General features: G+C 66.5%; 51 protein-coding genes and 2 pseudogenes (1 of these 53 running past the window's edge). 23 read left to right on the top strand and 30 right to left on the bottom strand.

Features of this window, described 5'->3' with window-relative positions; genetic code table 11:
• The 5 genes from AC3WK8_RS24320 to AC3WK8_RS24300 form a co-directional block, all read left to right on the top strand.
• A protein-coding gene (locus AC3WK8_RS24320) for a universal stress protein (protein ID WP_103326029.1) crosses the window boundary here: on the top strand, window positions 1-788 show its 3' portion. The gene continues 124 nt to the left of window position 1, outside the view; 788 of the gene's 912 nt are visible here — the last part of the coding sequence; the start codon falls outside the window, past its left edge; the stop codon is at window positions 786-788.
• A gap of 153 nt (window positions 789-941) precedes the next feature.
• Complete coding sequence (locus AC3WK8_RS24315; RefSeq protein WP_085600105.1) at window positions 942-1,325, top strand: DUF2946 domain-containing protein; 384 nt, start codon at window positions 942-944, stop codon at window positions 1,323-1,325.
• A gap of 118 nt (window positions 1,326-1,443) precedes the next feature.
• On the top strand, window positions 1,444-3,612 hold the full coding sequence (locus AC3WK8_RS24310; RefSeq protein WP_103326030.1) for a TonB-dependent receptor: 2,169 nt from the start codon (window positions 1,444-1,446) through the stop codon (window positions 3,610-3,612).
• Window positions 3,613-3,665: 53 nt separating this feature from the next.
• A complete protein-coding gene (locus AC3WK8_RS24305; RefSeq protein WP_103326031.1) occupies window positions 3,666-5,159 on the top strand; it encodes a PepSY-associated TM helix domain-containing protein in 1,494 nt (497 codons plus the stop codon).
• A gap of 126 nt (window positions 5,160-5,285) precedes the next feature.
• Complete coding sequence (locus AC3WK8_RS24300; protein WP_207245113.1) at window positions 5,286-5,816, top strand: DUF3087 family protein; 531 nt, start codon at window positions 5,286-5,288, stop codon at window positions 5,814-5,816.
• Window position 5,817: 1 nt separating this feature from the next.
• On the opposite strand, the gene AC3WK8_RS24295 is transcribed toward AC3WK8_RS24300, so the two are convergent.
• Window positions 5,818-8,448 (bottom strand): patatin-like phospholipase domain-containing protein, encoded by a 2,631-nt coding sequence (locus tag AC3WK8_RS24295; RefSeq protein ID WP_103326033.1) that lies wholly within the window; start codon window positions 8,446-8,448, stop codon window positions 5,818-5,820.
• Window positions 8,449-8,761: 313 nt separating this feature from the next.
• Here AC3WK8_RS24295 and AC3WK8_RS24290 point away from each other — a divergent pair, with 313 nt between their 5' ends.
• Window positions 8,762-9,544 carry a sulfite exporter TauE/SafE family protein gene (locus tag AC3WK8_RS24290; protein WP_085600095.1) on the top strand — a complete coding sequence of 261 codons (783 nt, stop codon included), beginning with the start codon at window positions 8,762-8,764 and terminating at the stop codon, window positions 9,542-9,544.
• 64 nt (window positions 9,545-9,608) lie between these two features.
• On the opposite strand, the gene pcsA is transcribed toward AC3WK8_RS24290, so the two are convergent.
• A complete protein-coding gene (gene pcsA, locus AC3WK8_RS24285) occupies window positions 9,609-10,325 on the bottom strand; it encodes a phosphatidylcholine synthase (RefSeq protein ID WP_085600145.1) in 717 nt (238 codons plus the stop codon).
• Between the two features lie 304 nt (window positions 10,326-10,629).
• Window positions 10,630-11,802 (bottom strand): class C beta-lactamase, encoded by a 1,173-nt coding sequence (ampC, locus tag AC3WK8_RS24280; RefSeq protein WP_103326034.1) that lies wholly within the window; start codon window positions 11,800-11,802, stop codon window positions 10,630-10,632.
• 227 nt (window positions 11,803-12,029) lie between these two features.
• Between ampC and AC3WK8_RS24275 the strand changes: the two genes are divergently transcribed.
• The 3 genes from AC3WK8_RS24275 to AC3WK8_RS24265 all read left to right on the top strand — a co-directional run bounded on the left by AC3WK8_RS24275 (window position 12,030) and on the right by AC3WK8_RS24265 (window position 14,544).
• Complete coding sequence (locus AC3WK8_RS24275) at window positions 12,030-12,914, top strand: LysR family transcriptional regulator (RefSeq protein ID WP_085600091.1); 885 nt, start codon at window positions 12,030-12,032, stop codon at window positions 12,912-12,914.
• 140 nt (window positions 12,915-13,054) lie between these two features.
• Entirely contained in the window at window positions 13,055-13,864 is an 810-nt protein-coding gene (locus AC3WK8_RS24270) for an AraC family transcriptional regulator (protein WP_085600089.1), read from the top strand.
• 263 nt (window positions 13,865-14,127) lie between these two features.
• On the top strand, window positions 14,128-14,544 hold the full coding sequence (locus AC3WK8_RS24265; protein WP_085600087.1) for a hypothetical protein: 417 nt from the start codon (window positions 14,128-14,130) through the stop codon (window positions 14,542-14,544).
• 9 nt (window positions 14,545-14,553) lie between these two features.
• On the opposite strand, the gene AC3WK8_RS24260 is transcribed toward AC3WK8_RS24265, so the two are convergent.
• Together AC3WK8_RS24260 and AC3WK8_RS24255 are read right to left on the bottom strand one after the other, a co-directional pair.
• Window positions 14,554-15,000: a hypothetical protein gene (locus AC3WK8_RS24260; RefSeq protein WP_085600085.1), complete on the bottom strand. Its 447-nt coding sequence runs from the start codon at window positions 14,998-15,000 to the stop codon at window positions 14,554-14,556.
• Between the two features lie 87 nt (window positions 15,001-15,087).
• On the bottom strand, window positions 15,088-15,663 hold the full coding sequence (locus AC3WK8_RS24255) for a helix-turn-helix domain-containing protein (protein ID WP_085600083.1): 576 nt from the start codon (window positions 15,661-15,663) through the stop codon (window positions 15,088-15,090).
• A gap of 154 nt (window positions 15,664-15,817) precedes the next feature.
• Here AC3WK8_RS24255 and AC3WK8_RS24250 point away from each other — a divergent pair, with 154 nt between their 5' ends.
• The 5 genes from AC3WK8_RS24250 (at window position 15,818) to AC3WK8_RS24230 (ending at window position 21,015) form a co-directional block, all read left to right on the top strand.
• On the top strand, window positions 15,818-16,723 hold the full coding sequence (locus AC3WK8_RS24250) for a DMT family transporter (RefSeq protein WP_085600081.1): 906 nt from the start codon (window positions 15,818-15,820) through the stop codon (window positions 16,721-16,723).
• Window positions 16,714-16,866 (top strand): hypothetical protein, encoded by a 153-nt coding sequence (locus AC3WK8_RS24245; protein WP_178088053.1) that lies wholly within the window; start codon window positions 16,714-16,716, stop codon window positions 16,864-16,866. Before AC3WK8_RS24250 ends, AC3WK8_RS24245 begins: the two co-directional genes overlap by 10 nt.
• Before the next feature lie 80 nt (window positions 16,867-16,946).
• Window positions 16,947-17,447 carry an RNA polymerase sigma factor gene (locus AC3WK8_RS24240; protein WP_053137336.1) on the top strand — a complete coding sequence of 167 codons (501 nt, stop codon included), beginning with the start codon at window positions 16,947-16,949 and terminating at the stop codon, window positions 17,445-17,447.
• Window positions 17,448-17,487: 40 nt separating this feature from the next.
• A complete protein-coding gene (locus tag AC3WK8_RS24235; RefSeq protein ID WP_103326035.1) occupies window positions 17,488-18,471 on the top strand; it encodes a FecR family protein in 984 nt (327 codons plus the stop codon).
• Window positions 18,472-18,567: 96 nt separating this feature from the next.
• A complete protein-coding gene (locus tag AC3WK8_RS24230) occupies window positions 18,568-21,015 on the top strand; it encodes a TonB-dependent siderophore receptor (protein WP_085600077.1) in 2,448 nt (815 codons plus the stop codon).
• A 173-nt stretch (window positions 21,016-21,188) separates the two neighbouring features.
• Here the strand turns inward: AC3WK8_RS24230 and AC3WK8_RS24225 are convergent, their stop codons facing one another.
• Window positions 21,189-22,340: an MFS transporter gene (locus AC3WK8_RS24225; RefSeq protein ID WP_022639783.1), complete on the bottom strand. Its 1,152-nt coding sequence runs from the start codon at window positions 22,338-22,340 to the stop codon at window positions 21,189-21,191.
• Between the two features lie 532 nt (window positions 22,341-22,872).
• Here AC3WK8_RS24225 and AC3WK8_RS24220 point away from each other — a divergent pair.
• Window positions 22,873-23,340: an Lrp/AsnC family transcriptional regulator gene (locus AC3WK8_RS24220; RefSeq protein ID WP_022639782.1), complete on the top strand. Its 468-nt coding sequence runs from the start codon at window positions 22,873-22,875 to the stop codon at window positions 23,338-23,340.
• Between the two features lie 3 nt (window positions 23,341-23,343).
• On the opposite strand, the gene AC3WK8_RS24215 is transcribed toward AC3WK8_RS24220, so the two are convergent.
• Window positions 23,344-24,234, bottom strand: a complete 891-nt coding sequence (locus tag AC3WK8_RS24215; RefSeq protein ID WP_053137346.1) for a LysR family transcriptional regulator — start codon at window positions 24,232-24,234, stop codon at window positions 23,344-23,346.
• 99 nt (window positions 24,235-24,333) lie between these two features.
• Here AC3WK8_RS24215 and AC3WK8_RS24210 point away from each other — a divergent pair, with 99 nt between their 5' ends.
• Both AC3WK8_RS24210 and AC3WK8_RS24205 read left to right on the top strand, forming a co-directional pair.
• A complete protein-coding gene (locus AC3WK8_RS24210) occupies window positions 24,334-25,332 on the top strand; it encodes a cyclase family protein (RefSeq protein ID WP_022639779.1) in 999 nt (332 codons plus the stop codon).
• Between the two features lie 67 nt (window positions 25,333-25,399).
• A complete protein-coding gene (locus tag AC3WK8_RS24205) occupies window positions 25,400-26,395 on the top strand; it encodes a diaminopimelate epimerase (protein ID WP_085600067.1) in 996 nt (331 codons plus the stop codon).
• 38 nt (window positions 26,396-26,433) lie between these two features.
• On the opposite strand, the gene codA is transcribed toward AC3WK8_RS24205, so the two are convergent.
• From codA to AC3WK8_RS24125, 16 genes are all read right to left on the bottom strand, one after another.
• Complete coding sequence (gene codA, locus AC3WK8_RS24200; RefSeq protein WP_103326036.1) at window positions 26,434-27,690, bottom strand: cytosine deaminase; 1,257 nt, start codon at window positions 27,688-27,690, stop codon at window positions 26,434-26,436.
• A gap of 138 nt (window positions 27,691-27,828) precedes the next feature.
• Window positions 27,829-29,097 carry a cytosine permease gene (gene codB, locus AC3WK8_RS24195; protein WP_103326037.1) on the bottom strand — a complete coding sequence of 423 codons (1,269 nt, stop codon included), beginning with the start codon at window positions 29,095-29,097 and terminating at the stop codon, window positions 27,829-27,831.
• A gap of 194 nt (window positions 29,098-29,291) precedes the next feature.
• Complete coding sequence (locus AC3WK8_RS24190; RefSeq protein ID WP_022639774.1) at window positions 29,292-29,489, bottom strand: helix-turn-helix transcriptional regulator; 198 nt, start codon at window positions 29,487-29,489, stop codon at window positions 29,292-29,294.
• Window positions 29,486-29,860 carry a hypothetical protein gene (locus tag AC3WK8_RS24185; protein ID WP_103326038.1) on the bottom strand — a complete coding sequence of 125 codons (375 nt, stop codon included), beginning with the start codon at window positions 29,858-29,860 and terminating at the stop codon, window positions 29,486-29,488. The genes AC3WK8_RS24190 and AC3WK8_RS24185 overlap by 4 nt, the downstream gene beginning before the upstream one ends.
• Window positions 29,861-29,942: 82 nt before the next feature.
• On the bottom strand, window positions 29,943-30,566 hold the full coding sequence (locus AC3WK8_RS24180) for an NUDIX hydrolase (RefSeq protein WP_085600063.1): 624 nt from the start codon (window positions 30,564-30,566) through the stop codon (window positions 29,943-29,945).
• 101 nt (window positions 30,567-30,667) lie between these two features.
• Complete coding sequence (locus AC3WK8_RS24175) at window positions 30,668-31,639, bottom strand: oligopeptide/dipeptide ABC transporter ATP-binding protein (RefSeq protein WP_103326039.1); 972 nt, start codon at window positions 31,637-31,639, stop codon at window positions 30,668-30,670.
• Window positions 31,636-32,631 carry an ABC transporter ATP-binding protein gene (locus AC3WK8_RS24170; protein WP_103326040.1) on the bottom strand — a complete coding sequence of 332 codons (996 nt, stop codon included), beginning with the start codon at window positions 32,629-32,631 and terminating at the stop codon, window positions 31,636-31,638. Before AC3WK8_RS24170 ends, AC3WK8_RS24175 begins: the two co-directional genes overlap by 4 nt.
• Window positions 32,628-33,527 carry a D,D-dipeptide ABC transporter permease gene (gene ddpC / locus AC3WK8_RS24165; RefSeq protein ID WP_103326041.1) on the bottom strand — a complete coding sequence of 300 codons (900 nt, stop codon included), beginning with the start codon at window positions 33,525-33,527 and terminating at the stop codon, window positions 32,628-32,630. The genes AC3WK8_RS24170 and ddpC overlap by 4 nt, the downstream gene beginning before the upstream one ends.
• Before the next feature lies 1 nt (window position 33,528).
• Entirely contained in the window at window positions 33,529-34,545 is a 1,017-nt protein-coding gene (locus AC3WK8_RS24160; RefSeq protein ID WP_103326042.1) for an ABC transporter permease, read from the bottom strand.
• 118 nt (window positions 34,546-34,663) lie between these two features.
• Window positions 34,664-36,238: an ABC transporter substrate-binding protein gene (locus AC3WK8_RS24155; protein ID WP_103326043.1), complete on the bottom strand. Its 1,575-nt coding sequence runs from the start codon at window positions 36,236-36,238 to the stop codon at window positions 34,664-34,666.
• Window positions 36,239-36,386: 148 nt separating this feature from the next.
• On the bottom strand, window positions 36,387-36,944 hold the full coding sequence (ddpX, locus tag AC3WK8_RS24150) for a D-alanyl-D-alanine dipeptidase (protein WP_103326044.1): 558 nt from the start codon (window positions 36,942-36,944) through the stop codon (window positions 36,387-36,389).
• A 32-nt stretch (window positions 36,945-36,976) separates the two neighbouring features.
• Window positions 36,977-37,837, bottom strand: a complete 861-nt coding sequence (locus AC3WK8_RS24145) for a MurR/RpiR family transcriptional regulator (protein WP_103326045.1) — start codon at window positions 37,835-37,837, stop codon at window positions 36,977-36,979.
• Window positions 37,838-37,977: 140 nt separating this feature from the next.
• A complete protein-coding gene (locus AC3WK8_RS24140; protein WP_103326046.1) occupies window positions 37,978-38,484 on the bottom strand; it encodes a nucleoside 2-deoxyribosyltransferase in 507 nt (168 codons plus the stop codon).
• 17 nt (window positions 38,485-38,501) lie between these two features.
• A complete protein-coding gene (locus AC3WK8_RS24135) occupies window positions 38,502-38,966 on the bottom strand; it encodes a GNAT family N-acetyltransferase (RefSeq protein WP_103326047.1) in 465 nt (154 codons plus the stop codon).
• Between the two features lie 78 nt (window positions 38,967-39,044).
• The gene (gene queD, locus AC3WK8_RS24130) at window positions 39,045-39,401 is read right to left on the bottom strand and encodes a 6-carboxytetrahydropterin synthase QueD (protein WP_022639769.1); all 357 of its coding nucleotides are present in this window, start codon (window positions 39,399-39,401) and stop codon (window positions 39,045-39,047) included.
• Window positions 39,402-39,527: 126 nt separating this feature from the next.
• On the bottom strand, window positions 39,528-40,607 hold the full coding sequence (locus AC3WK8_RS24125) for a patatin-like phospholipase domain-containing protein (RefSeq protein ID WP_022639768.1): 1,080 nt from the start codon (window positions 40,605-40,607) through the stop codon (window positions 39,528-39,530).
• A gap of 160 nt (window positions 40,608-40,767) precedes the next feature.
• Here AC3WK8_RS24125 and AC3WK8_RS24120 point away from each other — a divergent pair, with 160 nt between their 5' ends.
• From AC3WK8_RS24120 to AC3WK8_RS24105, 4 genes are read left to right on the top strand one after another with little or no spacing between them, the layout of a single operon-like run.
• Entirely contained in the window at window positions 40,768-41,076 is a 309-nt protein-coding gene (locus AC3WK8_RS24120) for a PepSY domain-containing protein (RefSeq protein WP_022639767.1), read from the top strand.
• On the top strand, window positions 41,076-41,390 hold the full coding sequence (locus tag AC3WK8_RS24115) for a PepSY domain-containing protein (protein ID WP_031320197.1): 315 nt from the start codon (window positions 41,076-41,078) through the stop codon (window positions 41,388-41,390). The genes AC3WK8_RS24120 and AC3WK8_RS24115 overlap by 1 nt, the downstream gene beginning before the upstream one ends.
• Window positions 41,390-42,058 (top strand): response regulator transcription factor, encoded by a 669-nt coding sequence (locus AC3WK8_RS24110; RefSeq protein WP_022639765.1) that lies wholly within the window; start codon window positions 41,390-41,392, stop codon window positions 42,056-42,058. Before AC3WK8_RS24115 ends, AC3WK8_RS24110 begins: the two co-directional genes overlap by 1 nt.
• Window positions 42,055-43,368 (top strand): sensor histidine kinase, encoded by a 1,314-nt coding sequence (locus AC3WK8_RS24105; protein ID WP_022639764.1) that lies wholly within the window; start codon window positions 42,055-42,057, stop codon window positions 43,366-43,368. Before AC3WK8_RS24110 ends, AC3WK8_RS24105 begins: the two co-directional genes overlap by 4 nt.
• A gap of 150 nt (window positions 43,369-43,518) precedes the next feature.
• On the opposite strand, the pseudogene AC3WK8_RS24100 reads toward AC3WK8_RS24105, so the two are convergent.
• Window positions 43,519-44,028 (bottom strand): annotated as a pseudogene (locus AC3WK8_RS24100) (methyl-accepting chemotaxis protein); the annotation flags it as partial.
• Between the two features lie 348 nt (window positions 44,029-44,376).
• Window positions 44,377-45,447 (bottom strand): annotated as a pseudogene (locus AC3WK8_RS24095) (cache domain-containing protein); the annotation flags it as partial.
• A gap of 683 nt (window positions 45,448-46,130) precedes the next feature.
• On the opposite strand from AC3WK8_RS24095, the gene AC3WK8_RS24090 reads away from it, so the two are divergent.
• Window positions 46,131-47,447 (top strand): Na+/H+ antiporter family protein, encoded by a 1,317-nt coding sequence (locus AC3WK8_RS24090; protein WP_164485057.1) that lies wholly within the window; start codon window positions 46,131-46,133, stop codon window positions 47,445-47,447.
• Between the two features lie 60 nt (window positions 47,448-47,507).
• Here AC3WK8_RS24090 and AC3WK8_RS24085 read toward each other — a convergent pair whose 3' ends face one another.
• From AC3WK8_RS24085 to AC3WK8_RS24065, 5 genes are read right to left on the bottom strand one after another with little or no spacing between them, the layout of a single operon-like run.
• Complete coding sequence (locus tag AC3WK8_RS24085; RefSeq protein WP_158091451.1) at window positions 47,508-48,410, bottom strand: DMT family transporter; 903 nt, start codon at window positions 48,408-48,410, stop codon at window positions 47,508-47,510.
• Window positions 48,407-49,300, bottom strand: coding sequence for a phosphoserine phosphatase SerB (gene serB / locus AC3WK8_RS24080; RefSeq protein ID WP_103326050.1), 894 nt, complete (start codon window positions 49,298-49,300; stop codon window positions 48,407-48,409). The genes AC3WK8_RS24085 and serB overlap by 4 nt, the downstream gene beginning before the upstream one ends.
• A gap of 53 nt (window positions 49,301-49,353) precedes the next feature.
• Complete coding sequence (locus AC3WK8_RS24075) at window positions 49,354-50,169, bottom strand: 2OG-Fe(II) oxygenase (protein WP_207245112.1); 816 nt, start codon at window positions 50,167-50,169, stop codon at window positions 49,354-49,356.
• A 32-nt stretch (window positions 50,170-50,201) separates the two neighbouring features.
• On the bottom strand, window positions 50,202-50,957 hold the full coding sequence (locus AC3WK8_RS24070) for an SDR family oxidoreductase (protein WP_022639757.1): 756 nt from the start codon (window positions 50,955-50,957) through the stop codon (window positions 50,202-50,204).
• Window positions 50,958-50,988: 31 nt separating this feature from the next.
• Window positions 50,989-55,188 carry a non-ribosomal peptide synthetase gene (locus AC3WK8_RS24065; RefSeq protein WP_256592366.1) on the bottom strand — a complete coding sequence of 1,400 codons (4,200 nt, stop codon included), beginning with the start codon at window positions 55,186-55,188 and terminating at the stop codon, window positions 50,989-50,991.
• A gap of 302 nt (window positions 55,189-55,490) precedes the next feature.
• Between AC3WK8_RS24065 and AC3WK8_RS24060 the strand changes: the two genes are divergently transcribed.
• Window positions 55,491-55,910: SDR family NAD(P)-dependent oxidoreductase (locus AC3WK8_RS24060; RefSeq protein WP_146043282.1), on the top strand; the 420-nt coding region annotated here is incomplete at its 3' end.

Below are 55,910 nucleotides of genomic sequence, written 5' to 3'. Positions count from 1 at the left end.
AACCGCCAGCGCGCACTTACCTGTGGGAAGAACACCTGGAGGACAGCGAGCGCCAGGCCTATCTGCAACGCCATGAGCGCTGGCTGCAAGTGGAGGCGCGATGGATGCGCGAGCAGGGGGTGGAAGTCAGCACCCAGGTGGTCTGGAGCACCCAGGTGCTCAAGGACATGCTGGACTACATCGCCGAGTTCCAGCCTGACCTGCTGATCAAGGACGTGACCCTGGAATCGGCGCTCAAGCGGGTCTTCGTCACGCCGCTGGACTGCCACCTGCTGCGTGACGCCCCGGTGCCGGTGCACCTGGTCAACGACGCACCGAACAACCTGCCACGGCGGATCGTCGCGGCGGTGGACCCGGCCCAGTCCGATACCCAGATCAGCGGCCTCAATGCCCAGATCATCCGCACCGCCAATGCCCTGGCCTTGCAGTGCGACGCGCAGTTGCACCTGCTATATGCCCATGACCTGATGCCGATGCTCGACGGCGTGGCGCCGGTGGCTTCCACGGCCTGGAGCGCCAGTTGCCTGGACGAGTTGCGCGATTCCCTGCACAAGGAGTTCGAGCGCCTGGGAGACGCGCACAACGTGCCCCAGGAGTTTCGCCACTTCATCATGGGGCCACCGGTCCCGGGCATCGCCCAGTTCGTCGACGAATACCTGGTGGACGCCGTGGTCATGGGCACCGTGCACCGCAGCGGTTTTGGCCGGCTGATCGGCAGCACCACCGAGCGAGCGCTGTACTCGATGCCGGGTAGCATCCTGGCGGTGAAGTCCCAGGACCGCGAATGACCGCCCGCCAGCGCGGTATCCCTGGCTGGGCGCACGATCCCCGGCGGCTCGTGCCGAGCCGTGCGCAGCCGCCACACGAAGCGCTGGGGGCGTGCTCAGGAAAAATGTAACGGTGATTTTCCACGGCGTTGCCGGCTGTTAACCTTGCGCCCCATGACTCGCACCTCACCCTATCGCCGCCACGTTGCCTGGACGCTGTATTTCTGCGTGCTGTTCAACGTGTTCGTCTGCGGCTTGGGCCATGGCCAGGTGGCCGGGTTGGAGCTCAATGGCGTAGGCGGGCAGTTCTGCTCTGCCCTGGGCAACCAGGGCCCGGCGGTGGACACCGACTTCAGCGACCAGGCAGGTGCCGGCTGGCTCAATACCCTGGTCTGCCCGTTGTGCTCGGCCGTCACCCTGGGCCTGGGGCTGCTGTTCTGCCTGGCCTGGCTGTTGCGTCGCCAGCGCCCGCAACGACCCAAGGTCGCGCAGCATGACAAGGCGCCGCCACGCTATGGCTGGCCGCCCCTCAACCCTCGGGCTCCCCCTCTGAGCTGACCTGGCTCCCCGGCGACCCATCGCGGTCGCCTCCTTGCCGTCCCTGGCCTGTTGCCGTGCGCGCGTTCGCGTGGCCACGGGCGGGCGGCATTCGATGGTTTTTTCCGAGTCCGAGACTATGAAGTACCTGTATCGCTCTCCAAGCTGCGCGGCGCTGTGCTGCGCCCTGTCTTTCAATGCCCTGGCCGAGGGCACGCTGGAACTGCCGCAGATGCGCATCAGCGCCGATGAACAGAAGAAGTTCGGCCTGCAACTCGATACCCAGGGCACCACCGGTTCGCGCCTGGGCCTGACCCCCAGGCAGACCCCGGCGTCGATCAGCGTGGTCGAGCGCCAGCAGATCGAGCAGCGCGGTGCTGCCACGACCCAGGATGTATTGCTGGGGATGCCGGGCATGAACGCCGCTTCGTCGCCGGGTATCCCGGGATTCGTGTCTTATCGTGGCTTCTCCGGGCCGCAGATCACCCAGTTGTTCAATGGCATCAGCGTGCAGTACGACTCCATCGCCGCGCGGCCGGTGGACAGCTGGATCTACGATCGGGTCGAGGCTGTGGGCGGGCCCTCGAGTTTTCTCCATGGCGCCGGGGCCGTGGGTGGTTCCATCAACTACATCACCAAGCTGGCCTCGCGCAGCGAGTCGTTCAACGAAGGGCGGATCAGCTACGGCTCCTACGACAGCCGCGCCCTGTCCCTGGGTTTCAACCACGCCCTCAACGCCGGACCGGGCCCCCGGCACTACGCGCGCCTGGACTTCAACCACAGCACCAGCAACGGCTACATCGACCGCGAGCAACGCGATGCCTGGACCCTGGCCTTTTCCCTGCTGACGGATATCAACGACCAGCTGTCCCACACCCTGGCCTTCGAATACCAGGACGAGCGCGTCGACAGTCCCTACTGGGGAACCCCGGCCCTGGCGCCGCTGGAGGGCAAGATGCAAGTGCAGCGCAGCCGCCGCTTCGAGAACTACAACGTCGACGACGGTCGCTACGAGCAGAGGGTGCGCTGGTTGCGCTCGATCATCGACTACCAGCTCGATGACGCCACCTCGCTGCGCAACACCCTGTACCACTACAACGCCGATCGCGAATACCGCAACGTCGAGAACTACGCCTACAACGCTGACAACTCCCAGGTGATCCGTTCCGGCACCTTGCTCCAGCGCCATGCCCAGGAGCTCAACGGCAATCGCTTCGAACTGCTGCATCAGGGCAATGTGTTCGGCCTGGACAGCCAATGGTCGACGGGCATCGACTACAGCCACAACGTCATGAGCAACTACCCGCTGTCCCTCCCGGGCCCGGGCGACCAGCTCGATCCGGACCGCTTCGAGCCCGGCAGCTTCTGGGACCTGCCCGGAGTGCGCCGCAGCTTCGACAAGAACCGGCGCAACCAGGTGGACACCTGGGCGCTGTTCCTGGAAAACCGCCTGCAACTCAGCGAGCGCTTGTCGTTGCTCAGTGGCCTGCGCCATGACCAGATCGACCTGGAAGTGACCAACTACCGGGCCGTCAACGCGGCCAACCCGGCATTCTTCCAGCGCAAGTACCGGCCTACCACCGGACGCCTGGGGCTGGTCTACGAGCTGACCCCGACGGCCAATGTCTATGTGCAATACAGCACCGCCGCCGATCCGCCCTCTGGGGTCCTCACCACCGCCAGCTATGGCCAGGTGCGCGACTTCGACCTGAGCACCGGCAACCAGTGGGAAATCGGCAGCAAGTTCGACTTCCTCGAAGGGCGCGGCTCGGCCACCCTGGCGGCCTACCGCATCGAACGCAAGAACCTGTCCACCGCCGACCCGGCCAACCCCGGCAATAGCCAGCCGGTGGGCCAGCAGTCTTCCCGCGGGGTCGAGCTGGCGGCGTCGCTGCGGGTCACGCCCAAGCTTCTGGCCGAGGGCAACTTCGCCTATGTCGATGCGCAGTACGACGAGTTCTATGAAAACGTCGGCGGCCGGTCGGTGTCGCGCAAGGGTAACCGTCCCACCAACATTCCCGAGAAGGTGGCCAACCTGTGGTTGACCTACGACCTGGACTCGTCCTGGCAGGTGGGGGCCGACAGCCGCTATGTGTCGTCGATGTACGCCAACGCGGCCAACACCCGCTATGCCCCGGGCTACGCGATCTTCGGCGCCTTCGTCGGCTATCGGGTCGATGCCGATACCCGGGTCACCGCCCGGGTACGCAACCTCACCGACCGGGTGTACGCCCGCAGCACCGCGCCGACCCAACTGTACCTGGGGGCACCGCGGACCTTCGAGCTGGCGCTGCAAACGCGCTTCTGACCTGAACCGGCGGGGCGCCCGAGGGTGTCCCGCGTCGCTGCGAGATCGATGTGATGAAGCGTTACCTGTACCTCTGGCACCGCTGGCTGGGGATCGTCGCCTGCCTGTTCATGGCCCTGTGGTTCATCTCCGGGGCCGTGATGCTGTATGTCGGATATCCCAAGCTGACCCCCGCCGAACACCTGGCTCACCTGCCGCCGCTGGTCCTGGACCAGGAGGGCGCCAGCCTGGAGCGGGTGTTGGCGGCCGCCGACAGCGGGCAAGCGCCGACCAGCCTGCGCCTGCTCACGGTGGCCGGAACCCCGCGTTATGTCCTGGAATATCCCGGAGCGCGCAAGCTGGCGGTGGACGCCCGCAGCGCCCGGCCCATGTCCCCCACCGACTGGCCCCAGGCGCTGGCGGCGGCCCGCCAGTTTGCCCCGGGGGTGGCCGCAAGCGAGCGCGGCGTGGTCGCGCAGGATACCTGGAGCCTGTCCCGGGCCCTGGATGGCGACCGGCCGTTGCATCGGGTGGCGGTGGCCGATGCCGAGGACCGGTTGCTGTACGTTTCCGCCAGCACCGGCGAAGTGGTGCGCGACGCCACCGCCAAGGAACGGGCCTGGAACTGGATCGGTGCCTGGCTGCATTGGCTGTATGCGTTGCGCGGCATCGGCATCGATGGCGCCTGGGGGCCGATCGTCACCTACCTGTCCCTGGGGGCGACGCTGATGGCGGTCCTGGGCCTGGCGGTAGGCCTGTTGCGCTGGCGCTTTGGCCGCACCTATCGCAATGGCTCGCGCTCGCCCTACCAGGGCTTTGCCCGTTGGCATCACCTGGGCGGCTTGCTGTTCGGGGTGCTCGCCATCACCTGGATCTTCAGTGGCTTGATGTCGATGAATCCATGGAAGATCTTCAGCAGCGCTCGGCCGTTGTCGCTGGCGGCGTACCAGGGCGCGGCGCTCGATGCCGCGGCCTTTCCCCTGGATGCGCGCCAGGTCCTGGAGCGCTTTGCCGGCGACGGCCTGCGGGCCCGGGAGCTGGAGTGGCGAATGATTGCCGGCCAGGGCTACGTGATCGGCTACGACGGCGCCGGGCGCACGCGGATCCTGGACATGGCCGCGGACCGGGTGTTGTCGCGGTTCGAGCCCCATACCCTGCAACAGGCGGCCCAGGCCATCAGCCCAGGCCAACCGCTGCAGGTCGAGCAACTGCAGGCCTACGACTTCTACTACTACGCCCGGGAGCCCCAGAGCATGCTCGGCCATCTGCAGCAGCGCTTGCCGGCACTGCGGGTGCGCTTCGACGATCCGGCCCGGACCTGGTTGCACCTGGATCTCTATACCGGCGCCGTGGTGGGCCAGCTGGACCAGCCACGGCGTGCCTCGCGCTGGCTGTTCGCCCTGCTGCACAGTTGGGACTGGCTGCCGCTGCTGGGCAAGCGACCACTGTGGGACCTGTGGATGTTGCTGTTCAGTGCCGGCGGCTTGCTGGTCAGCGTCACCGGTGTGGTGCTGGGCTGGCGGCGCCTGGGGCGCGCATTGCGTCCTCGCCGGCCCCGGGAGCGATAGCGGTGAATACCGACCTGGATCAAGCCGAGGGGATATTTCCGTTTTGTGCGGCGATTTTCGTCACCGCCGTGGCCGCCAGCGGTGATAATGCCCGCCCATTTCCTTGCCAGTGGAGCCCATCGCCCCATGTTCGTCATCACCCCCCAGGACCCTGAGCTCTACCGCCGGCAGACCCGGCGCAGCACCCTGATCATCGCCCTGGTGTTCATTGCCCTGGCCATGCTGTTCTCCAGCGCCGCGGTGGCGCTGTTCGGCCAGGGTGGCGGCGACAACCTGGTCTGGAATGCCACAGGGGTGGGCGTTGGCCTGCTGGTCTGCGCAGCCCTGGTACGCACTGTGTTCTGGCAGCAGCCGTGGATGGCGGCGGCGGTCTATGGCTGGCGCCTCAAGCGCAGCCTGATGCGGGTGACCAACGTCATGCACCAGGTCACCGCCGGGGTGGCCGCCCGTGACCCGGCGGCCCTCAAGCTGTTGCGTTTCTATCACCTGGGGCTGGGCCAGATGCACCAGCTCGATGCCAACTCCAGTGCCCATGGGCAGATGCTCGGCGAGGTGGAGCGGCACTTGGCGCTGCTGGCCGAACAGGGCATCGACCCGCAGCAGGAGCGCCTTCAGGCGCAATGGCTGGAAGCGGTCAAGGCGCACCAGCCACGCTGAGCTAGAGCGCTGCTTCACCATCGAGATAGCGCCACAGGGCCTGGGCTATCTCGTTGGCTTGTCCCTCCTGGCCGAACAGCGTCCGGCCGATCTCCAGGCCCAGTTGCCGGTAGCTCTCGAACTGCGCTTCGTCGAAGAACTGGTCCACGGTGCTCTGGTTGGGAAAGCCCGGGTTGTTGCGGGCGTAATTGCACACATCGGGGGCCAGCCCGGCGATCAGGCGCGGCTTGAGCACCAGGATCCGGCAATGGGGCTGGGCGGCGATGCCGCTCTCGCAGCCAGGCGCATGGGCATGCACATTGAGCAGTAGCGCGCACTGGTGGCTGTCGGCGTCCGGTGGCTGGCGGAACTGCTCCTGGCTGGCGAACACCGTCTTGAGCAGTGGATGCTGGAGCACGCCCGGGTCCTCGCGGATCTCCAGGGCCTGGTCGATACGCGCCAGGCGCACCAGGTTGGCCAGGTCATCGAAGCGGTAGTCCGGATCGCAGCCGCTGTCGCAGGTCACGATCAGTCGTACCTGGCGTTCCTGGCGCAGCAGTTCGTAGGTGGCGGTGTTCTCGAAGTGCCCGCCGTCGGACAGGTATTGGTAATCGCGGCGATGCCCGTGGAAACGCGCCGTCAGCTCGTAGAACAGATAAGCCTGGGTGCTGTAGTAGGTCCAGGGCTTGAGATCCTGGCGCACCCAGTGCTGCTGGCCGGGATCGAGGAAGCGGCTGGGCCACCAGATGCCCAGGCGTACGTTGGCCAGGCCCAGGACCAGCGACATGCCCAGGCTGGTGGCTCGCCCCAGCCCGGTACTGAAGGCCGCGCCGGACACGCCGATCCATCCGCCCAGGCTCAAGGGCAGCATGATCTCCGAGGCCGGGGCCTGTTGCAGGTCGCGGCGGTAGGGCTTGCCGTCCAGGGTGTAGCCTTCGGCCGGGCCGTCGCAGGGGGCGCAGCTACCGTCCAGGGCGGGCGCCCAGTTCGGGGCGATGCACAGCGGCTGGCCCTTGCGATCGCGTTGTACCAGCTGTTCGGCGGGGTCCACCGTGAGGTTCATGGTGACGTTGATCAGGTGCACCGGTCCGGCGCTTGGCGTGGCGTAGTACTGCTGCAACGACAGGTCGTCGCTGGACATCGGTTCGGCCACGCTCAGGTAGGTCCGGCGTTGCTGCGCCGGGCCGTTGAAACGCTGGCCATTGGAGGCGCCGAGGTAGGCCCGGGTCAGCCGGGCGCTATAGAAGGCCTGTAGCGACGAGGTGTTGAGAAAGCCGATGAAGCGGCCGCTGACGCACACCAGCAGCGCCGCCAGCAGGCTCAGTCCCACCAGGCGCCAGGCCGCCGCCGCGTCGTAGGCCACCCTGCCACCGTCGTGGGCCACCCACTGCACCAGCAGGGCCCAGCCCAGGCACAGCAGGGCCAGCAGCAGGCCGCCGGCGATCAGCGCCAGTACATCCAGCGGCAGCTTGCGCATCCAGCCTGGCAACGGTTTCTCGTCCTTGAGCAGCACCAGCCGCCGCACCAGCCACATCACCAGCACCAGCAAGGCCATGGCGCCCAGGGTCCGGTAGGCCTGCAAGTAGCCGTACAGCAGCTCGGCGCCGCTCACCAGCAGGGCGAGGAACACCAGCAACGCCACTGCGGCCATGGCCCGGCCCAGGGCCCGGGTGACCTGCACCCGGTAATTGCGCACGCAGTTCTGGCAGGTGCTGTCCTTGCCCGGATCGCGGTTGTTGGCCAGGTTGCGCACCAGTTGGCGGGTGATCAGCAGTGCATTGCTGCCCACCAGGGCGGCGGCCAGGGCCAGGACGCCCACGCCATGCCACTGGGCCACGCTATCGGCCAGGCCGCCAGCCAGCCACAGGCCGGCGACCAGCGCCAGCAGGCTGCGGTAGGCCGCGTTGTCCAGGCGCGGCGGCTGGTCCAGGTCGCCCCGGGGAATCACCAGCCAATAAGCCACGGCGCAGGGCAGGGCGAAGAGCAACGCGGCCATCAGCGGCCAGAGCAAGAGGCTGCTTTGGCTCAGCACCTGGAACAGGCTCAGCAAGCTGAGCACCAGCACGATCGGCAGGCCGAGCATGGCGTGCAGCGACAACCAGTTGCGCCAGGTCATGGCCAGGGCGTAGAGCATGTCGCCGGCGCCGGTCGGGGTCAGGTAGCGACCGTTTTCCCGCAGCCAGGCCGTAGGCCCCTGGCCGACCGGGCGCTCGGCATAGTCGACGCCGGTGCTGATGCGCCCCGGTGGTTCGAAGCGCAGGGCCTGGTAGGCGTCGCGGGCGGCCTGGCCCACCGGGTCACGGGAGTCCGCAGGGCGCAGGCGGCCGGGCAGGAACAGGCTGGAAAAGAAACTGCCGATGTAACCGCCGCCACTGACCGTGGACAGGTAGTCGAACCGCGACAGCAAGCTGCGTTCCTCGGTGTTGGCCGGAGGCTGTTCGGGGTTGGCCTGATGGGTGTCGGGGGCCGGTGCCCGGGCCAGCGCCTGCAGGACCCCAAGGCCGAAGGTGGCGCTGCGGATGCCGCCGCCGGACAGCGCCAGGCCCCAGTTTTCCAGGGGTGGCTGCTGCTCCGTGGCGGATTGTTGCAAGCTCAGGCGCCTGAAGCGGATGCGTTGCTGTTCGATCTGGTAGGGAGTGTCGGCGGGTGTCATGGGCCTTCCTTGGATACGCAGGGAGCGCTGCGCCGGGCGCCCGGGCAAGCGCCGAGCAGGATACCGGATGCCAGGGCCCGGGTATGCAGCCGGGCCCTGGGACGCCACTTCCGGACCGAGCGTGGCAGCTGGACGATGCATGGTCCGGTGGTGCGCAGGATGCAAGTGGGGCGGGGTTGGCATGCGCAGGGTGCATGGAAAATTCAAGGGCGGTTATAACGTTAGATTTTATTCATATAAATGGTCATAAGCTTTAGCCGCTATGCTGCCGCCAGTTTTTCACCTGGCCGCATGATCTGTAGGGCTTTATTTGATGGATGTGGGTAATTTCGGTTTTGTCGTCGCAGGCCTGATCGTCGGCTTCATCGTGGGTATGACCGGAGTGGGTGGCGGGTCGTTGATGACCCCGATCCTGCTGTGGTTCGGCATCAATCCGGCCACTGCCGTGGGCACCGATTTGCTGTACGCCGCCATCACCAAGTCCGGTGGGGTGCTGGTGCACCAGAAGAACCGCAATATCGACTGGCGCATCACCGCTTGGCTGACCCTGGGCAGCGTGCCGGCGGTGCTGCTGACCTTGTGGTTCCTGAAGAACCTGCATGCCGATCCGCAGTCGCTGAACGCGGTGATCAAGCAAGGCCTGGGCGTGGTCCTGCTGCTGACTGCCCTGGCCATCGTGTTCAAGAAAAATCTCATGGCCTTCGCCCAGCGCCACGGCGGCGACTACAGCCCCAGCGTCGGGGGCCTGAATCTTCTGACCCTGGTCACCGGGTTGATCCTGGGCACCATGGTCGCCCTGACCTCCATCGGCGCCGGGGCCCTGGGTACCGTGGCGCTGTTCCTGCTCTATCCGTTCCTGGCCACCAAGCGCCTGGTGGGCACCGAGATCGCCCATGCCGTGCCCCTGACCCTGGTGGCGGGCCTGGGCCACGCCAGCATGGGCAACATGGACTGGGAGCTCCTGGGGTTCCTGCTGATAGGCTCGCTGCCGGGCATCTGGCTGGGCAGCCACATGACTGGCCGGGTCTCCGACGAACTCCTGCGCCCGTGCCTGGCGGTGATGCTGTTCTCCATCGGCTACAAGCTGGCGTTCTGAGCTTTCGCGCCGGGCCATTCATGCCCGGCGATCATCCGTGCTGGGCGCCAGGTTCTGCGTCGCCTCAAGAAGCCTTGCCCAGCCACTCCTGCGCCGAGCGCCATAGGCAGATCCCGAGGAAGTAGGCCGAAGCGGCCAGCCACAGGCCCATGATCGCCGGGTTGTGCTGCGGGTGGCCGAGGATCAGCAGGGCGCCGCTGAGCAGCCAGACGAAGGTCACGATGATGTTCACCGGCATCCACTTGCGGACCCGGAACGGATGCAGGAACTGCACCCGGGTAGCTGTCAGCAGGGCTAGGACGAAGATGCTCAAGAGGGTGGTCCAGGGGCCCGGCTCGATCAGGTAGAAGCACAGCGCGACTACGTTCCAGGCGGCGGGAAAGCCCTGGAAGTAGTTGTCGTGGCTCTTCATGTTGACGTTGCAGAAACACAATAGCGACGACAGCAGGATCAGCGAGGTGGCCAGCAAGGCGCTGTATTCCGGCAGCGGAATGTAGCGATAGATGAACAGCGCCGGGATGAACACGTAGGTCAGGTAGTCGATCACCAGGTCCAGCACCGAGCCGTCGATGTTGGGCAGTACCGAACTGGTCTTGACCTTGCGGGCCAGGGAACCGTCGACGCCATCCACCAAGAGCGCCACTCCCAGCCACAGCAGGCAGGCCTTGGGCTGGTTGTCGAACAGCGCCAGGGTCGCCAGCAGGGCGCTGACCACTCCGGTAGCGGTGAAGCCATGGGCGCCCCAGGCTTTGATTCTGGCGATTTGCATTGTCGTGATCACGGGGCGTCTCTCCGGCGGCTTGGATTCCTGGCCGGTTGCCTGCAGTACGCTGGCAACCCGGGCCCGGTTGCAGTTATCGACCGGAAAGCGGCGTGGAAGGTTCAGCGTGCAAGCCTGCGCCTGCAAATCTGCGGGTTTGCGGACCTGGTCTTGGCGCAGCCGAGCCGCCGTTGGCCAACCTTGCCTGGGTAAACGGTCGAGGGGTTCATTGAGTCTAGGCGCCCTGGCCAAGGCGACAAGCCAGGCGCCACGTAGCCGTTGCCGGCCCGTGGCGCCTGGCTCGAGGGGCGTCGAGGGGGCGCCCTTAGCGTGGGCTATCCAGGGCGGCGAGGATCTTGTGGGCGGCCTTGATCCGTTCCTCGTTGGGGTAGTTCTTGTTGGCCAGCAGCACGATGCCCACTTGCTGGCCCGGGACGAACAGGACGTAGGCGCCGAAGCCGTTGGTGGAGCCGGTCTTGTTGTACAGCGCGTCGGCCTTGGGCGGCTGGGCCGGGGTCAGCCATTGCACCGGATGCGGCTCCAGGGCCATCGGTGTCGAGTTGCCGGCCATCAGCCGCGCCAGGGACACGGGGTAGGCATAACGCTCCCAGCCCAGGCCCTGGGTCATGTCGCCCACCTGGTAGTAGCCGCTTTGGGTACTGGCCAGGGCCTTTTGCAGGGTGTCGTCGAGCTGCCCCGGTTGCAGGTTGTCGGCAACGAACTGCAGCAGGTCCGGGGCGCTGGTCTTGACCCCGTAGGCTTCGGCGTCCAGGGGGCCGGGCCCGACGCGCACTGGCCGATTCTGCTTGTCGTAGCCCTGGGCGTAGTGCTCCAGCTGGTCCTTGGGCACGTGGAGGTAGCTGTGCTTGAGGGCCAGCTTGGGAAACAGCAAGCCTTCCATCAACTGGTCGAATGGCTGGCCCAGGCTACGGGCGGCCAGGTAGCCGAACAGGCCGATGCTGGGGTTGGAATACTGGCGCTGGGTGCCAGGTTCGAAGCGGGGTTTCCAGGTGTTGTAGTAGTCCAGGGTCTTGGCCTCGCCCTGGACTTCATCGGGGAACTGCAGCGGCAGGCCGCCAGCGGTGTAGGTGGCCAGCTGCAACAGGCTGACGCCGTCGAAGACGCTGCCGCGCAGGGCCGGCAGGTACTGGCTGGCGGGGTCTTGCAGGGCCAGCTTGCCGCTGGCCTGGGCATAACCGCCGAGGGTCGCGGTGAAGGTCTTGCTCACCGAACCCACCTCGAACAGGGTGTCGTTGTCCACCGGTCGCTGATTGTCCTTGGAAGCGATGCCGTAGTTAAAGTAATGTCGCTGGCCGCCAGCGATGATCGCCACCGCCATGCCGGGGATACCCTGCTGGTGCATCAGGGGGCGGATGGTGGCATCCACCGTGGCTTTCAGCGCGTGCTCGGGGCTGGTTTCGGCCAGGGCCTGGGGCGCGAGGACGAGCAGCGCGCAGGCGCTGATCATGGTCAATCCGGTCAAGGTCGTTTGCCGCATGATTATTGGTTTTCCATGTTTTTTAGTGGTGTTGGCCGCAGGCTTCCAAGCGGTCCTGCGGTTTGCATGAGCGGTTTGAACGCTCCGCTGCGCAAGGCCCGTGGATCTTTCCTGGCAGGGAAGGACAGCGTGCAGGTCACACGAGCGACGCCAAATTTAGGCAGTCTGCGTAGGATCGACAAACGACGATATCTCGCGCTAGCCATTAGAAAAACTAAGGCTCTAAGATGCTCAGACCTCATCTACCCCTCAATGCCCTGCGCGCCTTCGAGGCTTCCGCGCGTCACTTGAGCTTCACCCGCGCGGCCATCGAGCTGTGCGTGACCCAGGCTGCCGTCAGCCACCAGGTCAAGAGCCTGGAGGCCCAGCTCAACGTCACCCTGTTCAAGCGCCTGCCCCGGGGGCTGATGCTCACCAGCGAGGGCGAGACGCTGCTGCCGGTGCTGCGCGAATGCTTCGACCGCATCGCCCAGACCCTGGGGCGCTTCGATGGTGGCCACTATCGCGAGGTGCTGACGGTGGGGGCGGTGGGCACCTTCGCCGTGGGCTGGTTGTTGCCACGCCTGGGGGATTTCCAGGCGCGCTTTCCCTATATCGATCTACGCCTGAGCACCAACAACAACCGGGTGGACGTGGCTGCCGAGGGCCTGGACTATGCCATCCGCTTCGGCAGCGGGGCCTGGCACGGCACCGAGGCGTTGCAGTTGATGCAAGCGCCGCTGTCGGTGTTGTGCGTGCCGCAGATCGCCCGCCAGTTGCAGGTCCCGGCGGACTTGCTGGGCCAGACCCTGCTGCGTTCCTATCGCACCGATGAATGGCCGCAGTGGTTCGAGGCCGCAGGCCTCGGGAGCAATACGCTGTTGCCGCAAAGCATCGTCTTCGATTCGTCCCTGGGCATGCTCGAGGCGGCCCTGCAAGGCTTGGGCGTGGCCCTGGCGCCGCCGATGATGTTCGAGCGACAACTGGCCAGCGGCGCGATAGAGCAACCCTTTGCGGTGGGCATCGTCACCGGCAGCTACTGGCTGACCCGCCTGCAATCCCGCACGGAAACCGCGGCCATGAGCACCTTCAAGGGCTGGTTGCTGGAGCAGGTAGCTTGCCATGCCCCGTGAAGTGTCGATTGCGGCCGTCCCTGGACGTGACTCCGGGTTCAGGTTGCTTGGCCAAGTCCCGGGACCTGGGCACAATCACCGGCCTTGCCGCGCAGCACCGCATCGCTGGAGTTATTCGAAGACAAGACGCGAGGACAGGCATGTCGAGGTTCGATCCACCCCGCGAGACTGATGATCCGGACGCCATCCCGCGTCCGGTTTGCGCCTTGCGCATCTCGGCCCAGGAGGAGCGCTGGGAGCGACCCTGGCACAGCCACCGCAAGGCGCAGTTGTTGTTCCCCCTGGCCGGGGTGCTCAGTTGCGAAAGCGCCGAGGGCCTGTGGTTGGCGCCGCCGCAATGCGCCGTATGGATTCCCAGCGCGGTCGCGCACCGGGTCCAGGGGCTGGAGCATGCCCAGGGTTACTGCCTGTTCGTCGAGCCGGAACAGGCCCGGGACCTGCCCGATGCCTGCTGTACCCTGGCGGTCTCACCCTTGTTGCAGGAGCTGTTGCGCCGTTGTGCGCAGTTGCCGCAGCTCTACGACCTGGATGGTGCCCAGGGGCGATTGATGGCGGTGGCCCTGGACGAGCTGGCCGTTGCCCCACGGGAGCAGATCCACCTGCCCATGCCCCGGCATGGGCAACTGCGCCGCCTGGCCCAGCAGATTCTCGAACAGCCGCAGCAGCGCCTGAGCCTGGAGCAGTGGGGCGAGCTGATCGGTCTCAGCGAGCGCAGCCTGAGCCGCTTGATCCTGGCCGAAACCGGCCTGAGTTTCGGGCGCTGGCAGCGCCAGCTGCATATCCTGCTGGGGCTCAAGCAACTGGGGCGTGGCGATTCGGTGGAGCGGGTGGCGCTGACCCTGGGTTATGACAGCGCCAGTGCCTTCATCCGCATGTTCAAGAAGGCCGTGGGCCAGCCGCCCGGGCGTTTTTTCGCCGAGCGCCGCCAGGTCCTGGACAGCGACCTGTAATTTCGCTTCACACCCATTCCTTTAGCCGCCAAGCCTGTGAGGCTGCGCCAAGGCCCGCGGGGCCTGCAGCGCTCGACCGACCAACGGGGATCTGCGAGCGCTACGCACCCGTGCGCAGCCTGCGCCAGCGGCTACACGACGCGGCGGCCTGGCGGCGATCTTTGGCTGGATTGGTCAATAATTTGTCGATCTTGACTGATGCGGACAGATTGTCTCTCGAAGATGATAAGCATTCTTGTTTGAAAGCCATCATGAGGTGTCCCATGTACTTCGATCACCAGCATTTTCCCCTGGTCTGGATGCGTCACGCCGCCCCCGTTCCGGGCCTTGAAACCGACCCCTTCGTGCAACTCGAGCAACTCATGGAGCGCGGCCATGCCTTCGTCTTGTTGAGCGAGGGCATGCCCGATCCGCAAGAGCGCGCCAGCGAGCAGAGCCTGGCCTTGCTCAAGCAGGGATCGTTGTGGATGAAGCGCCACAAGGCGGCGCTGCGGCGTTGGATCAAGGCGATGATCGTGGTCGCCCCGGAGCCCGAGGCCCAGGCCGGGGTCGAGGCCTTTGCCGGCAATTACGAGAAGTTCTGGGGGTATCCGCTGTTGCACTGCGCATCGCCATTGGCGGCGGCGCACCTGGCCCAGCGCCTGCTCACCCCGTCACGCAACAACCAGCACAACTGGTAGGGGCGGTTATCACTCGTGCTGGTGGCCGGGCCAGGTTTCTGTCGGGAAGTAGGCTTCCAGGCCCGGCTCCAGGTGCTCGATCCCGGCCTTGATCCAGTAGCAGGTCAGGCGCGAGTAGTTGTCCAGGTCGCCGCGCACCAGGCAGGTGGAACTGTGCCCCGGCCAGCTGAAGCGCAACACTTCGGCCTCGCCCATCACGGCCCGCTCCACCTTGCCGATGGCCGTGGTGGTCTGGCCATTGAGGGTCTTGACCAGGGTCAGGGCCTGGTTTTCGAAGCGGATCACCGCCGTGCCCGAATAAGTCGGGCCACCGTCGGGCTCCTTGCCGATGAACAGGTAATGCCCGGGCACCAGGCTGTAGTAGATATGCGGTTCGGGAGCCTGGGCGGCGTGGGCGGCCAGGCTGCCCAGCAACACCCCGAGAAGCGTGGTGACCAGGCGCGGTAGAAGTGGCATAGGGGCTCGATCCTGTAGGGAGAGGGGCATGATTCCAGACTCGACGGCACAGATAAATACCTGTGCCGTGGGACTGGGTTGCGCTGATCAGGGATGTTCCATCACCACCAGGGCCAGGGTGTCCGGTTCCAGTGCTTCGAACAGATGCGGGGTACTGGCGCTGTACTTGATGTAGTCGCCGGGCTCCAGGCGCAGCGGCTGTTCCAGCGGACCGGCCAGCGCTCGTCCGCGGCACAGCAAGACATGTTCAACCGTGCCCGGTGGATGGGCGCTGGACTGTCGAGGCCGGCCGGGCTGGGCGAGCACCCGGTACAGGTTGCGCTGCGCCCCGGGTGGGCAGTTGTCCAGCAGCGTGGCGGCATAGGGCGCATCTTCGGCGTGCACGGTCACGCCTTCGCGCGCGCGGATCACCTTCAATTGCGGGGCGGGCTGTTCCAGGAACTTGGTGACTTGCAGGCCCATGGCCATGGCCAGGGCCCACAGTGTCTCGATGCCGGGATTGCCCACCCCGCCTTCCAGTTGCGACAGGGTGGACTTCGCCACCCCGGCGCGCTTGGCCAGTTCCGAGACCGACAACCCGGCGTTCAGGCGTTCGCGCTTGATGGCGTGGGCCAGCAGGCCGATGGGGGAGAGTTCGTTCATTTCGTTCGTTTTATCGTTCATGTCGTCTATTAAATCATCCTTGAAGTGCTTGACGGGCATAATTCGCTCTGTTCATTATGCCGATCTATCGTTCGTTTTAATGAATATTGCTCGCCGTGCCCCGGAGTTTCTCATACCGGGTCGCGCCCGGGCGCCTGCCAACAGGAAGCACAGGATGCAGACCAAGACTCGCGGAACCCTGGAAATGCTCGCGGCCATGGCCATCTCCGGCACCGTGGGCTGGCTGGTGGTGGGCTCGGGACAGGCGCCCTGGGTCGTGGTGTTCTGGCGCTGTGTGTTCGGCGCCCTGGCGATGTTGCTGGCTTGCGCCGGCCTGGGCCTGTTGCGAGGCTCGCGCTTGAGCGGGCGCCAGGTGGCGCTGATCGCCCTGGGCGGTTGCGCGCTGATGCTCAACTGGGTGTTGTTGTTCAGCGCCTACAGCCAGGCGTCGATCGCCGTGGCCACCGTGGTCTACAACACCCAGCCGTTCATGCTGGTGGGCCTTGGGGCATTGCTGTTCGGTGAGCGCCTGACGCCGGGCAAGCTCGGCTGGCTGGCCCTGGCCTTCGCCGGAATGCTGTTCATCGTCGGTGCCCGGCCTGCCTCGGCAATGGTCGGCGGCGACTACCTGCTTGGAATCCTCCTGGCCCTGGGCGCGGCCTTCTTCTATGCCATCGCCGCGGCTACTACCAAGCATCTGCGCGAAGTCCCGGCGCCGTTGATCGTGCTGCTACAGATGCTGCTCGGCATGCTGCTCAGCGCGCCTTTCGCCTTGGGTTCGCTACCAGCGCCCGCCGGCGAGGCCTGGTTCTACCTGGTGACCATCGGCGTGGTCCACACCGGCTTGATGTCGACCTTGCTCTATGGCGCCATCCAGCGGCTGTCCACGGTGCTGGTGGGGGCCCTGTCGTTTATCTATCCACTGGTGGCGGTGCTGGTGGACTGGCTGGTCTTCGGCCATCGCCTGGGTTGGCTGCAGGTCCTGGGCGGCGCGGCCATCCTGCTGGCCGCCGCCGGGCTCAATCTTGGCTGGAGCCTGCGCTTGCGCAGCGTCCGCGAAGGCCGGGCGACATGGGACTGAGCCTGCGCCTGCTGGACTTTCCCTATGCCCAGGCGTGGCAGTTGCTGCACTGCCTGGCCCACCTGCAACCGTGCCTGGGGGATTGGCTGGTGGCCGGGCAAACCCACCTGTTCATCGAACCGCCAAGGTTCTATAGCCGCTAGGAGGCGAGCGGTCGGCAAGTCCATTGCCGGCATTAATGCGAAGCATTACTATTCACGCCCCACCTTTCCAGCGCATCGCGATGACAGCCAAGCCGCCCCGCAGACCAGGCTTTTTCGAGCATTACGAAGAGTTGATCGGTACCTGGACCCGGCGCTTGCGCAATCGCCAGCAGGCCGAGGACCTGGCCCACGACACCTTCGTCCGGGTGCTGGAGTCCGACGCCGCCAGCGTGCAACAGCCGCGGGCCTACCTGCACCAGACCGCGCGCAATATCGCCGTGGATGCTTTTCGCCGTGAAGACCGGCGCGCCGGCCTGGAAGAACACCAGGCCCAGCTTGGCGTGTCGCCCAGCGGCGATCCTGAACATTTCATGCATGCGTTGCAGTTGGCCGCGTCCGTCGAGCGGGCGCTGGGCGAATTGCCGGTGAACTGCCGCAAGGTGTTCGTCTGGCAGAAGATCGAGGGCCTGACCCAGGCCGAGATCGCCGAGCGCCTGGGGCTGTCAAAAAACATGGTGGAAAAGTATATGATCCGCACCCTGCGGCACCTGCGCGAGCGCCTGGATGGGCCGCTGCCATGAGTCGCAAGGTTTCTTCACCCTCTGCCAAACAGGAATCCGCATGATGGACAGCCGCGCTTGTGCCTGTGGACAGGCCAGGGTTCGCGATGAGGCGGCGCAGTGGTTCGTGCGCCTGCAAGAGCCCGGGCTGAGCCAGGAGCAACAGGCGGATTTCCAGCACTGGCTGGCCGAACACCCGCAACACCACCATGAGTGGCAAGTGCTGCAGTCGTTGTGGGCCGCTGCCGAGCTGGTGCCGGCGGCACGCTTGCGGGCCCTGTGCGTCGAACCTGCGGCTACCGGCAGGCGGCGCCCGTGGTTGCGTGTCGCCGCGGCCGCTGCGGTGCTGGCCGTGGCGGTGGCCCTGGGTACGTTCAGCGGCCTGGGCCCGACGACTTCCTATAGCGCCAGCTTCGCCACTGCCCTGGGCGAGCGGCGCTTGGTGGCCTTGCCCGACGGCTCGCAGGTCGAACTCAACAGCCGTAGCCGGCTTCAGGTCCGTTATGCCCAGGACCAGCGCCTGGTGGAACTGGAGGAGGGCGAGGCCCTGTTCAGCGTCGAGCACGACAGCGCCCGACCCTTCGTGGTGAATGCCGGCCTGGGCAAGGTCACGGTGACCGGGACCCGTTTCGACGTGCGCCGCGACCCGCAACAGACCCGGGTCGTGGTGGCCCAGGGGCGGGTCAGGGTCCAGGGCCGACAGGCTGGCGCCGATGACTTCATCACCCTGACCCCGGGCCTTGGGACCCATGTCGACGCCCAGGGCCGGGTGGCTACGGCCTACGCGGTGAATCCCGAGAATTCGACGGCCTGGCGCCACGGCAAGCTGGTGTTCGACAACGCCCGGCTGGCCGATGTGCTGGCCGAGGTCGCGCGCTACCGCCAGCAACCGTTGCACCTGGCCAGCCCGGCGCTGGGTGAGTTGCGCCTGACCAGCGTATTCAAGTCCGATGACACCGACGCCCTGCTAAAAGCCCTGCCGAGCGTCCTGCCGGTGGCGGTACGCACCCGGGCCGACGGCAGCCAGGAAATTTTTTCCCGTTAGATTCAGGTTTTTTTTCAGTTCGTCGTCTTCTTGTCCAACGCAACTGGTTTGCATTAACAGACGCACCCTGGTGCGATCCACAGGACAGCCGCCGACGTGACAAAAATAACCGTTCTTCCTGCCGTATCACCCTTGCCCACCCGCCGCTGGCTGCCTCTGGCGCTGGCCCTGGCGGTGTCGGCCGCATTGCCCCAGGCCCAGGCCGCACAGGGCACCAATGCCATCCACATCCAGTCCCAGCCTTTGGGCCAGGCCCTGGGCCAGCTGGGTTTGCAGACTTCACTGCAACTGTTCTTCAGCCCCGAGCTGGTGGCCGGCAAGCAGGCCCCGGCGGTGGACGGCAACCTCTCCCCGGAGCAGGCCCTGGGCCAGTTGCTCCAGGGGAGTGGCCTGCAGTACCGGATCGACGGCAGCTCGGTGACCTTGAGCCCGGCCCCGGCCCCGGCTGCCGCCGGTAGCCTGCAGCTGGACTCCACCAGCATCAGCGTGGTGGGCGATTGGTTGGCCGATGCCGATGCCGAGAAAGTCCAGAACCATCCGGGGGCACGCACGGTGATCCGCCGCGAGGCCATGGTCGAGCAGGGCGCGATGAATGTCGGCGATGTGTTGCGCCGGGTGCCGGGGGTGCAGGTGCAGGACGCCAACGGTACCGGCGGCAGCGATATCGCCCTGAACGTCGGCGTGCGCGGCCTGACCTCGCGCCTGTCGCCGCGCTCCACGGTGCTGATCGACGGTGTGCCGGCGGCCTTCGCGCCCTACGGCCAGCCGCAGTTGTCCATGGCACCGATTTCCTCGGGCAACCTGGACAGCATCGATGTGGTGCGCGGCGCCGGTTCGGTACGCTACGGGCCACAGAACGTTGGCGGGGTGATCAACTTCGTGACCCGGGCCATCCCGGAGCAGGCGACCGGGGAAATCGGCACCACCCTGGAAACCTCCCAGCGTGGCGGCTGGAAGCACATCGACACGGCGTTCCTCGGCGGTACCGCCGACAACGGCCTGGGGGTGGCGCTGCTGTATTCCGGGGTCAATGGCAACGGCTACCGCGAGCGCAACAATGGCAACGACATCGACGACGTGATCCTCAAGACCCACTGGGCACCCACGGACCAGGACGATTTCTCGCTGAACCTGCATTACTACGATGCCACCGCCGACATGCCCGGCGGCTTGACCCAGAAGCAGTACGACGCCCACCCCTACGACTCCGACCGGGACTGGGACAACTTCAGTGGCCGGCGCAAGGATGTGTCGTTCAAGTACCTGCGCCAGGTGGACGACCGTACCCAGTTCGAGGTGCTGACCTACTACTCCGACAGCTTCCGTGGCAGCAACATCGCCGCCCGCGACCAGAAGACCCTGGTGTCCTACCCGCGCACCTACTACACCTTCGGCATCGAGCCCCGGGTGTCCCATGTGTTCGACCTCGGGCCCACCACCCAGGAGGTGAGTGTGGGCTACCGCTACCTGAAGGAAGGCATGCATGAGCAGGCCAGCCGCGTGGCCCTGGTGAACAACCAGCCGGTGCTGACCAAGGATGCCGATGGCCACGTCTACCAGGACCGTACCGGCGGCACCGAGGCCCATGCCTACTACATCGACGACAAGATCGACGTCGGCAACTGGACCATCACCCCGGGGATCCGCTTCGAGGACATCAGCACCCGTTGGCATGACCGGCCGGTGCCGGGCACCGATGGCGTGCGGGTCCAGGAGAAGCGCCGCAGCATCGACAGCAACGAGGCGCTGCCGGCCCTGAGCGTGATGTATCACCTGTCCGACGCCTGGAAGCTGTTCGCCAACTACGAGACCTCCTTCGGCAGCCTGCAGTACTTCCAGCTGGGCCAGGGCGGCCAAGGCGACCAGACCGCCAACGGCCTGAGCCCGGAAAAGGCCAAGACCTACGAAATCGGCACGCGCTACAACGACGATGTCTGGGGTGGCGAGGTGACCCTGTTCTACATCGACTTCGACGATGAACTGCAATACATCAGCAACGACGTGGGCTGGACCAACCTCGGCGCCACCAAGCACCAGGGTGTGGAAACCTCCATGCACTACGATCTCGCAGCCCTGGACCCACGGCTGCAAGGGCTGACCGCCAGCGCCGGCTTCACCTATACCCGGGCCAGCTACGAAGGCGAGATCCCCGGCTTCAAGGGCCGCGACCTGCCGTTCTACTCGCGCCAGGTGGCCACTCTCGGGTTGCGCTACGACATCGACCACTGGACCTACAACATCGATGCCTTCGCCCAGTCCGGGCAGCGTTCGCCAGGTACCGGGGTGAAGAGCAATGGCAGCTTCACCGGCAACTACATCACCGAGGGCAGCGCCGACGGCCAGTACGGCGACATGCCCGGTTATGTGCTGTGGAACATCCGTGGGGGCTATGACTTCGGCCCGCAGCTGTCGAACCTGAAGCTGGGCGCCGGGGTGAAGAACGTCTTCGACCGCCAGTACTACACCCGCTCCAGCGACAACAACTCGGGGATCTACGTGGGCGCGCCACGGACCTTCTTCGTCCAGGCCAGCGTCGGTTTCTGAGACGTGCCGTCGCTACTGGCTTCGTGTAGCCGCTACCGCAGGCTGCGTACGGCTGCGCAGCAGACGCTGGTGTCGTCGGCGCGTCGGGCCTGGCACGCCGGGTGCGAGGCCTGCGGGTGCTGCGCCCCTGTGCGCAGCTTCGCAGGCTCAGCAGCGGCTAGATGGCCGGGGGCTCAGACCTTGAGCACCTTGCTGCTGGCGGCCACTGCCAAGAGCGCCGCGGCGATCAGGCCGAAGGCCGCGCTCAGGCTGCTGCCATGGGCGATGAAGCCGATCACCGCCGGCCCGGCGAGGATGCCGGCGTAACCCAGGGTGGTGATGGCCGGGACGGCGATGGCCTCGGGCATGACCTTCTGCTTGCCCACCGCGGTGTACAGCACCGGCACTATGTTCGAGCATCCCGCGCCCACCAGGGCGTACCCCAGCAGCGCCGCTTCCCAGGCCGGGGCCAGGGTGGCCAGCAGCATGCCGGCCGCCGCGGTGGCACCACCGATGAAAATCACCCGACGGGCGCCCAGGCGATGGACGATGGCATCGCCGGTCAAGCGCCCGGCGGTCATGGTCAGGGCGAAGGCGGCATAACCCAGGCCGGCGTAGGCGGTATCCAGGCCGCGCTCGGCGGTGAGGAACACCGCGCTCCAGTCCAGCACCGCGCCTTCGGCCAGGAACACCACGAAGCACAGGCACCCGATGAACAGCACCACGCCGTGGGGCACGGCAAAGGCCGGTCCCGAGCTCTGGCTGCCGTAGGGCAGCATGTGCGGCGCGGACTTGGCCAGGGCCAGCAGCATCAGCACCACCGCCACCAGGGTCGCTCCCAGGGGCGACAGGCCCAGGCCCAGCAAGGCGCTGACGCCGGCGGCGCCGACGATCCCGCCGAGGCTGAACATGCCGTGGAACCCCGACATCATGGTCTTGCCGCTGGCTCGTTCGACGATCACCGCTTGCAGGTTGACCGTGGAGTCCACGGTGCCGAGCCCGGCGCCGAACATGAACAGGGCGAACATCAGCGACGGCGCCGACGCCAGGATCGCCAGCAAGGGCAGGGCAATGCAGATCAGCAAGGTGCCGGCGGCCATCACCCGCCGGCAACCATGGCGCGCGGCCAGTGCGCCGGCGATGGGCATCGCCAGGATCGAGCCCACGCCCAGGCACAACAGCAACAGGCCCAGGGTGCCTTCGTCGAGTCCGGCCCGGCTCTTGGCATAGGGCACCAGCGGCGCCCAGGCGGCGATGCCGAACCCGGCGATGAAATAGGCCACGCGGGTGGACATCTGTTCGAGGCGGCCGGGGGTGGCCTGGAAGTGGGTGTTGCTGGCAGTCATAAAAATCCTTGCTGGCCGGGCATCGTGCGGGGGGCGCCGCTCGTGCCGTTTCGCCGACCCTGTGTTGGTAGGGGCAGTGTCGGTGGCGTCTTCAATATTGATCAGGAGCATGGGCGAACGGACATCCAGGGCCGGCCATGGGGCGGTTGCCTGAACCGCCCACGGCGGCGGATTAGCCGGCCGCCTGCGGTCGAGCCGTTCGCTGCCGGCCGCCAGGTAGCGCAGGGCACCCCATGCGGCCGAGTCGGGGATTGTGACAAATCTGGCGAGCCAAGGTTGCAGAAATCACCAGGCCAGTCCTGCTTGCGATGAGCGTCGCGGTCGATCAGCCCAGGGGCGTGGAACAGGTGCCGTGCTGCCCGGGCAACCCTTCCTCCGGACGCAGCGCAGGAGCCGGCAAGTGCTTGAAGCTGCCACCGGACCAGCTCGCAGGGCCGGAATAAACTTGCGCGGGCCGGGCGTCGGTTACGCATAATCGCGCGCCGTCGCGCAATATCATTCCACCCATGCCTGCCGTACCCGGAGCCCCATCATGACCACCAGCCTCGACGCCTACGACCTCAAGCTGCTCGCCGAGCTGCAGCGCGATGCCAGCACCGCGCAGAGCGAACTGGGGTTGCGGGTCAACCTGTCCACCGCAGCGGTCAACCGGCGCCTCAAGCGCCTGGCCGAGGAAGGGGTGATCGAACGCTATACGGCGGTGGTCGCCCCCGATGCCCTGGGCCATGAGCTGAGCATCATCGTCGAGGTGGAGGTGGAGAGTGAGCGGGTCGACCAGCTCGATGCGCTCAAGCGCAGCTTCCAGGCCTGTCCCCAGGTCCAGCAGTGCTACTACGTGGCCGGCGAGTGCGACTTCGTGCTGATCTTCTGCGTGCGCAGCATGGCCCAGTACAACCAGCTGACCCGCGAGCTGTTCTTCGACAACGCCAACGTCAAGCGCTTCAAGACCCTGGTGGCGATGAACCGGGTCAAGGTCGGGCTGGAAGTCCCCACCGCCTGAGACTCAGCCTTGCTGCAGGGCCTGGACCAGGAAGTCGACGAATACCCGGACCTTCTGCGACAGGTGCCTCTGGCTGGGATACAGGGCATAGATGTGCCTGCTGGGCAGGCTTTGTTCCGGCAACAGCCGCTGCAACTGGCCGCTGTCGAGCAGCGGTTGGGCGACGAAGCCGGGCAGGGCGCCGATGCCCAGGCCGGCCACCAGCATGTCGGCCAGCATCAGGCTGTTGTCCACCGCGAAGTGCACTGGCAGCTCCAGCCGGGTTTGCCCTTCGGGACCTTCCAGTTGCCAGCGCCCGGGGTGCTCGGCCAGGCGATAGGCCAGCCAGCGATGCCGGTGCAGGTCGGCGATGCCCACCGGCGCGCCCTGGGCCTGGAGGTAGGCCGGCGCGGCGCAGATCACCTGCTCGACCTGGCCCAGGTGGCGGGCGATCAGCGATGAGTCTTCCAGTTGGCGGCGGATCCGCAGCGACACGTCGAAACCCTCGCCCACCACATCCAGCACCTGGTCGTTGAGGGTCAGGTCCACTTGCAGTTGCGGATAGCGCTGCATGAAGGCCACCAGGATCGGCGACAGCACCTTGAGCCCGAACGACAGCGGCGCGTTGACCCGCAGGCGCCCGCCGGGCTCGCTCGATCCGGCCTGGGTGGCGCGTTCCAGGGCGTCCAGTTCGTCCAGCAGGTGGCAGCACTCGGTGAAGTAGCTTTGCCCGGCTTCCGAAAGGCTCATGCGCCGGGTGGTACGCAGGATCAACAAGCTGCCCAGGCGCTCTTCCAGCTGCCGGACCTGCTTGCTCACCGCGGCGGTGGACTGCCCGAGGTCGGCGGCGGCGAGGCTGAAACTGGCGCGTTCCACCACCCGGCGAAAGGTGCGCATGGCCATCAGTACATCCATATTGTTTCCCTTGAGTTGAATATCTATTCACCAATCGGCTGATTATCTCTGAATAGCCGCCCAATACCATGGCCACTTCTATTTCAAAGGAGTGTTGTCATGGGTATCCGCGCAATGTCGAAAATCCTTCCCGGGGTCCTCGCCCTGTCGCTCGTCAGCGCCGCTTGCAGCGCCGCCACCGCGCAGCAGCCAGACGTGGGCATCAGCCCCTGGGGGCCGAAGGACGAGATCGGCCGCCTGAACCTGATCACCCCCGAATCGCGAGCGGCGATCATGTCCCGGGTCAGCGGCGAGCAGGCCTACGACCTGGCGGTGGACTACTTCGTCGGCATGCCCAGCTGGCAGGCCGCCGGCGATCCGCCGTACCAGATGTGGATGACCCACACCCCCCACGGCAATGTGATCGCCGACCCGATGCAGGTCGGCGAGCCGATGAACCAGCACGTCAGCTACAGCGGTTCGGCGGTGTCGATGTACGCCCACATGGGCACCCATATCGACGCCCTCAACCACTTCGGGCTCAACGGCAAGATCTGGAACGGCTTCCGCGCCGACCAACACCTGGGCGACCGGGGCTGGAACGTCACCGGGGCCGAGAAGCTGCCACCGATCATTGCCCGTGGGGTGATGATCGATGTGGCCGCGGCCAAGGGCCTGGACCAGTTGGCCGACAGCTATCGGGTGACCCGCGCCGATCTCAAGCAGGCCCTGGCCAAGCAGAAGGTGGCCCTGGAGAAGGGCGATGTGGTGTTGATCCGCACCGGGCGCATGCGTGACTACGAGAACGCCCAGGTGTACATGGCCAACCCGCCGGGCCTGAGCCTGGATGCCGCCAAGTTCCTGGTGGAAGAGGGCGGTGCCATGGTGGTGGGGGCCGACAACCTGAGCTTCGAGACCTTCCCGTCCGAGGTCGAGGGCAACTACCTGCCACTGCACACCTATCTGCTGGCGATGCAGGGCGCGCCGATCATGGAGTTGGTGAATCTCGAGGGCCTGGCCCGGGACAAGGTCTACCAGTTCGCCTTCATCGGTGCCTCGCTCAAGCTGCGGGGTGCCGATGCGGCGCCGATCCGGCCGATGGCCCTGCCGATTCGCTGATCGATCCTCTGGTACAGCCGCGGCATTGGTCGTAATGTCAGCGGCTGGTTTTTTCGGAGATGGGGCGATGGCGGCGTTCTACGATGCACGGGGCAATATCTATGGCGTGGTCTCGCCGGCGGCGTTGCGGCGCCTGGGGGTGGCCCTGCCGGGCACTGCGGCCCAGGCGGCGCGGGATCGACGGCTATGGGCCGAGCAGGCCATCGCCGCCTTGTGCGACTGGGCGCCGGGCAGCCGCCCGGCCGGAGCCAAGGCCCACCGCAGCGATGGCCTGCTGGTGGGGCCGTTCCAGGAGGCGGCGCCGTTCGACCTGCTGATCGTCAACACCGACGGCACCCTGGCCGAGCGCAGCGGCAACGGCCTGACGATCTTCTCCCAGGCCCTCACCGAGCAAGGGTTGCTGCCGGACCCGGGGCAGACTGTGTTGCAGGTCCATCACGACCAGGGCGCCGGCCTCTCGCCAGTGGCCACGGTCGTGGAGCCAGCCCAGGTGACGGGTGTGCAGGGCTTCTGGCTGGATCTCGGGCAACCGGCGTTCGGTCCCGAGGCGGTGGCGGCCCTGGGCGTCGAGGCAGTGACGTTCAATGGACGCCAACTGAGCCAGGTCAGCCCGTTGCAGGCCTTGAACCCGCAATGGGAATACAGCCAGTTCGTGCGGGTCGGCAATCCCCATTGCGTGACCCTGGTGGATGAGGCCGGCGCCTTGCCGGACAACCGCCAGATGCTTGAGTCGCCCCTGGCCGAGAGCCTGACCGCCACGGCCTTCGCCTTGCCGGTGGGCAGTGGCGAGCCGTGCCCGGCCGGGGTCAACCTGCAATGGGCGGCGCGCGAATCGGGGCAACGCATCGTGGCCCGGGTGTTCGAGCGGGGCGAGGGGCCGACGGCGTCCTCCGGCACCAGTGCCAGTGCCGTGGCCTGCGCCGCCTGGCGAGTGGGTTGGGTCAAGGCCGGCGAGGTCCAGGTGGTGATGCCGGGCGGCACCGCGCCGTTGCGCCTGGAAGAGTGCGATGGAGTGCTGCGCCGCGTGAGCCTGTTCGGCACCGCCCAGCGCATGTCCCTGTAGCCGTCGTCGAGTTGGCGAGGCTGCGCCGCGGCCCTGGGCTACAGCGGGGTGTCCTGCAACTGCACCTGGGCCATCTGGCGTTGCATCAGCACCTTGCCGTGGCGGATCGAATACAGCGGCAGGCCCTGGCTGCGGAGCATTTCGTAGTCGCTGTCGGCGGACAGGATCAGCAGGTTCGCCGGGCGTCCCTCCTCCAGGCCGTAGCCATCGCCCAGGGCCAGGGCCTTGGCGCTATTGTCGGTGACCAGGTCCAGGGCGCCTTGCAGGTTGCTGTAACCGAGCATGTGGCAGATGTGCAAACCGGCTTCCAGCACCCGCAGGATGTTGCCGTTGCCCAGGGGATACCAGGGGTCGACGATGGAGTCCTGGCCGAAGCAGACGTTCATGCCCGCATCCAGCAGCTCCTTGACCCGGGTGACCCCGCGGCGCTTGGGAAAGGTGTCGAAGCGGCCCTGCAGGTGGATGCTCTCGGTCGGGCAGGAGACGAAGCTGATCCCGGAATGCCCCAGCAAGCGGAACAGCTTGGCGCAGTAGGCGTTGTCGTAGGAACCCATGGCCGTGGTGTGGCTGGCGGTGACCCGCGAGCCCATGTCGCGGCTGCGAGCCTCTTCGGCCAGCACCTCGAGAAAGCGCGAGTGCGGGTCATCGGTCTCGTCGCAATGCACGTCCACCAGGCAGCCGGTGCGTTCGGCCAGGTCCATGAGGAACTTCACCGAACTCACGCCCTGGTCGCGGGTGTATTCGAAATGCGGGATGCCGCCCACCACGTCGGCCCCCAGGGCAATGGCTTGCTCCATCAGTTGGCGGCCATTGCGAAACGACTCGATGCCTTCCTGGGGAAAGGCGACGATCTGCAAGTCCACCAGGTGCCGGGCCTGCTCGCGGACTTCGAGCATGGCCTTGAGCGCGGTCAGGTCGGGGTCGGTGACATCGACATGGGTACGCACCTGCTGGATGCCATGGGCGGCCAGGGCGCGCAGGGTCTTGTGGGCCCGGATGCGGGTGTCTTCGGCGGTGATGCTGGCCTTGCGCTCCCCCCAGCACTCGATGCCTTCGAACAGCGTGCCGCTCATGTTCCAGCGTGGCTCGCCGGCGGTGAGGGTGGCGTCCAGGTGGATATGTGGCTCGACGAAAGGCGGTACCACCAGGTTGCCGCCGGCATCCAGGTGCTCCGGGCCGTGGGCCGGCACCGGAGGCTGCTGCTCCTGGGGCAGGATGCGGGCGATGCGCCCGTGTTCCAGGTGCAGTTGGTGCAGGCCTTCACGGTGGCGCAGGCGGGCGTTGGTGATCAGCATCGGGGTGGTTCCTCGGAGCGGTCGGAAAGGTTGCCGCCGGATCCGGGCCCTGGCCCTGGTCCGGCGGTCATGTTCTGGATGAGGCCATGATAGACCTGCGGCGCAGCGGATAGACAACAGCGCTGGGTGGCTGTCGGGTCAAGCCGTGTCGGCGGCGATCGGCGCGCGCCCGCCCAGGAGCGTCCTGAACAGGACGTAGCCCAGGCTGGCGACACCGATGCCCACCAGCGGCGCGACCCACGGCGAGCAGAACGCGGCCAGGGTGCCGAGGCCATAGGCCCCGAGGCCAGGCCAGTTCCAGGCCGGCAGCTGGCTCTGGGCCAGGCGCGGGTAGCGACCGCGCCAGCGATAGAAGAAGTCGGCCATGATCACTCCGCCAATCGGCGGGATCACCGTGCCCAGCAGGATCAGGTAGGGCACCAGCAGGTCGTACATGCCGAGCATCGCCAGCAGGGCACCGATCACGGCACCGACCAGGGTCACGGTCTTGCGTCGGTCGGTGCGCAGCAGGTTGCAGCCGGCCACCGCGAAGTTGTAGATGGTGTTGTCCTGGGTGCTCCAGATATTCAGCAGCAACATGGCCATGGCGGCCATGGCAAAGCCCTGCAGCAGCAGGACTTCGACCACGTCCGGCTGCTGGTAGACGATGGCGCCATAGGCGCCGATCAGCACCATCAGGCCGTTGCCGATGAAGAAGCCGATCAGGCTGGCTCTGATGGCGACCTTGGCCGAGCGCGAGAACCGGGTCCAGTTGGTGGCCTGGGTCGCGCCGCTGACGAAGGTGCCGAACACCAGGGTGATGGCGGTGGACAGGTCCAGTGCGCCGCTGGGTTGCCGTGCCAGCAGGCCGTCGAGCCCGCCGACCTGCTCGGTGGCGGTCCACAGCGAGAGCACCAGCAGCAGGCCCATGGCCGGGACCGCGATCCAGGACAAAAGCTCCAGCCCGCGATAACCGATGTAGGCGGTGGCGCAAAAGCCCATGCCGAACAGCAGCATCAACCCCAGCACCGCGCCCTGGTCGAGCTGGAAGTACTTGCCCAGTACCACGGCGGCGGTGGCGGTGCCCCAGGCATACCAGCCGATCTGGGTGAAGCCCAGGATCAGGTCGCTGAGCTTGCTGCCTCGCTCGCCGAAGCAGAAGCGCCCCATCAAGGCGGAGTTGAGCCCGCTGCTGAAGGCGATGTAGCCCAGGATTGCGGCGTACAGCCCCAGCAGCAGGTTGCCGAGGACGATCACCGCCAAGAGGGTGGGGAAGTCGTAGGCCACGCCCAGCTTGCCGCCGGCGAACATGGTCGCGGTGAAGAAGGTGAAGCCCAGCAGCACCATGGCCATCGAGGCCAGGCCCTTGCGGGCATGCTGCGGGACTTCGCTCAAGGGGTAGTCGTTGCCGGGTGCGTGCTGGGTCATGGCCTGTCCCTGGTTTGATTGGCGCGACGCGGTGTTGCAGGTGCCGTGCCATTCTCGACGGCCATGGCTGGACGCCGCCGCTGGAGCCGGGGCGCTCCAGCAGTTATAGCCAATCCCCGGGTAAAGACGTTGAAGCACGCTGGGGTAAAACGGTGCGCAGCCCGGCGCAACAGGCCAGGGCGCACCGATAGAGGTCAGTCCGGGTCCGGGCTGAAAATATCTTCGATGGGCATCTGGAAAGCCCGCGCGATCTTGAAGGCCAGGGGCAGGCTGGGGTCGTAGCGGCCGGTCTCGATGGCGTTCACCGTCTGGCGCGACACCTCGAGCCGGGTGGCCAGCTCGGCCTGGGACCAGCCTTGCCGGGTGCGCAGTTCGCGTACCTGGTTGTTCATTGGTAGCGCCGCATGCCGAGCACCGTGGCCAGGGCCCAGATCAGGCCCATCAGCGGCCACACGTAGAACATCGACAACCTGGGCAGGCCGACGGTCTCCAGGAAGCCGTAGCTGAAGGTGATCAGCGCGGTGCAGACGAAGGACAAGGCCAGGGCCTCGAGCTGGACGCGCCGGACCATTTCGTCCAGGCGCCGCAACTGCCGGACCACCGCCAGGGCCATGGCGATCATCGGCACTACCGGTACCAGGGCCAGGGCGATCTTGCCCGGGCCCGACGCCATGCCTTCCAGCCAATGGCTGCTGAGCACCACACAGGCGATATAGGCCAGCAGGGTCAAGGTGAATTCCACGAGGTAACGCTTGGCGCCCATGGGCGATCTCCTGATGTAAAGTGAGCTTTACATTAGGTGGAACGACACACCGGTGTCAAGCTCACTTTACATCGGCTGGTGCTCAGTCGAATTGCACTCGCGCGGTCTTGCCCTGGTGGAAGTCGAACGCTTCGTGGATGTCCCGCTCCACGGTGCGCCCCTGGGATAGCGGCGGCAGTTGGTCCAGGGCAAAGAAGCCGGCCTCGCTGGCCTCGCTACCGGCCACCGGTGCCCGGCGCTGTTGCCGGTCGCAGAGGAAATACAGCTTGTAGAAATCGCGATGGTCGGCCTTGTAGGGGCCCTTGGCCTTGTGCCGGATGCTGTACAGGCCGCGTACGGCCACCTCGATCCCGGCCTCTTCGTGGATTTCCTTGATCACGTTCTCGCTGGCCGACAGGCCGACATCGGCAAAGCCGCCGGGCAAGGCCCAGAGACCGTCGGTCGTCTCCCGTACCAGGAGGATCTTGTGGTCCTCGATCAGTGCGCCGCGCACTTCCACCATGGGCGTCGAATAGCGCTGGGCGAAGTCCGATACCAGTTCGGTGATGCGTTCCAGCGGCACGTTGCCCAGCTGCGCGAGCATCTGGTGGGCGATCTCGGCGACTTCCCGGTAGCGCTCGCGATCGTGGGCATCCTTGCAGAAATGCAGGCCGGTGGAGGCGATGGCCTGCAGGCGTTTGGCGTGGGTCAGCCAGCTGCTTTCCATGGGAGGGGTTCCTGCAACGTCAGAGACAAGGCGCTTGTTTTAAGCCCTTGGCGCGCAGGGAGCAAGCACCACGCCGTGGTCGGCGGCGTGGTGCCGGAACTTCAGCTCCCGGCGCTTTGCCGGTGGCAGCGTACTTGCCGGGTGGCATCGCCCAGCAGTTGCTGCGACAGCTCGCAGCCCGGGCCGTGGCGGCTGCAGCGGTCGAAGAAGAAGCAGCCGCCGGGCAGCTTGCGGTTGCCCGGCAGCTCGGTGGGCGCCGACAGCTGGCTGTCCGCCAGGGGCGCGCCGAGGCGCGGCACCGCATCCAGCAGCAGTTGGGTGTAGGGATGGCGCGGGCGCTCCAGCACCTGTTCGGCGCTGCCCAGCTCGACGATCTGCCCCAGGTACATCACCGCCACCCGATCGGCCATGTGCCGCACCACCGAGACGTTGTGGGAGATCAGCACGAAGGTCAGGCCACGGCTGCGTTGCAGGTCCGCCAGCAGGTTGAGGATCTGCGCCTGCACCGAGATGTCCAGGGCCGAGGTCGGCTCGTCGAGGACGATGATGTCCGGGTTCGACGCCAGGGCGCGGGCAATGGCGATGCGCTGGCGCTGGCCACCGGAGAACTGGTGCGGGTAGCGCTCCAGGTATTCGCCACGGATGCCCACCTGTTGCGCCACCTTGGCGGCGATCTCGCGCATCTGCGCGGCCGGGGTGTTGCCCAGGGCGAACAGCGGCTCGGTGATGATCTTCCAGATCGGCAGGCGCGGATCGAGGGACGATTGCGGGTCCTGGAACACGATCTGCACGTGGTTGTGGCGCTCGCGGTCGCTGGCATAGGCCCAGCGCAGGTCGCCGCTGCTGGGCTTGACCAGGCCCATGAGCAGTTGCGCCAGGGTGCTCTTGCCGCAGCCGGACTCGCCGACGATGCCCAGGGTTTCCCCCGGGCGCAGTTCCAGGTCGATGCCGTTCAGGGCATGGGCGAAGGCCCGGGGTCGGCCCAGCCAGTCATTGCTCAGGGGAAAGCGCACTTGCACATCGTTGAGGCGCAGCAGCGGCGCGTTGTCGGTTTGCGCGGTGGTGGCGGTCATTGGGCGGACTCCGGGGCGGCCAGCCAGCAGGCACTCTTGCGCTGCTCGCTGGCGTTGATCGAATGCAGCGGTGGCCGTTGGGCACACAGCGCCATGGCCTGCGGGCAGCGTTCGCGAAAGGTGCAGCCAGCGGGCAGGTGGGCGAGGTTGGGCACCTGCCCGGGAATGGTCAGCAGCGGTGCGCCGGGGGCGACCTGTTCCGGCAGGCCGCTGAGCAGGCCACGGGTGTAGGGGTGTTGCGGGTCGAGCATGACCTGGGCAGTGCTGCCCTGTTCCACCACGGCGCCGGTGTACATCACATAGACCCGGTCGCAGAATTGCGAGACCACCGCCATGTCGTGAGTGATCAGGAGGATTGCGGTGCCCCGTTGCCTGGCCTTCTCGCGCAGCAACAGCAGCACTTGGCGCTGCACGGTCACGTCCAGGGCGGTGGTCGGTTCATCGGCAATCAGCAACTGCGGGTCGCAGGAAAACGCCAGGGCGATCATCACTCGCTGGCGCATGCCGCCAGACAGCTCGAAGGGGTAGGCCTGCAGCACCTGCTCGGGGTCGGCGATGTGCATGTCGCGCAGCAGGTCGATGGCCCTGGCCCGGGCCTGCTCCTGGCTCACTCGCTGGTGATGGACGATCACGTCGAGCATCTGCCGGCCGATGCGCCGGGTCGGGTTGAGGGCGGTCATTGGCTCCTGGAAGATCATCGCCGCGTCGCGGCCGCGGATCTTCAGCAGCTGTTTTTCCGGGGTCGCGAGCATGTCGCGGCCCAGCAGGCTCAAGCTGCCGGAGGTGATGCGGTAGCTGCGCTCGGGTAGCAGGCGCAGGCTGAGCATGGCGGTCACCGACTTGCCCGAGCCGGACTCGCCGACCACGCCGACGATCTCCCCCGGGTTGACGTGCAGCGACACGCCGTTGAGGGCCTGCACATGGCTGCGGTAGGCGGGGAATTCCAGGCTCAGGTTGTCGATGTTGAGAACGGCGGATGAGCTCATGGTCATTTCCCCTGTTGCCGTGGGTCGAGCAGGTCACGGATGCCGTCACCCAGCAGGTTGAAACCGGTGGCGGTGAACAGGATCGCCAGCCCGGGAAAGGTCGAGTACCACCAGTTGTCGAGGATGAAGTTGCGCCCGGTAGCCACCATCGCCCCCCATTCGGCGGTGGGCTGCTGCGCCCCCAGGCCGATGAAGCCCAGGGCCGAGGCCATGAGGATGGCGCTGCCGATGTCCAGGCTCAGTTGCACCAGCAGCGGCGGCATGGCGTTGCGCCCCACGTGCCAGCTGACGATATGCCAGCGCCCGGCGCCGTAGGTCTGGGCCGCCTTGACGTAGCCCATCTGGCGGATGCTCAGGGCCTGGCCCCGGGCCAGGCGCACATAGAAGGGAATGCGCACCAGGGTGATCGCCAGCATGGCGTTGAACAGGCTCGGGCCCAGGGCGGCGGCCAGGGCCATGATCAGCACCAGCGACGGCACCGAGAGCATGATGTCCATCAGGCGCATGACCAGGCTGTCCAAGCGCCCGCCGATGATCCCCGACAGGCAGCCCAACAGGCCCCCGGCCAGGCACGAGGCGAAGGCCACGAACAGGCCTACGCCCACCGACTGGCGGCTGCCGTGGAGCACCCGGCTGAACAGGTCGCGGCCGACTTCGTCGGTGCCGAACCAGTGGCTGGCGCTGGGGGCGGCCAGGCGCTGGGCCAGGTTCAGGGTGTTGGGGTCATGGCTCGACAGCCAGGGGGCGAAGGCCATGCACAGCAGCACCAGCAGGGTCATGCACAGCCCGGCGATGGTCAGCGGGCTTTGCCGCACGCGGTAGCCCAGGTAGGCCAGGCGGGTGCGCCAGCCGCTGGCCTGGGCCGTGGGTGGCGACAGGGGAATGTTCAAGGGAGCGGACATCTCAACTTACCTCGCCAATGCGTGGATCGATCACCCGGTACAGCAGGTCGATCGCCATGTTCAGCAGCACATAAATGAACGACACCAGGATGGCGAAGCCCATCACCGCGGGGAAATCCAGGGCCTGGATCGACTTCACCACATAGGCGCCCATGCCCGGCCAGGCGAACACCGTCTCGGTCAGCACCGCGCCGTACAGCAGGTCGCCGAGGGTCAGGCCGAGCACCGTCACCGAGGGGATCAGGGCGTTGGGCAGGGCGTGGCGCAGAATCACCGCCCAGCGCGACAGGCCGTAGGCTCGGGCGGTACGGATGTAGTCCTCGCCCAGTTGATCGAGCATGGCCGAGCGGATCTGCCGCGCCACCACCCCGAGGTTGACGAAGCCCAGGGTCGCCGCCGGCAGGATCAGGTGCTGCAGGGCATTGCAAAACAGCGGGATGTCCCCGGCCAGCAGCGAGTCGAGCAGGTAGAAACCGCTGAGCGCCGGCGGCGGCTCCAGGCCCTCGTCCAGGCGCCCGCTGCCGGGCAGCCAACCGAGGTGGCCGTAGAACAGCAGGATCAGCCCCAGGCCCAGCCAGAACGCCGGGGTGGAAATCCCGGTGACCGCCAGTGTGCGGGCGATCTGGTCGATGAAGCGGTTGTGATAGACCGCCGACAACACCCCCAGCGGCACGCCCACCAGCACCGACAGCAGCAGGGCGGCCAGGGCCAGCTCCAGGGTCGCCGGGAAGAAGTTCTGCAGGTCTTCCAGTACCGGGCGGCTGGTGCGGATCGAGGTGCCCAGGTCGCCGTGCAGCAGGTCGAGCATGTAGCGCCCGTACTGCTGGTACAGCGGCAGGTCCAGGCCCAGCTGATGGCGAATGTTTTGCACTATGGCATCGCTGGCCCGGTCGCCGGCGATCAGCCGCGCCGGGTCACCGGGAATCAGGTGCGAGATGGTGAAGGTAATCAGCGAAACCCCGACCACGACCAGCAACAGGCCGAGCAGGCGTTTGCGCAACATATTCAGGAAGGCCATGAGGCAACCTCGTTAACGCTTGACGAACGGCGGGGAGCACGACGACGTCCCGCCGGGAACACGGCAACCCGGCGCCGACCCGGTTCAGGGGGCGGCGAAGGGCACTGCAGGCGCGGTCCTACTTGCTGATTTCAGCGATGTTGAACACCTGTTCCAGCATCGGATGGAACACGTAGCCCTTCACCGCATCACGCATCGGCAGGCTGTAGTTCTTCTGGTACAGGTAGGCATAGACGTTGTCCTTGAGGACGATCTTCTGCGCGCGCTGGTACAGCTCGATGCGCTGGGCTGTGTCGTTGGTGGCCGCCGCCTCGCGGATCAGGCTGTCCACCTCGGGGTTGCTGTAGAACGCGCGGTTGCCCGGCAGGCCCTGCAGGCTGGAGTCGAACCAGAAGTTCATGAACATGTAGGGGTCGGCGAAGTCCGGGCTCCAGGAGCCGATGGCCACGTCGTAGTCACCCTTGCCGACCCGCTCGCGCATGGTGGCGTTGGCCAGTTTTTCCATCTTCAGGTTGATGCCCAGGGGCGCCAGGCCCGCTTGCAGGGTCAGGCCGATGGACTCCCAGTTGGCGTCCTTGTCCGAGTAGAGGTAGGTCAGGTTGCTGATTTTCTGCGGGACTTTGGCCAGGCTGGCCTTGGCGCCGTCGAGGTTCTGCTGCATCAGCGGCAGGCTCGGGTCGTGGGCCCACATGCCGTCGGGGATCGGCCCGTTCATCAGCTTGGCCTGGCCCTTGAGGATGCCGTCGACGATGCCCTTGTAGTCGATGGCCTGGACCAGTGCCTGGCGTGCCTCGACGTTGTTCAGGGGCGCACGCTGGTTGTTCAGGTACAGGTAGTTGACCCGCAGCGAGGGGAAGGTCTGGATCACCACTCCGGACTTGCCGGCCAGGGTGCCGAGCTGGTCCTCGGGCATGTCCTCGATGATGTCCAGGTCGCCGCGTTCCAGTTGCAGGCGGCGCACCGAAGCCTCGCTGATGATCTTGATCACCACCTTGTTCAGGCTCGGCTTGGGGCCGGCGTAGTAGCTGTTGGGCTCCAGCGTCAGCGACTGGCCCTTCTGCCAGTTGCTCAGGCGGAAGGCCCCGGAGCCGGCGGTGTGGGTCGACAGATAGGCGTTGACGTCCTCGCCCTTGTTGGCCACGTCCGGGTTGATGATGCCGCCGCCATTGTGGGCCAGGGTGTAGAGGAAGGGCGCGTAGGGCTTCTTCAGGGTGAAGCGCACGGTCAGCGGGTCGACCACGGCCACGCTCATGTCATCCGGGAAGGCCCCGGACGGGCCTTGCTTGAGTTGCATCAGCCGGTCGAAGGAGAACTTCACCGCGGCGGCGTCCACCGGCTTGCCGTCGTCGAATTTATTGCCGGGCTTGAGCTTGAAGTCCCAGGTCAGGTTGTCGGCGGAGGTGCTCCAGCTCTCGGCCAGGTCGCCCTGGACTTCGGTGCTGCCCTTGCCGTTATCGACCTTGTAGGTCACCAGCTTCTGGTAGGCCGGGTAGGTCACGGCCCAGTCGTTGTTATCGATGGTCACGGCCGGGTCGAGGGTCTGCGGGTCGGCGGCCTTGCCGATCATCAGGGTGTCCTTGGGCGCGGCGGCGCTGGCCGCCTGCCAGGTGCCCAGGCTCAGGGCGGCGCACAGCAGCGACAGGGCGACACGGGTGGACAGGCGCACATCAGGGTGATTGCGGTTAGGGGTCATGCCGGTTTCCTTGATCATTCGATTAATGGAAGTTCGTCAGGTTTTTTATAAAAGCTATAACCGGGCAGTTGGAGCTGAAGCGGTGTTGCATGCGACCGGCTTAGGGCAGTGGGCTGTCTGTTGTTGTGGCCGGCTGGGGAACGGGAAATCAGTGTTCGAAGGGCTGGTTCTGCTCCTGGATCAGGGGGAAGTCCTCGGCGTTGGGCAGCTCGTAGTGCCACCACTCGGTGGGGATCGCCTCGAAGCCGGCGCTGAGCATGATCCCCAGCAGCATCAGGCGATTGCGCTGCACCTGGGGCGGCAGATCGCTGTAGAACTGATGCGACTTGGGCTCCATGGCATCGAAGGCGGTGCCCATGTCCAGCGGCTCGCCGGTTTCATCCACCAGGGTCAGGTCCACGGCCACGCCCCGCGTGTGGTGCGAGCCCAGGCGCGGGTCGCGCACGTAGTCCGGGTTGGGCAGGGCCTGCCACAGCAACTGCTGGGCGTAGGCCGGGCGGTAGGCGTCGTAGATGCGCAGGCCCAGGCCGGCCATGCGCGCCAGCTGGCTGGCCTTGTACAGGCAGGCCGCGGCGTCCTTGTGCAGCAGGCAGCGGGCGTTGCGGTAGATCACCTGGCCGGCCAGGTTGTCGGCGCTGGCGTAGACCAGGTCGATTTCCAGTTGGTGGCGCTGGGCGTCGATTTCGACAAGGGGGCTGTTGTTCACTCACTCACTCCATCTTGGGGCACGCTTGAAGGTCAGGATTCGAACTGGCCGAAGGCTTCCTGCAACTGTCGGTTCTTGGCCAGGCGCTGGTCCAGGTGCTCGCCATAGCCCTCGGCCACGGCGGACACCATCAGGTTGAACAGGCAGGTCAGCGGCGCCAGGGAATCCCAGAACTGGCCGACATCGGTTTTCAGTTGCAGCAGGTCCAGCGGGTAGTCCCGGGCCCAGGGGCATTGCAGGTCGGTGACCAGGGCCAGGGGCAGGGCGTTGGCGTTGGCTACTTCGCAGAAGGTCTGGGTGATGGCGGAGTAGGCGCGAAAGTCGGAAATGATCGCGTAGGGCTTGGCGAAGCCGGAGTTCAGGGTCTCGGCGTAGATGCCCGACAGCCCGTCCACGTAGTAGACCTTGGGCCGGATGTATTCCAGGTGGCTGTGGAAGGCGTTGAGGATGCCCCGGGTCGACTGGATGCCGATGATGAACACCGCGTCGGCCTCGATGATCTGTTGCACGATGGCGGCGAAGGGCTGGCTGCGGGCCAGGCCATAGACATGCTGGATAGCCTCGATCTCGCGATGCATCGAGCGCTCCAGGGCGTCGTCCTGATGGGCTTCGCTGCGAAACGCGCCCAGCCGGTCGGTGATCAGCCAGGAGGCCGGGGCATCGCCGCGCAGGCCTTGCTTGACGTCATCCAGGTTGCGGTAGCCCAAGGAGCGCAGGAAGCGTCCCACGGAAATCCCCGTGGTGCCGGCTTGCTGGGCGATGCTGTCGGCGGTCTCGAAGGGCAACTGCTGGAGGTTGGCCAGCAGGTAGGTAGCGATGCGCTTGCCGGTGGGCGTCAGGCTTGCAAACTGCTGTTCCAGGGTGACTTGGAAACTGTTCTTGTCCATGACCATCTCGCCGGGCGTTCGCGGAAAATGTTATTAAAATTTCATTTTTGTACTTTGTGTTAGAAACATAACATCGGCTTTCGCAACAAAACAAGGCTTTTGTCCGGGGTAGTCGTTTTCGGCAGAACGTGACGTTGCTGGCTATCTCAGGCAGATGCAGGAGACGCGCTCAGCCAGCGCCCGAGGTCGCGGATGGCGGCTTCCACACGGGGGCTCAGGCCGCTCCAGCTGCAGGCCAGCATCAGGTTGCGCGGCAGCTCGAAGTCCTCCACCAGCAGGCCCTGGGCATCCCGGCCGCAGGCGTCGTGGGGCACTTGCTGGCGCAGGGTGGCGGGACCGCTGAAGTAGGCCCACACCGGCTTGCCCAGGGCGATGGCCGCGCCGACTTCGAAGGCGGTGCCGGAGTCGGGCTCCAGGCCGCGAAAATCGTTGAGGTTGGCCAGCAGCGCCGTGCAGTCGCGGATCATCTGCAGGTTCTGCCGGCAGATCCATTGCGCGGTGGCCGCCGGCGACAGCTCTGGCGGTGCCTGGTGGTCCAGGGGAAACAGCCCGTGCAGGCCCTGGGCCTGGCACAGCCGCTTGAGGTACTTGCCATGGTCCTGCGCATCGGCGCGGAATACATCGAAGCCTGCGAGGTAGATACGTGGCGGCATGGGAACTCCTGTGCGGTTCAGTCCAGCGGTTTGCTCATGTACACCCGGTGCAGCCCGTTCTCCACCGCGCGGTGGGTTTCCACGTAGCCATGGCGGCCGTACAGGGCGATGTTCTCGGTCATCGCCTGGTTGGTGTAGAGGCGCACGCAACTGTGACCGGCGGCCAGGGCCTGTCGTTCGGCAAAGGCCAGCAGCTGGCGGCCATGACCACGGCCCTGGGCCTCGGGGCTGACTGCCAGGTTGTCCAGCAGCAGGGCTTCCTGGGCATCGAGCAGGACGACGAAGCCGGCGATCGCATCTTGCTCCTCCAGGACCCAGACCTGCCGGGCCAGTACCAGGCAGGAATAGTCCTCGAGCATGGGCGCCGGTTCCCGGCCGAGCCGCGCGATATAGGGCGCATAGGCGTTCTTGGCGATGCGTTCGATGGCGGCCAGGTCAGGTGGCGCGGCGGGGCGGATGGTCGGTGGTGGAGTCGAGGGCATGGCGCGAATGCTCGGGAGGCGGGAGTGGGGCAAGCATAGGCATGAAAAAACCACTCCGTGGGGTGGTTTCAGGTCGGCTCATTCGCCGCGATAGATGCAACCGCTGGTGCAGGTCTCGTGGATGCGGATCGCGCTGAGTTCCGGCAGCAGGGGCTTGAGCTCGTTCCAGATCCACTTGGCGAGGACTTCGCTGGTGGGGTTTTCCAGGCCCGGGATATCGTTCAGGTAGTTGTGGTCCAGGCGCTCGTACAGCGGCTTGAAGATGGCCTTGATTTCCGAGAAGTCGCGAATCCAGCCGGTATGCGGATCGACCTCGCCGCTCAAGTGGATCGCCACCTTGAACGAGTGGCCATGGAGGCGGCCGCACTTGTGGCCTTCAGGCACGAAAGGCAGGCGGTGGGCGGATTCGAAGGTAAATTCTTTGAAGATTTCCACGGTATCGGTCAGCTCTGTCGGATGGCATCGCCCTGGGGCGAATTGAGGCAGTCGGCGAGTTTATCAGCTTGCCCCCGGTTACGGAAAAACCCTGATCAAAGGGTTTTGCCGCAGCGATGCCGGGTATCAGAGGCTCTGCAGGCGCTCGCCCAGCCGACCCTGGCTGGCCAGTTCGAGGAACTCGTCGCCCAGGCGCCGGCTTTCATCCATGGCGCTGCGCCAGTATTTCTGCCGGCTGGCGTCGTCGCCCATGAAGCGCTTGAAGTCGTTGCGGTCCGGCAGCTTGCCGTAGGGCAGGCGCGCCAGGTATTCCCGCGATGGCGCCAGCAGCAGGACATCGCGCAGGCGCTCGGGGCTGGCCCGGCGCCAGGGCAGGGTCTTGTCGAACCAGCCGGGGATCACCCGGTCGGTGAAGTGTGGATAGAGCACGATGTCGCTGCCGCTGTAGGGCAGGTCCAGGTGGTAGTCCAGCAGGCCGCCGTCGCGGAAGGTACCGGCACCGGCGCCGGGTAGCTCGCGCACGCCCTGCATGACCATGGGGATCGAGCCCGAGGCCAGCAGCGCCTGGCGCAGGTTGCCGCGATCCAAGGGGACGAAGCGCGAGGGGAAGTCTTCCAGGGCATGCAGCGGCGGGGCCAGGCGCGGGTCGTGCAGCACCAGGCGCTCGAAGTGCCGTGACAGCCGCGCGCGGCCGCGCAGGTTGTCGGCGATCACCGAGGACAAGCCCAGGCCCAGGCGCCCGCGATGGTCATCGGCGAGCAGGCCGTGGCTCTTGACCACCATGATGTTCAGTCGGTAGTGGGGATTGTCGAGGATGCTGGCATCGCGGCCTTCGAGCAGGTCGTCGAGCATCTGCCGCGAGCTCTGGCTGATCTGCGCCATGGTCACGCCCTTGGCGAAGCTCTGGGCGTTGTACAACTGGCCCAGGCGGCGGATGCCTGCGGCGGCATCGGGCAGGCAGGCGCTGGCGAACCGCCAGGAACCCACCGAGGCGCCGATCAGCGAACGTTCGCGGGGCACTCCAGGCAACCATTCGCCGAACAGCGCCAGGTCCAGGCCCTGGATGCCCAGGGCCTTGGGACCGCCGGCAGCGCCGGGCAAGGTGCCGACTTCACCGGCGTGCAGGCCCTGGCGGCGGATGCGCGCCAAGGCGCGCGGGCCGGCCTTGAGGGTCAGGGCGGCGAACTTGATGTGGATGGCGGTCATACCGGGCTCGTTGTCGAATCAGTCGCCGAGTATAGAGAACCCTGCCCGTGGGGGCCGAATGAAAGTTCTGTCAGGGCGCTGCGGCAGATTCAGCTTCAATTAAGTTGCCCCGGGTATCGTGGACAACATTGGCCATTGGCCACTGCCTTGGAGACCTGCCATGAAGACCCTGACCGCCCTGTTCGCCACCACCCTGATCGCCCTCACCGCGAGCCTGGCCCATGCCCGCGACCTGGGCCCCGACGAAGCCCTGCGCCTGCGCGACGCTGGTACCATTGCCTCCTTTGAAAAACTCAATGCCATGGCCCTGTCCCGGCATCCTGGGGCGAGCATCAGCGAAACCGAGCTGGAAGAGGAGTACGGCAAGTACATCTACCAGGTCGAGCTGCGCGACCCGCAGGGGCTGGAGTGGGACCTGGAACTGGACGCCGTGAGCGGCCAGGTACTCAAGGATCATCAGGACACGTAATGAATCGGAGATTGCCCCTCGGCAGCCGGCTGGCCCTGGCGCTGTTGTTGTTCTGCTCGCTGGCGGTGGCCCGCGACCTGGACCAGGACGAGGCCCTGCGCCTGCGCCAGCGAGGGGTGATCCTGCCCCTGGAGCAGCTGCTGCAACAAGCCATGGACCGTTATCCCGGGGCCAAGCTGCTGGAGGCCGAACTGGAAGAAAAACACGACGTATACATCTATGAAGTCGAGTTGCTGACCGTGGACGGCGTGGTCCGCGAGCTGGACCTGGAGGCCGCCACCGGGCGCCTGTTGAAAGACGAGGAAGACGACTGATGCGCCTGCTGCTGGTGGAAGACCATGTATCCCTGGCCGACGAGTTGCTCGAAGGCCTGAACCGCCAGGGCTACGCCGTGGACTGGCTGGCCGATGGCCGCGATGCCCTGTACCAGGGGGCCAGCGAACCCTATGACCTGATCATCCTCGACCTGGGCCTGCCCGGGGTGCCGGGCCTGGACGTGCTGCGCCAATGGCGTGCCGAAGGCCTGGCCACCCCGGTGCTGATCCTCACGGCCCGGGGCTCCTGGGCCGAGCGTATCGAAGGGCTCAAGGCCGGCGCCGACGATTACCTGAGCAAGCCGTTCCATCCCGAAGAACTGCACCTGCGGGTCCAGGCCTTGTTGCGCCGGTCCCATGGCCAGGCCAACCAGCAGACCCTGCAGGCCGCCGGCTTGCACCTGGACGAAGGCCGCCAGTGCGTGGTGCGCGATGGCCAGGACGTGCAGCTGACCGCGGCGGAATTCCGCTTGCTGCGCTACTTCATGCTGCATCCGCAGCAGATCCTCTCCAAAAGCCACCTGGCCGAACACCTCTATGACGGCGAGACCGAGCGCGATTCCAACGTGCTGGAAGTCCACGTCAACCATTTGCGCCGCAAACTGGGGCGCAGCGTCATCGAAACCCGTCGGGGCCAGGGCTACCTGTTCGGCGGGGCGGCCTCGTGAGGTCGATCCAGCGCCGCCTGAGCCTGGGCCTGGTGGGGGTGATGCTGGTGGTCGGGCTGGCGCTGGCGCAGACCAGCCTGTGGTTGTTCGAGGTGGGCCTGCAACGCTACCTGGAGGCTGGCCTGCGCAACGCCAGCGAAAGCCTGCTGCTGGCCCTGGTTCGCGGTCCGCAAGGTTTGCAGCTGGATGAGCGGCGGCTGTCGGCGGCCTACCAGCGGCCGTTCTCCGGGCATTACTTTCGTATCGACTTCGCCAACGTGCACTGGCGCTCCCGCTCGCTGTGGGACCAGGACCTGCCGCAATTGGAGCAGGCCGGGCTGCAAGGCAACCTGCAACTGGGCCCCGAGGGCCAGCAACTGCTGGTGCTGCGCAGCGATTACAAGCGCTTCGGCCAGGCCATCAGCATCAGCGTGGCCCAGGACTACACCCCGGTGCGCGAGAGCTTCCAGCGCATGCGCCAGATCGGCCTCGGGCTGGGCCTGGCGGGGCTGTTATTGATCCTGCTGCTGCAGCGCCTGACCGTGCGCCGGGCCTTGCGTCCGTTGGAGACGGCCCGCGAGCAGATCGCCCAGCTGCAACTGGGCCAGCGCTCCCAGCTCGATGCCCAGGTACCGGTTGAGCTGGAGCCGCTGGTGGCCCAGGTCAACCATTTGCTGGCGCACACCGAAGACAGTCTCAAGCGTTCGCGCAATGCCCTGGGCAACCTCGGGCACGCCCTGAAGACGCCCCTGGCGGTGCTGCTGAGCCTGGCCTCGGGGCCGAAGCTGGCGGGCCAGCCGCAGGTGCGGCAGATTCTTCTGGAGCAGCTGGAACAGGTGCAGTCGCGGCTCAACCGCGAATTGAACCGGGCGCGGCTGGCCGGCGATGCGCTACCCGGCGCGCTGTTCGAGTGCGATGCCGAGTTGCCGGGGCTGCTGGCGACCTTGAACATGATCCATGGCGAGCACCTGGAGCTCAGCTACCACGCGGCGCCGGGGCTGCGCCTGCCCTGGGATCGCGAGGACCTGCTGGAGCTGCTGGGCAACCTGCTGGACAACGCCTGCAAGTGGGCGGATGCGCAAGTGCGGCTGCAGGTCGAGGAGGGTGCCGCGGGCTTTTGCCTGGCGGTGGACGACGATGGCCCGGGGATTCCGGAGCAGCGCCGGGATGAAGTATTCAGCCGTGGCGCCCGGTTGGATGAACAGACCGACGGCCACGGCCTGGGCCTGGGCATAGTGCGCGATATCGTCGAGGCCTGGGGCGGCCGCCTGAGCCTTGGGCAAAGCCCCCTGGGCGGCCTGCGGGTAGAGATCGAGTTGCCCCGGCGCTGAGCTTGCAGGGGCCACTTTGCGCTGCTGCCGGATGCCGGGCTGGCGGCGTCGCGGCGGTCGAAGGCGGCGATCGACTCCGAAGAGGACGTCGCCTTCGATGGCACCGAAGGCCCTGTGGGCTTTATCGCGGCCTCGGCAGCGGTTGCAGGGTCAGACGCGGAACTGGTCCATCAGGCCCTGCTGCTGGTTGGCCAGGCTGTTCAGCGACTGGCTGACCCGCGCCGACTCGTTGGCCTGTTCCGACAGCGATTCGGTGACGTCGCGGATGGTCGCCACGTTGCTGTTGATCTCCTCGGCCACGGCGCTCTGCTGCTCGGCGGCGCTGGCGATCTGCAGGTTCATGTCGCTGATCACCGTCACCGCATCGCCGATCTGGCGCAAGGCGGTCACCGCCTGTTCCACTTGCTCGACACTACCCTGGGCCTGGCGATGGCTATTGCCCATGGACGCCACTACATCACGGGTGCCGTTCTGCAACTGCTCGATCACCTGGCGGGTTTCTTCCACCGATTCCTGGGTGCGCTGGGCCAGGTTGCGCACTTCATCGGCCACTACCGCGAAACCACGCCCGGCTTCCCCGGCCCGGGCCGCTTCGATGGCGGCGTTGAGAGCCAGCAGGTTGGTCTGCTCGGCGATGGTGCGGATGACCTCCAGCACCGAGCCGATCTGCTCGCTGTCGCTGGCCAGGCCTTCGACCTGGCCCATGGCGGTACTCATGTCGGCGGCCAGCAGGTCGATGGCGCGAGTGGTGCGGTCGATCACGGTCAGGCCCTGCTGGGTCGCCTGGTCGGCATCCCGGGCAGCCTGGGCGGCCTGGGCGGCGCTGCGGGCCACGTCCTGGGCCGTGGCGCTCATTTCGTGGGATGCGGTCGCCACCTGGTCCACCTGGCGGTATTGCTGCTCCATGCCGGCGCTGGTCTGGGTGGCGATGGCCGACGACTGGTCGGCGGTGCCCCGGGCGTCCTGCACCGAGCGTTTGACCTCGGCGATGATCGGTTGCAGCTTGTCCAGGAAGCGGTTGAACCAGCCGGCCAGTTGCCCCAGTTCATCCTGCTTGTCGTAGTCCAGGCGGCGGGTCAGGTCGCCTTCGCCGCTGGCGATGTCCTGGAGCATGGCGGCCACGCCAAGGATCGGCCGGGTCACGCTGCGGGCCATCAGCCATACCAGCAACAGGCCGACCACCGCAGCCAGCAGGCCCAGGCCCAGCTCCATCAGGGTGCCGCTGCTGTTGCTGGCATCCAGTTCGTTCTTCAGTGCCTCGGCCGGACCCACCAGGACCTTTTCCGGCACGTCCAGCAGCACGCCCCAGGGCTTGCCGCCGGGGATCGGGGTGAACGGCGCCAGTACCTTGAGCTCGTGGTTGTTGTGCAGGCTGCGGGTCTGGGTGCTGCTGGCCAGCTGGCGGATCAGCTCGGCGCCGTTGGCGCTGTCGACACTGTCCAGGCGCTGGCTGAGCTTGCTGGCGTCGGGGCTGTAGCCGGCCAGCAGGCCTTCGGGGCTGACGATGCTGACGTTGGTCTGGCCGGCGTAGAGCTTGCGGCTGGCGTTCTGGCTGACCGCCTGCAGGCTGTTGAGGTTGATGTCCACCGACAGCGAGGCGATGACCTTGCCGTTCACCAGTAGCGGGAAGACGATGCTGGTCATCAGCACCTTCTGCCCGGCGATGTCATAGAAGTAGGGCTCGATCACGCAGGGCTTGAGGGTGCTGCGCGGGCAGGTGAACCAGGCATTGGCCGGCTGGCCGCTGGGGCCGGTGCGGGTATTGCTCATGTCGCTTTCCGGCAGCGCCATGGCGGTCAGCTGGCCCGGGGTCGGTTGCGACCAGTACAGGGCGAAGCGGCCTTGCTCATTGCTGCCCAGTTCGGTCTGGCCGTTGAACAGGCTGTCCTTGCCGTCCAGGGCGTTGGCCTCGAACACCAGGGACAGGCCCAGCAGGTCGGGGTTGGCCTGCAGTGCCGACTTGACCTGGCGGGTCAGGTCCTCGCGCAGGTCGAAGGCATCGAGGAAGCGCTTCTCGGCCTGTTCACGCAGGAACAGCACCTGGCGCGAGAAACCGTGGCCGTATTGATAGGCGTCCATGAACTGCTGGCGGATCCCCAGGGCCTGGACTTCGCCCTGGGCCTCGATCCGGGCCTGGGCGGCTTCGTTGAGCATCTCCATGCTCGAGGCCTTGACCATCTCGGAGCTGTGCTCCATGCGATACAGCGAAAGCCCCACCAACAGCGACACGATGCCCAACAGGCAGAGTCCGGCCAGCAAGGTGATCTTCCATTGGATGGAAAGTTGTCTGAGCGACATGGAGACGTCCTTTATTCGATAAATATCTGAGACTTTGCACTGTAGCGGCCGTTGGTCGGGTTTCTTTAAACGAGCGTTCGAAATCCGTCACCCCCATATGGGTAGCCGCTGCCGAGCCCGCGAGGCTGCGCCAAGGTCCGCAGGACCTTCAGCGTTCTTGCGACCATTGCGGCCCTGCGGCCCGTACGCAGCCTGCGGCAGCGGCTACGCGAAGCCGTTTGGATCTTCAACGTTCTCGCGACCCATGCGACCCATGCGACCCATGCGACCCATGCGACCCTGCGAGCCATGCGAAGCCGGGTGCCGATGGGCGCCAGGCCGCGGTTTTGACAAGCCGGGCCCACTGCTGCAAAGTGCGCGCCCTCTAACAACAAGCTCTTTCATCCCGATGTCGGCAGCGTGCTGCCCTCCGGTCGGTCACTGGCTTTTGCGCGGTTTTTGCCCGCAGTAATGAGGTAACGATGATTAACGCAGTAATTGCCGCGGTAGGCGTGATGCTGGTACTCAGCCTGTCCCGCGTGCATGTAGTGATCGCCCTGATCGTGGGCGCGCTGGTGGGCGGCCTCACCGGCGGCCTGGGGATCGAGGCCACGCTCAAGGCCTTCAACAGTGGCCTGGGCGGCGGGGCCACGGTGGCCCTGTCCTATGCCTTGCTCGGGGCCTTCGCCGTGGCCATCGCCAAGTCCGGCCTGGCCCACGCCCTGGCGGACAAGATCCTGCTGCTCGTGGATCGCCAGGACGCCAATGGCGGCGGCCAGGTCAAATGGTTGCTGATCGGCCTTTTGTGGGTGGTGGCCATCGCCTCGCAAAACATCCTGCCGATCCACATCGCCTTCATCCCGCTGCTGGTGCCGCCGCTGCTCTACGTGCTGACCAAGCTGCAGCTGGATCGGCGCCTGATCGCCTGCGTCATCACCTTCGGCCTGATCACCCCCTACATGTTCCTGCCGGTGGGCTTCGGCAACATCTTCCTCAACGAGATCCTGTTGGCCAACGTCGCCCGCAGCGGTGTCGACATCAGCCAGGTCAACGTCACCCACGCCATGGGCATTCCCGCCCTGGGCATGGTCTGCGGCCTGTTGCTGGCGTTCGTCAGCTACCGCAAGAAGCGCGTCTACGACCTGGGCCGGATCGAGAAGGTCGAGCAGGTCGAGGTGCAGTACAACCCGCGGACCCTGCTGGTGGCGGGCCTGGCCATCGTCGCCGCGTTCGTCATCCAGCTGCTGCTGGACTCGATGATTATCGGCGCCCTGTGCGGCTTCCTGATCTTCTCGATGTCGGGCATCGTGCGCTGGCGCGAGACTGACGAGCTGTTCACCGAAGGCATGAAGATGATGGCCATGATCGGCTTCATCATGATCACCGCCTCAGGCTTCGCCGAGGTGATGAAGGCCACTGGCGAGGTCAACAGCCTGGTCCAGGCGTCGGCCAGCTGGATCGGCCACAGCAAGGGCGTGGGTGCGCTGCTGATGCTGCTGGTGGGGCTGTTGGTGACCATGGGCATCGGCTCGTCGTTCTCCACCGTGCCGATCCTGGCGGCGATCTTCGTGCCGCTGTGCGTGCAACTGGGCTTCAGCCCGGTGGCCATCGTCTGCATCGTCGGCACCGCCGGGGCCCTGGGCGACGCCGGCTCGCCGGCCTCGGACTCGACCCTGGGCCCGACCTCTGGCCTGAACATCGACGGCCAGCACCACCACATCTGGGACACCGTGGTCCCGACCTTCCTGCACTACAACCTGCCGCTGCTGGCCTTTGGCTGGGTCGCGGCCATGGTGCTCTGAGCAACATCCCCGCCCGGGGAGCCCGGCCGGCTCCCCTTTGGCCTCAGGCCGTCCTGCCGATCACTTGAGCAATGGCTTGCCCGGCGCGGGCGAGCTGCACAGGCGCACGCCCATGGCGGCCAGTACCACGCCCCCCCAGGCCAGCCAGGGCATCGGCTCGCCCAGCAGCAGCCAGGCCACCAGGGCCGCGCAGGGCGGCACCAGGAAAAACACCGCCGATACCCTGGCCGCCTCGTTACGCCGCACCAACAGCATCAGCAAGGCGATCGCCAGCAGCGAATTGAAGAACGACAGGTAGCCCAGGGAACCGACGAAGGCCCAGTTCCACTGGATCGGCTGGGTATCGAAGGTGAAGGCCAGGGGCGAGACCAGCAGCATGCCCAGCAGGTACTGGCTGAACAGCGAAAGGATGATCGGCTGCGGGGTCGAGGCCTTCTCCAGCAGCACGCTGGCGCTCAGCCCCAGCAGCGACAGCCAGGCCAGGCCCATGCCCAGCGCGGTGAAGCGTTCCACGCCGGACTTGGCCAGGATCACCACCGCCGCCCCGAAAAATCCCAGCAACAGCCCCAGCCATTGGCGGCCGGCCACCGGCGTGCGCAGCAGCAAGGGCGAGGCGACGCCGATCACCACCGGTTGCAGCGAGACGATCAGCGCCAGCAGGCCGGCGCTGATCCCGGCACCGATGGCCAGGTAGGTCCCGGCGAAATACACGCACTGCATGAGCACGCCACTGGCGATCATCGCCAGCAGGGGTCGGCCCCGGGGCAGGGGCGGACGCTGCACCAGCACCACCGGCAGCAGCACCAGCACCACGATCACGTAGCGCAGCCAGAGGAACATCATCGGGCTGCAGTACTGCAGCCCGACCTTGACGATGGCGAAGCCCGACGACCAGAGCAGCAGGAACAGGCCGCAGATCCACAGGTCCGACCGCTGGCGCAATGTTGGCGGCAGGCTCTTCACTGGACCGCCTCGGCCCGCAGGCCCTCGACCTGGCGGCCCTGGGCCAGGGCCGTGGACAGGCTGTCGAGGCCCCCATGGTCGAGGACGATATCGCAGGCCGGCAGCAGCACCGGCTTGGGCCGGAAGCCCACGAACAACCCGGCCTGGCGGGCCATGTCCAGGTCGTTGGCTCCGTCGCCGACGGCGATCACCTGCTGCGGGGCGATGCCATGGCGGGCGCACAGTTGCTGGACGATGGCGGCCTTGCCCGGGGCATCGATCACCTCGCCGAGCAGGGTGCCGCTCAGGCGCCCATCGACCACCTCCAGCTTGTGGGCGAACGCCTCGTCCATGCCCAGGCGCTGCCTGATGCCCTGGGCCACCAGGTCGAAACCGCCGCTGACGATGGCGGTCCGCAGGCCGGCCCGGGCGGCCATGGCGATCAGTTCGGCGGCGCCGGGGGACAGCCGTACGGTGCGCTCGATCAGCCGATGCAGGTCGGCCACGGCCAGGCCGCGCAGCAAGCCGATGCGATAGCGCATGCTGGCGGCGTAGTCGTCCCGGGCATCGCTGATCGCCCGCTCGGTGAGGCGCTCGACTTCCTCGGTGGCGCCGACGAGGTCTGCCAAAGCGACGATGGTCTCGACTTCGATCAGGGTCGAGTCCATGTCGCAGGCCAGCAGGCAAAAGTCCGCCAGGGCCAGGCCCGGGGGCAGCACCGCGAAATCCGTGGCCAGCTCGCGCAGGCCGTTGAACAGCTCCCCGCGCCGCGCTTCATGGCGCGGTTGCCACTGGACGACAAGACTGCCGTGGGCGTGCCGGGGGGAGTCCAAACCCAGCTGGTGCAGGTCGCTGGCCAGGGCCGCCTGTCGTGCCGGGGTGAAGCCGAACAGAATGAGGTGTCGTGTCATAACCTGTCGCCAAGGTGGCGCCGCATCGGTGCGGCGCCACGTCCATGGGACGATCAGCTCCAGTAGGTCAGGGGCCGGTCGCTGCCATAGCAGCCAATGAAGGCCGCCATGCCGATACGATAGCTGTCTTTGCTGGGAGTCACGGCATGCAGCATGCGCGAACTGAAGATAATCAGGTCGCCGGCATCCGGATGCAGCACCAGCGGCGGCTGCTCCACCTTCTCCGGCAGCAGGCCTTCCACATCGCGGATCAGGACCAGTTCCTCGGGGCTCGGGTCACGCAGCCACAGTTGCAGATCGCCGCCCTGTTGCGGGGTGCGCAGGTACATGTTGGCCACCAATTGCTCTTCGATGCCTTCCAGTTCCGGTGCATCCGACTCCTCGATGATGGTGTCGTTGTGCGGGTAGAACCGCGACGAGGACGGCTTGAACACGCGGATCGCGCCGACGAAGCAGGCATGGCCGTAGAGCCGCTGGATGTTGGCGCCACCGGGCCAGTATTCCTGCAATTGCAGGCGGATCTTGTCGGCCGGGGTCAGGTGCGGCTCGAACAGGCTGCGCAGGTCCTGGATGTTCTCCACCGCCTCGGCGTGGTACTTGCGGCCGGCTTCCTGGTTCCACTCCGAATCGATGTGCGGCGTGCAGATGCGCCCGACGCTGCTGGTGTATTTCTTGTTGTAGTAACCCAGCTTGGGGTGCTCGATGGCGGCTTCGGCGGCTCGCTCGGCGATCGCCACCGGGTAGTAGCCCTTGACGTGGATCGCGCCGATCTCCCGGGCGGCCAGGGCCAGCAGGGTGTCGGTGGTCAGTTCGCTGGCCACCACCGGTGGCGCGGTTTCTCTTCTTGCAGGTTTTACGAGCATGTTCATGCATGGATCCTCTTGGGAAGTGACGTTGCGGGTCAGATGCGTTGCCGCGAAGGGCGGATGCGGATGTCGTCGATGTGCACGTGCTCGGGTTGTTCGAGCACGAAGCGGATGGCGCGGGCCACGTCCTCGGGGCCGAGGAACGGACCCTGGTCGCGTTCCAGCGCAGCGAAGCCGTGCATGTCGTAGCCGGCGGTTTCCTGGAAGCCGGTGCGCACGAACCCGGGCTCGATCAGGGTCACCCGGACCAGGCTGCTGGCCAGCTCCTGGCGCAGGGACTCCACCAGCGAATGCAGGGCGAACTTGGTGGCGCCGTATACCGGGTTGCCGGCGGACAGCTGGCGCCCCACGGTGGAACCGATGACCACGATGTCCTGGACCCGCTCGCTGCTGCGCCGGCGTTCGAGGAAGGCCCTGGCCGCGGCGCGCAGCTGATGCATGGCGCCCAGTACGTTGACGTCCACCAGCTCTTGCCACTGCGCGCTGTCCGAGCCCAGCAGCGATCCTGGCAGGCCACGCCCGGCGCACAATACGAAGGCGCTGGGCGGCTCGCCGAAGGCTTGCTCGCCGGCCCGCCACAGTTGCGGCACATGGGCCGGGTCGCAGGCATCCATGGCGATGCCGACGGCTTTCCTGGCGTTGTCGTTGGCCGCTGCGCAGACCTGCTCCAGGCGGGCCTGGTCGCGGCCGCTGAGGGCCACGTTGGCCCCGGCCTGCACCAGCGCCTGGACGACGGCGCGGCCAATGCCCGAGGTGCCGCCGGAGATCGCCACGGTCGAATGATTGTTCATTGCTTGCTCCTTCAAGTGGGGGTGGCCGTGGTCACCCGTTGGTCCGGGCGTACCCGAACAATCCGCGATCCTTCAAGCGCCGGACGAACGTGAACACCCAGTCCCGGGACAGCTGGGAGAACTCGACCCGGTGTTCTTGCAGGCGCGACAGGGTCCGTGAGTGGTCGTAGGTCAGGTTGCGTGCCTCGCGCGAGGCCCAGAACAGGCCCAGCGCCACTTCGGCCTGGGTGGTCTTGCCCGAGCGTTCCAGGGCGTCCTTGAGGCTGCGCGCGCGGACCCGCTTGATCGGGATGCCCAGGTCTTGCAGCGAGGCGACGAACAGGTCCGAGGAAATCGCGTAGGGCGAGTCGACGTGGTAGGTGCCGCTGCGCAGGGACGGGTCCAAAGACAGGCTGACGATGCCCCGGGCGACGATGTCCACCGGGCTGAGCACCAGCGGCTCGTCGTACTGCGCCGGTGCGTAGCCGGCATGGGCGATGGCGTTGATGCACTGCACCCAGCGATTGGCATTGGCGTTGCGCTGGAACATCGCGGTCTGGGAGTGGCCAGTGACGTTGCCCGAGCGGTAGATGAAGGCGCTGTGCCCGCGGTATGCCAGCTCCCGGACTATGCCTTCGGCGAGGAACTTGCAGCGCTCGTATTCGTTGAGGAAGTCCTGGCCCACGTCCAGCGCGTCTTCGTCGAACACCACCGGCTCGGCGCCCCGGTAGCAGCCGCTGACGGCCAGGGTCGACATGAAGTGCAGGGCCTTGGCGTGGCCGCTTTCGACGAAGCGCACCAGTTCATGGGTGGGGAACACGATATTGCGCTGCATGTCGCTGCGGCTGCCCACCAGGCGGGTATCGGCGGCGAAGTGGTAGACCGCGTCGATGCTCCCGGCCAGGCTGTCCCATTGGGCCTGGGACAGGCCGAAAGCGGGCTGGCTCATGTCGCCGACGCAAACCTGCACCCGTTCCCGGGGCAGGGCGCTGGCATCGCTGAAGAAGTGGCTCCAGGCGGCGGCCAGGCGGGCCTGGGCCGCGCTCGGGGAGTCCGCCCGGACCAGGCAGTGCAGGGTCGCGCTGCTCTGCTCCAGCAATTCGCGCAGCACATGGATGCCGATGAAACCGGTGGCGCCGGTCAGCAGGATGTTCTGCGCGGCCTTGCCCGGCTGCGCCACGCCATGGCTGCCGATCACCGTTGCGGGGATGTTCCACAAGGCGCCGCTGGAGCTGCTGCCGGACAGCTGGACGCCGCCTGCCGAGGCCTGGCCGTCGAGCAAGGCCGCGCGCAGGGCCTGGGCGAACTCGCCGATCAGCGCCGCCGGGGTGGCCAGGGCGTTGAAGTTCAGGTCCAGGATCAATTGCTCGCCCGCCAGTCGGCCGGTGAGCTTGAACTGGTTGATCCGCGGGTTCGCGCGACCGCGCAGCCCGGCGTAGGTCACCGGCGCCGGGCGCAGCTTCCAGTCATCGCGCAGGCCGAGGCTGGTCTTGCCCAGGTAGTTGAAGCAGTGGCGTGTGGCGAACGCCGGCAGCCCGCTGCAGGCATAGGAGTGTCCAAGGTGGGGAACCTCGGCCAGGGCCTGGCGAACCGTGGCGATTGGCTCGCGAGCCAGCTCGGCGGCGTCCAGGGCCAGGGGAAAGGCGGCGGTGAACCAGCCCACGGTACGCGAGATCTCGGTCTGGTCGTCGAGACTGAGGCGGCCGTGGCTCTCGAAGGTCACGTTGAGCACCGGTTCGGGCCATTGCCGGCTCGCCAGGGCCAGGTAGTGGCCCAGCAGGTACTGGTCGATGGACACCCCGCTGCGCGCCGCGCCAGCCATGATGCGCGCGGTCTGCTCGGCGTCGAAGGCGATCCAGGCGGTCTGGGCGTCTTGTTCCTGGCCGGCGGGGAACGGTTGTTGCGCTGGGCTCGCGAGCCGTTGTCGCCAGTAGCCGGCGTCCCGGGCCAGGAGTTCGCGGTGGGCCTGCAGGTGCCCGACCCAGTCGGCATAGCTGGCGCAGCGCAGGGGCATGGCGCGGCTGTCGCTGGTGTAGCGGATCATCAACTCGTCGAGGATCAGGCTCCAGGACACCACGTCCACGGCCAGGTGGTGGGCCACCAGCAACAGGTACTGCCGGTCCTGGTGAGTGATCAGCTCGACGAAGAACAAGCGTCCGGCACTGATGCTCAAGCGGCTTTCCAGGACGGCATAGCGACGGTTGGCCAGGTCATCGAGGCTGGCATCGACGGCCCCGGCATCCAGCTCGGAGAACACCTCGGGGTAGGCGGCGCCGGCCTCGAACACCCAGGTCTGGCGCTGGCCGTCGAAGGCGAAGCGCGAGCGCAGCATCTGATGGGCCTGCAAGACCTGGAGGCAGGCCTGGCCCAGGCGCCCGGCATCCAGGTGCACTTCGGCTTGCACCAGCATCGATTGGGTCCAGCGGTCGGGCTCGCGCACGTCCTGTTGCAGGAACCACTGCTGCGCCGGGCCGCCGATGCCTCGGCTGGCCTGCTCGGCACGGTTGTGGCCGGGCTCGGCGGGTGAGCTGGCCTGTTGCAGCTGGGCCACCAGGCCGGCGAGGGTGGGGCTGCCCAAAAAGGCCCGGGCGCTGACGTCGAAGCCCTCCAGTTGCAGCTCGGAGATCAAGCGCACGGCGTCCAGGGAGTCGCCGCCCAGGTCGAAGAAGTCGCTGTCGGTCTCCACGCTCGTTGCCCGGCAGTGGCGGCGGAAGGCGTTCAGCAGCTTGGTGTAGGGTTCGTCGGCCTGGACCTGGTCGTCCAGGGCGTTGGCCATGGTCGCGGCGAAACCTTCCTGCAACCGGCGCTCGACGGCCTGGCGATCGAGCTTGCCGTTGGCATTCATGGGCAGGTGCGCAAGGTTCTCGAAGCGCAACGGCAGCATGTAGCCCGGCACCTGCCGAGCGAGCCCGGCGCGCAGCCAGTCGTTGCTCCTGGGCGGCCCTTCATAGGCGCACAGCAGGTAGTCGCGCTCGGCGAAGCGGCGATGGATCACCACCGCCCGCTGTTCCAGCAGCCGTTGCAGCGCGCTTTCGACATGTCCCAACTCGACCCGGTAGCCGTTGACCTTGACCTGGCGGTCGGCCCGCCCGGCGAAGTGCAGGCGCCCCTGGTCGTCGAGCCGGACCCGGTCGCCGGAGCGGTAGAACCTGTGGCCCTGGAGTTCGACGAAGCGTCCGGCATCCAGGTCCGGCCGCTGCCAGTAGCCCAGGGCCACTTGCGGTCCGCCGATGAACAGCTCGCCGGTGACGCCTACCGGGCAAGGGTGGCCATGGCCGTCCAGCACCCGCAGCTGGCTGTCTCCCAGGGCGCGGCCAATGGGCACGCTGGCCTCGCCCAGCGCTGCCAATTGTTCGGCCAGGACCGGCTGGACCGTGACGCCGACCGTGGTTTCCGTCGGGCCGTAATGGTTGAACAGCCGGGCGACCATGCCGCTGGCCAGGGTGCTGCGCGCCAGTGGCGGTTCCAGGGCCTCGCCGCCGAGCAACAGCCAGCCCAGGGTCGGGCGCGGCCCCTGGTCCGCCGTGGCCTGGTCGAGCAGGGTGCGCCAGTGGGTGGGGGTGATCTTCAGCACGTCGATGCGCTGTTCGCCCAGCAACCGATACAGGGCCCGGGGGTCTTTGCGTTCGTATTCGTCGGCGATGTACAGGCTGCCGCCGGTCCAGAGCGCGAGGAACAATCCGGTGTTGCCCAGGTCGGCCGCCAGGGTACTGACATGGGCATAGCGCAGGCCGTCGACGATGCCCAGCGCCTGGGCGACGCCCTGGCAATAGTGGGCGATGTTGCGGGCGGACACCGCGACGCCCTTGGGCGTACCGGTGGAGCCGGAGGTATAGAGCACGTAGGCGGCTGCATCGCCCCCGGCACCGGTTGGTTGCGGTGCAGGGGCAGCGGCGCGGCAGTTGGCATCGAAGGCATAGCGCAGCGCGTCGTTCTGCGCATCGTGCTGCATCAGGGTGTAGCCGCCCACGGCCAGCACCAGGTCGGCGCCGATCTGCTCCAGGCGCGGGCCGGCGTCCTCTTCAAGGGAGGCGACCTCGACTATGGTGTAGGCGGCGCCGCTGAACATCACGGCCACTAGAGCGACCACCACTTCCAGGCACCTGGGGCCGACTACCGCCACCAGTTGCCCTGCGCCGATGCCTCGTCCTTGGATTTGCCTGGCCAGGTCCAGGGCATCTCGTTCCAACATTGAATAAGTCATTTGCCGGGAGGCATCGCTGAGTGCGACTTGTTCTGCCGACCGTGACATCCATCCGGTCAGCCGCTCTATTAGAAGTTCAGCCATTTCCATCTCCGTTATTAGAACTTTCCTTGTGGCCAAAGTGGCCGGCCTGGAAAACATCAACAGATGAGCGAGTTGGCCTGCAGGCTATGCAGCACGGGACCTTGCGTCCAATATCGGCTGCGTATACTTTTATATGGGCTATATATAAGTTGCCGTTGATGAACTTCGGCGTTGACACTTGCTGGAAGCGGGAATTATAAAAATTAGTTGTTCTTTGAACTTTGGCTTGTAAGGTTTCTTGAACTGCAACGGATAAGGAAATCGCTATGAAAGGCTTGGCATTGGTAACCGGTGGCAGTCGTGGAATAGGTGCGGCGGTGGCCCGTCAGCTTGGGCTGTTGGGGTATGAGGTGTGCCTGACCTACGAGCACGACGGCGAGGCGGCCCGGCAGGTGGAGGAGGCGATTGGCGCCGCTGGTGGCGTGGCCTGGAGCTGGCAGCTGGACATCGCTTCGCCGGTGGCGGTCATGGCGTTGTTCGAGGCCCTGGATCGACGCCCGCTACCCCTGGCATTGCTGGTCAACAATGCCGGGATCACCGAAGGTTTCTCACGGCTCGAGGCGCTGTCCTATAAGCGCCTGGAGCATGTCTTCCAGGTCAATGTGTTCGGCTCCTTCATGTGTGCCCGCGAAGCGGTGCGGCGCATGGGGCGTTCCCATGGTGGGGCGGGCGGGGTCATCGTCAAC

It is taken from the genome of Pseudomonas sp. FW507-12TSA (assembly GCF_058781435.1).
Note: the sequence above shows the minus strand (reverse complement) of the source record. Positions and strands in the feature narration are given on the sequence as shown.

Excerpts from the sequence above, each read along its gene's own strand:
- AC3WK8_RS24250 (WP_085600081.1), top strand. The coding sequence starts at position 15,818 with ATGCAGACCAAGACTCGCGGAACCCTGGAAATGCTCGCGGCCATGGCC.
- AC3WK8_RS24155 (WP_103326043.1), bottom strand. The coding sequence starts at position 36,238 with ATGACCCCTAACCGCAATCACCCTGATGTGCGCCTGTCCACCCGTGTC.
- AC3WK8_RS24115 (WP_031320197.1), top strand. The coding sequence starts at position 41,076 with ATGAATCGGAGATTGCCCCTCGGCAGCCGGCTGGCCCTGGCGCTGTTG.
- codB (WP_103326037.1), bottom strand. The coding sequence starts at position 29,097 with ATGACCCAGCACGCACCCGGCAACGACTACCCCTTGAGCGAAGTCCCG.
- ampC (WP_103326034.1), bottom strand. The coding sequence starts at position 11,802 with ATGCGGCAAACGACCTTGACCGGATTGACCATGATCAGCGCCTGCGCG.
- AC3WK8_RS24225 (WP_022639783.1), bottom strand. The coding sequence starts at position 22,340 with ATGACTGCCAGCAACACCCACTTCCAGGCCACCCCCGGCCGCCTCGAA.
- AC3WK8_RS24120 (WP_022639767.1), top strand. The coding sequence starts at position 40,768 with ATGAAGACCCTGACCGCCCTGTTCGCCACCACCCTGATCGCCCTCACC.
- AC3WK8_RS24180 (WP_085600063.1), bottom strand. The coding sequence starts at position 30,566 with ATGGAAAGCAGCTGGCTGACCCACGCCAAACGCCTGCAGGCCATCGCC.
- AC3WK8_RS24305 (WP_103326031.1), top strand. The coding sequence starts at position 3,666 with ATGAAGCGTTACCTGTACCTCTGGCACCGCTGGCTGGGGATCGTCGCC.
- AC3WK8_RS24160 (WP_103326042.1), bottom strand. The coding sequence starts at position 34,545 with ATGGCCTTCCTGAATATGTTGCGCAAACGCCTGCTCGGCCTGTTGCTG.
- AC3WK8_RS24295 (WP_103326033.1), bottom strand. The coding sequence starts at position 8,448 with ATGACACCCGCCGACACTCCCTACCAGATCGAACAGCAACGCATCCGC.
- AC3WK8_RS24075 (WP_207245112.1), bottom strand. The coding sequence starts at position 50,169 with ATGAACATGCTCGTAAAACCTGCAAGAAGAGAAACCGCGCCACCGGTG.
- AC3WK8_RS24275 (WP_085600091.1), top strand. The coding sequence starts at position 12,030 with ATGCTCAGACCTCATCTACCCCTCAATGCCCTGCGCGCCTTCGAGGCT.
- AC3WK8_RS24140 (WP_103326046.1), bottom strand. The coding sequence starts at position 38,484 with ATGCCGCCACGTATCTACCTCGCAGGCTTCGATGTATTCCGCGCCGAT.
- AC3WK8_RS24235 (WP_103326035.1), top strand. The coding sequence starts at position 17,488 with ATGATGGACAGCCGCGCTTGTGCCTGTGGACAGGCCAGGGTTCGCGAT.
- AC3WK8_RS24110 (WP_022639765.1), top strand. The coding sequence starts at position 41,390 with ATGCGCCTGCTGCTGGTGGAAGACCATGTATCCCTGGCCGACGAGTTG.
- AC3WK8_RS24125 (WP_022639768.1), bottom strand. The coding sequence starts at position 40,607 with ATGACCGCCATCCACATCAAGTTCGCCGCCCTGACCCTCAAGGCCGGC.
- AC3WK8_RS24290 (WP_085600095.1), top strand. The coding sequence starts at position 8,762 with ATGGATGTGGGTAATTTCGGTTTTGTCGTCGCAGGCCTGATCGTCGGC.
- AC3WK8_RS24245 (WP_178088053.1), top strand. The coding sequence starts at position 16,714 with ATGGGACTGAGCCTGCGCCTGCTGGACTTTCCCTATGCCCAGGCGTGG.
- AC3WK8_RS24065 (WP_256592366.1), bottom strand. The coding sequence starts at position 55,188 with ATGTCACGGTCGGCAGAACAAGTCGCACTCAGCGATGCCTCCCGGCAA.
- ddpC (WP_103326041.1), bottom strand. The coding sequence starts at position 33,527 with ATGTCCGCTCCCTTGAACATTCCCCTGTCGCCACCCACGGCCCAGGCC.
- AC3WK8_RS24070 (WP_022639757.1), bottom strand. The coding sequence starts at position 50,957 with ATGAACAATCATTCGACCGTGGCGATCTCCGGCGGCACCTCGGGCATT.
- serB (WP_103326050.1), bottom strand. The coding sequence starts at position 49,300 with ATGACACGACACCTCATTCTGTTCGGCTTCACCCCGGCACGACAGGCG.
- codA (WP_103326036.1), bottom strand. The coding sequence starts at position 27,690 with ATGCTGATCACCAACGCCCGCCTGCGCCACCGTGAAGGCCTGCACCAA.
- AC3WK8_RS24185 (WP_103326038.1), bottom strand. The coding sequence starts at position 29,860 with ATGGGCGCCAAGCGTTACCTCGTGGAATTCACCTTGACCCTGCTGGCC.
- AC3WK8_RS24315 (WP_085600105.1), top strand. The coding sequence starts at position 942 with ATGACTCGCACCTCACCCTATCGCCGCCACGTTGCCTGGACGCTGTAT.
- AC3WK8_RS24205 (WP_085600067.1), top strand. The coding sequence starts at position 25,400 with ATGGCGGCGTTCTACGATGCACGGGGCAATATCTATGGCGTGGTCTCG.
- AC3WK8_RS24145 (WP_103326045.1), bottom strand. The coding sequence starts at position 37,837 with ATGGTCATGGACAAGAACAGTTTCCAAGTCACCCTGGAACAGCAGTTT.
- AC3WK8_RS24215 (WP_053137346.1), bottom strand. The coding sequence starts at position 24,234 with ATGGATGTACTGATGGCCATGCGCACCTTTCGCCGGGTGGTGGAACGC.
- AC3WK8_RS24240 (WP_053137336.1), top strand. The coding sequence starts at position 16,947 with ATGACAGCCAAGCCGCCCCGCAGACCAGGCTTTTTCGAGCATTACGAA.
- AC3WK8_RS24260 (WP_085600085.1), bottom strand. The coding sequence starts at position 15,000 with ATGCCACTTCTACCGCGCCTGGTCACCACGCTTCTCGGGGTGTTGCTG.
- AC3WK8_RS24265 (WP_085600087.1), top strand. The coding sequence starts at position 14,128 with ATGTACTTCGATCACCAGCATTTTCCCCTGGTCTGGATGCGTCACGCC.
- AC3WK8_RS24135 (WP_103326047.1), bottom strand. The coding sequence starts at position 38,966 with ATGCCCTCGACTCCACCACCGACCATCCGCCCCGCCGCGCCACCTGAC.
- AC3WK8_RS24210 (WP_022639779.1), top strand. The coding sequence starts at position 24,334 with ATGGGTATCCGCGCAATGTCGAAAATCCTTCCCGGGGTCCTCGCCCTG.
- AC3WK8_RS24270 (WP_085600089.1), top strand. The coding sequence starts at position 13,055 with ATGTCGAGGTTCGATCCACCCCGCGAGACTGATGATCCGGACGCCATC.
- AC3WK8_RS24220 (WP_022639782.1), top strand. The coding sequence starts at position 22,873 with ATGACCACCAGCCTCGACGCCTACGACCTCAAGCTGCTCGCCGAGCTG.
- AC3WK8_RS24310 (WP_103326030.1), top strand. The coding sequence starts at position 1,444 with ATGAAGTACCTGTATCGCTCTCCAAGCTGCGCGGCGCTGTGCTGCGCC.
- AC3WK8_RS24175 (WP_103326039.1), bottom strand. The coding sequence starts at position 31,639 with ATGACCGCCACCACCGCGCAAACCGACAACGCGCCGCTGCTGCGCCTC.
- AC3WK8_RS24190 (WP_022639774.1), bottom strand. The coding sequence starts at position 29,489 with ATGAACAACCAGGTACGCGAACTGCGCACCCGGCAAGGCTGGTCCCAG.
- AC3WK8_RS24300 (WP_207245113.1), top strand. The coding sequence starts at position 5,286 with ATGTTCGTCATCACCCCCCAGGACCCTGAGCTCTACCGCCGGCAGACC.
- AC3WK8_RS24255 (WP_085600083.1), bottom strand. The coding sequence starts at position 15,663 with ATGAACGATAAAACGAACGAAATGAACGAACTCTCCCCCATCGGCCTG.
- AC3WK8_RS24170 (WP_103326040.1), bottom strand. The coding sequence starts at position 32,631 with ATGACCATGAGCTCATCCGCCGTTCTCAACATCGACAACCTGAGCCTG.